The organism is Romboutsia sp. 1001285H_161024_C4, from assembly GCF_015550185.1.
GTDB classification, from domain to species: domain Bacteria; phylum Bacillota; class Clostridia; order Peptostreptococcales; family Peptostreptococcaceae; genus Romboutsia_C; species Romboutsia_C hominis.
The window spans coordinates 1-40525 of record NZ_JADNAJ010000013.1 but is presented as its reverse complement, the minus strand read 5'-3'; the positions used below and the strand labels follow the sequence as shown (position 1 = coordinate 40525).

Genomic DNA, 40525 nt, shown 5'->3' with positions numbered 1-40525 from the left:
AAAGTAAGGGAGGTAAATGATATGCTGTTGGGGGCAAGAAACTGTAATAATAAAAAATATAAAAATAGGACCATGATACAACTTGTTTGAATCATTGTCCTATTTTTATATTTTTTGATATATCAGCTTTTAGGTTTTTAAGGTTTTGCAACCTTTCGGGTACCCGAAAATAGCAACGAGAGGTCATTAATTATTTAAATGTAGGTGTTTGCTCGTAGATGAAACATCTACATTTAATTTAATTAATAGACCTCTCTAAGCGTTACTTTTTGGGTGAAAGATACAGTTGCCCTAAAAATTAATTTAATATAAACCTTCTTATAATAAGATTTAGAAAGTTTATAAGAACTTAACAACCAAAGAATACACGTTAAAACCATTTATAATGAGTTTTTCTTCACTTAAAGAAAATTTAAATAGAGTAGACATAGATTATATAACTAAAGAAACAAAAGTATTTCAATTATTTAGATCATTGACTAGTTTACTTATTTTTTGCTTAATTTTGATAGAGAATGTAAATTTATGATATAATTAATTATATTAAAAAAGCTACATTGACTGCAATCAAGGTAGCTTTAAAAGGTTTCACAACAAACTGCATAACTAACAGCTATATTTAATAGAGCAGTTGTTATAAAACACTAATCAGACTTTTTAAATTACCTATATTATATACTATAATGTATAAACTATTCAATAGGTATTTAATGAGAGTGTCAAGGTTTGTTTGTGTTCCCTAGTTTAAAAGAATTCTTAATTAGGAGTATATACAAATGAAAATTGAAAACTTAATCTTAGAACATCCGTATAAATACAAAGAGCTATGCGAAGTTCTTGGCATAAAGCCAACAAGTAAAGCAAATAATAGTAGGATAGCTCAATTTAAAGAGCTAGAAAGGTATTGTGATTTTTATAAAGAAGGTCATAAGATATTTATTACTTGTATTAAGGATACTGTAGGTGTGAAAATGGATAAAAGAAAATTAGTTAAGGAAACTGATAAAAGAAAGTTAGGAAATAATAATACACAAGCAAAGTACATAAGATATTTATTATGTAATTTACTAAGTAATTATAATCTTGAACAAGATGAGGTTATAGGTTTTAGTAAAGGATTATTATTAAGAAAATTAAACTTAATCAATGAAAACTATATTAATGCCAAATGTTTGAATGAGAAATATGCAATTTCATTAGGAGTATCGTCTATGGCTGTTGATGAATGTATTGACTATATAGATAATAGAAGTATAAATGCTGTTAAAAAAGCTATTCAAGTCTTAATAACTCAAAAGGCTATAGGCTATAAATATTCTTATACATGGGTTGATAAAAAAGGTATTCATCACCATGCAACAGTATTCGAGCATAATGCTATAATGGAAGCTGAATTTGAAGTAATGGAAAAAATGAATATTAGAAATAAAGGAGTTATTTTTGAATTTGGAAGATGGGAAGAATTTAAAAGAAAAGTAAAAACATATCTATTAGAAGAATATAAGAATTTATTTCCTAGATTCGATTTTTACTATTCAAGTTTTCATTTTCACTACAACATGGAGCAACTCCAAAAACATATGAGATACATGGAAGAAAGACAAGGAATATCTTATCAAGAAGCTAAAAATGGAGTATCAAGTTTAATTTCAACTTCTTTAGATAAAACAATACATAACAATCATAAAAAAGCTATAGAAATAGATACACTTGATAATATTATTGATGAAAAGATAAATTACAGAAAAAGTAAAACATATATTCCAGAGCAAACACTAATTAAAAACTCAATAGTTCATCAAGACTATAAGAAGATCCCTGTAAATGAACAGTTAAAATTTAATATAGATAATGTAGAAATACCATTTTAATAATAAATATATTAGACTAGAGAAATCTAGTCTTTTTTATATAATCTTATATATAAAAAAACCCCATAATTAGGGGTTACTTATATAAATATATACTTGTTTTTTATAAGTAACTCCTATATATGGGGTTTTTTTTGTATCTTCGATTTTAACAACTTACTAACTAAATCTTAAAGTTCCTGTTTATTTTTTAATTAAATGATTACAAAATAATTAGTGTAACAAAATTGCGTTTAATTTGCGTGACAATTAGTGTTCTTTGCTAATTGTTTAGTAGATTAATAAGCAATGCGTTAGCCATTTTTTGATATGCACAATAACATAACAAGTGTATTACATCTATAATTTAATTAACGATAACATTTGTTATACATCTGTTATATAAAAATAAAGTAGATTAATTTATAGCTTAAACATGTTGAAAAGAGTGTTATAGAAACCAACTATAGCACTCTTTATTTCTGATTTAAATTTAAAAGTTGTTTTAATCGGGCATATCATCTTCCATTTGTAATAATTTCTGTTTAAGAAGATCTTCTTGTTGAGGTGTAGAATTTTTAGTTGTATGTTTATCAATTAAATTAGATTGATTAACATTAAAACTTATTTGAGTTAGGCTTTTTAATGCTTTGAATTCAGAAAGTAAACATTCAATAGCTAAATTTCTACTATCCATACCATTAGCATTTTGATAATCTTCTATTAAATCCCAAAAACATTGTTCTATATGTATAGTACTAGATTTTTTAGACAACTAATTCACCTCCCTAAAATCTTCTTTGTGCCGCTTCAAATAAACCTCTTGCTGTTGCCATTTGGGCATCATCTACTATTTTAAACTGTTCATCAAAATTAAGGTTAAGTGCTGTACCTCCTGCAATATATAAGTCCATTTCACTTAGATTAATCCAAATATCTTCTATTCTTTGTGATAAGTTTTCAGATCCTAATTTAAATACCTTTGCTTTTTTATCATTGTAATCATTTGATGAATCTATTTCATTAACATCTTTCGTAATACCTTCAGACATTAAATCACTTTGTACTCTTGCTAATAAAGTTCTATTACCAAACTCTATAGTTGTAGATTTCTTATCATTAAATGCAAAGTTTTTATCAAAGAAAGATAACTCTGATGATCTAAAGCCTATAGTAGCTAAACCTATTGGTCTTTCTGTATTTATATTTCCTCCTAAAGCATGTAATACAGCCGCATCTGCTTCTCTTAAAATTGATATATCTACTATTTGAATTTCTTTTGTAGCTCCAGTAATTCTATCTTTTACTTTAAATATATGTCCTTTATAAGTATCTAAAACTTCTTTAAGTACTGATTTTCTATAGCTCTTATATGGTACACCTACCATTATTTTAACTTTATTTTTAACTGCTATATCATTTAAAGTCGAAGCTAATAAAACTCTAACTGTTTCACTTATTTTACTATCTTTAGAATTTCTTATTGGTGCTTGTGATTCTTTCTCTGCTAATAATCCTATAAAATATCTTTCGTTTTCAAATTCTATGTATCTTGGTTTCTCTATGCTAGGATTATCAGAAACCATAATATTTTCAGGATTATGAACTTTGTTAAAATCTGATAAATCTATATCTCTACCATCACCTATAACTGATTTAAACTTAGTTTGATGGATTGATCCATCAACCTCACTATATGCTTTTACATATCCACGACCACAATCAAATCCTATTTCTTGTATATTTTCCATATCTATCTCCACCTTTTATTTTTTAATTAACATCTTGTTGAGATGTTGTTTATCATACTTTAATTATACTTCTTGATTAACAACATGTCAACAATATATTAACAACTTTTTCTAATTTTATAAAATTTTTAGTTAATATCTTGTTAAGATATTGTTAATAATATTGAATTTATACTTTTTAATTAACAACATGTCAACAATATATTAACGATATTTTAAGTCTAAAGATAATTATCAGTTGATATTTTGTGAAGATAGTATCTATATATTAGATAAAAAGATCAATTTGATTATATAGTTTAAAAATCTATTAATAAGATTTGTATATAATAGGCTAAATATCCTATTATATGCCTTTATAAGAGAATAAAAAAAGAATGTGATACTTATTTTACTTAACAAGTATCACATTCATATATGAGCCAAATATTTAGTTTAGACAATATAAACGTATAAATATTTATATTTGACAATTTTATCCTAGGCATTTATTATTAACTTAAAATCAAACAACAAAAAAGCCTACCTTTTAACAATTTAAGTTGCCGCTTAAAAAGTTAAATGCTAAGTGATCTAATACTAATAGAAGGCACATATAGCTTGGTAGACATATTTTGAACTTTAACATATTTAATTACAATTATAATACCATAAATTGTTCATTAATTCAATTCTATTAGGATAATTCCAGTTCAAAATCTGTCTCCTTGCCTTTTTATATAGTATAGTATCAAGGCTTTTTCTTTAGGAGGGAATGTCAATGAAATATACAATAGAAGGATTTAATCAAAGAAATGCTATAAGTATGGGATTAAATAGCGAGGATTTAGTCTTATTAAGATGGTTTGTAGACTTTAAAAATACAAATGATATGAAAAAAATATATTTAAATGAAGTTAATGACATGGGTTATTGGGTTAGCTATAGTTATTTAATTCAAGAGCTACCTATTCTTTTTTCTTTACATCCTAGTCAAACCTTAGAGGATTATAATTCTTTAACAGCTAAAGAAAAAATGGAACTTGATAAAAAATATATAAAAGCCTGTAAACAAAAAATTAAAAGAATGTTAAGTGGTAATTTATCAAAAGTATTATTAAGAAATAAATCTACAGAAAGAAATAGCGACGGAAAGGTAAAAAGTGATATATATATTCATTTAAATCCAACTGTCTTTAAGTTATTAATAAGTGATGATATAACCGAAGTACAAAAATGTACTACGGCAACCGAGGTACAAAAATGTACTACGGTAACCGAAGTACAAAAATGTACGATATATCCTTCTACTATTAATACTTATCCTTCTACTACAACGTTAAAGAAAAAATCTAAAGATTTTAGTAGTGATAATAAAAATGAAAATATAGTTTTAATAGAATCAAAAACACATTTAAAATTAGATTCTAAATATAAAATTAATAAAGCATCTAAATGGGATATAGAAAGATTAACAAAAGCTATAGGTATATTTATAGAAAATGAAGGTCAATATTTTTCTTTATTAGAAAAAATATATAAAGATGATAAAAACTTTGTACCTAAAAAAGATAAAAAGTTTAATTCAAAATTAGATGAATATAACGATAGATGCAATATGACTATAGAAGTTGATGGAAAACTTGTTAATACAAAAGAACTAGGTGAGGATTTGAATAGATTAATAGAAGAAAGAAACTCTAACAGTAATCAGTTTGGAAATTTAGTTAAAAATTGTATTGAAAGTGAATTTTATTATAATAATTTATCACCAAGAACAAAGCAAAATGTAACTAAATATATATTAGAAAATTACAAGGAAGTGCCTAATTGGATTAGATAAATGAGTTACAAGAGATATACTTTATTAAAATTAAAAGTAATGAAGTATATTTCAATGAACAACTTTATACTAAAACATAGATGAAAATATCCGTAAATATAAAATATACCAAAAATTAGAAATCTAAATACTTATAAAAAATTAATATATGAAATTAAATATACATAAATAAAAAATAGTACTTACATTATTGAATTTAAGTACTATTTTTCCACAAAATTAGAAATGTTTTTAATATCAATATTTTACATAACGGAATTACTTTATAATAAGACTATAAAGACATATTAATTAATATTAAAAACTTTATTTAATTAATATATTGAATAATTTATTAAGTTGTCTTTCCTAGATTTCTAAAATTCCTATATTTCTAAATTAAAATGAGAAGCTCTATATTGCCAACGTAGAGCTTTTTATTTTAAACATTTCTATCTTCATTACACTCATCTTCTGTAATTTCTATAGATTTAAAAATTTCTCTTTTGGCATCATCAATTTTTCCGTTAAATTCTTTATTAAAATTAATAAACTCTTTTTTAAGATCATCTAATCTTTTATCTACAAAATCTTTAAAATCTAGAGAATTTTTATTAGGATTTTTTTCTATATCTCCATAAACTAGATCATCTAAGGAACAATTAAATGCTTCTGCTACAGCAATTACAATATGAAAACTAGGATAACAACCATTTTCATACTTAGATATGCTTTGTTTTGAAACATTTATAACTTTACTTAATTCAGTCATAGACATTCCATACATTTTTCGTAAGTTTCGTAAGTTTTTAGCAAATTGTATTTCTTTCAATTCAATCACCGCCCTCCTAGAAGTATATTTTACAACTATCTAGTGTAATAATGAATGTAATATTTACCCAATTAGGTATATTTTATAACTATAAATACGAAAATGAATGTAATATTTATTCAATTAAGTCTATTTTATAATGATTTAATACAATAATGAACGTAATATTTGATTAATATTGCAAAGTACACAAATTTTTACCGAATATAATATTTAAAAATAGTTGACAAGTTGACAGATTGAATGATAGGATATAGGTATTAAATACAAAAGTACACAAAAATTTACCGATAAAAAAGGCTCAAAATAGTTGACAAGTTGACAGAGTAAATGCTATTATGTACACATAAAAAAGTATTTAATGAAAAGCAAATAATTTAAAGAAATTTAAGCGAATAAAAAAATGTTACCTTTAAGATGACACTTTTTGAAAATTTGCATAAATATATACTTTTTTAGGGGTGATCAAATTTTGAAGAATAAAGTTAGAGAATTATACATAAAAGGCTATTCAGCTAGAGCGATAGCTGAAAAATTACAAAAGAGTGAAGGCTCTATAAAGATGCTAATTAATCGTAACTTTAAAGACTTTAAAAAGGTTCACGAGGAACAAAAGAAGATTAGAGAAGGATTAAAAAAATTAAATAAACTTGAATTTATTAAGGCTAAGTATATCGAAGGATATAATGCCAAAGAAATTGCTACTATATTGGGTGAATCACATGGTCATATAAGAAATTATATAAGTCAAAATTTAAAAAAATATAGTTTTGAACATAGAAAAGCTAGAGATTTAAACAAAAATATAAAAAAAGTAGTAAGAAGTATGAACAATTCATTTATGAGTGATGCTTCTCTTTTAAAACAAAATAGACAGAGTTTTAAATATGATAAAAATTACAATATAGAATTTGATGAAGAAACTAGATCAGCTAGACCAGATGATGTTCCAAAAAAATTCTATAGAAGAAATAGTATTATGTAGTAATAGTAAAAAAAGAATAAGGGGATAAAACAATGATAAAAAGAAAAAAGATAATTATAAGTAGTGTTTTAGTAGTAGCCCTAGGTTTAGGGGGAGCATTTTTAATGTCTAAGAAAAATCAACCTAAACATGAAAATAAATCAAAACAAACATTAGTAAAAGATGATGATAATAAGAAAAAAGAAGAAGCTGAAAAAAAAGCATCTGAAAATAATAAAGAAGCCACAAAAAAGGAAGAAACTAATAATAAAGAAGTAAATAACACTAAAAGCTCACAGAGCTCATCAAATAATACTTCAAGTAAAGTAGCTCATAGTAATAGTGAAATTAGTAAATCTCAAAAGAAAGAAACTATAAATAATAATACAACTGAAAGACATAATACAGTTGCTAAAAAGAAAGAAACTGTAAATAATAATACAACTGAAAGACATAATACAGTTACTAAAAAGAAAGAAACTGTAAATAATAATACAACTGAAAGACACAATACAGCTACTAAAAAGAAAGAGCAGACACAAAGCTCTACAAATAATAATAAGGCAGTTAAAAAGCCTGTTGTAGAAGTTGTAAAGCCACAACCAAAACCTCAACACAATAATAATGATGATCTTGGATTTAGTGATGATGAAATAGTTCAAGGTAATGGAAGTTCAAGTAAAGTCATTAGTGGTGGAGAAGGAAGTTTAGATAAACAAGTGGGTGAAATGTAAAGCATGATTAATTCATGCTTTTTTTAATGTAAAATTAAGGAGTGATTCTATTGAAAAGAGTTTTTAGCATGATATTAGTTGTACTAACTATTATATCATCTTCAATTACTGTATTTTCTGCCAATGGAGATGGAAATATGGATAGTGGAAGTGGTGGTGGTACAGGAAGTGGAACAAGGTTAAATAAATGGAGATATGGTGATGATGGAGTTCGTGCTAGTATAGTAGAAATATCTACACAAAAAGTTGTTAGAACTCCGATTGATTTTTCAAATAAGGATAGATCAGATATAGAATATGACTTTGGTAAAGTAAGTAAAATTGACTATAGGAATGGAGCAAAACTTAAATTACATAGAAATTCTTATAATAGTATCACTATATCTCCAAAAATGCCTATAATTATAAATTCAAGTGGTAAAAATGACTTACCAGCAATAAAAAGATATTTTACATCAGAATGGATGGTTAAAAGAATAGCAGAAGAAGCTAATATGCCTTATGATGAAATTGTAAGTGGGAAATATAAACTTTTAATAGAACCGATTGTTTATTTAACATACAAAGGTAAAAGATTTGCCATGACATCACATGAAGCAGCTATGTATAATGAGAAAATGAATAATGACATAGTATACAAGTTTCAAAGTATTACTCATAGAGCTTTACCTCTTGGAATGTTTTTAGAGAAGCCAGATTTAGGATTTCCCTCATATACAGGAGCAAGAAATAAGCCTCAAAAGGATTGGGTAATTAAAGCTCAACTAGGATTAGGGATAGTAAGGTTTAAAGAATATGTTGCACCTATACCACCAAAACCACCTACACCACCAAAACCAAATATTACGGTAGATAATGGCAATTATGATTATAGAGCTGATACAGATGTTATTACAAGTTTTAAAATAAACAGCACTACAGAGATAGGAAATGATAATGCTATTACAGTAACATTCCATATATTAGGTAGAGATTATACCGTAAATAACATTGTAATACCTTCTAATTCAAATCAATTAGTTTGGGTTAAGTGGCATACCCCTAAAACTCCACAGAGCTTAAACATAGGAGTTAGTATATCTAATGCTAATGTAAGTAGCACAAATATAAAAGCTAACATACATGATTTAAAAGAAGTAACACCTCCCGATCCAAAACCTAGAGATAGAAATGATAACTTTAGATTGCCTATGATACCAAATCATGGGAACAATACATCTGCTACATGGAGCAAATGGATATGTAATTGGAAGCCTAATAAACAATATGTGGTTTATGGCTATGATGAAAATGGAAATGAACTTGGAATGACGATAGATAAAGGCTATTGGGAGTTTTCAAAAATAAATTATAGTACTAACTTAAATGCAAATATGGATTTAGTACCAGGACTTAGAACTCCTACAGCTAAAAAAAATGGAAATGAATATGAAATGAAAAGTGGTTATGGAGTTAATTTAAAATTAAATACAGATGTTTCTTACAATTGTACAAGCAATGATATAACATCAGCTCAAAATGTAATAACTACTTTTTCAGAATTTAAGTATGATACTTACAATAGGATATTAGAAAAAACTATAAATAATGGCTTTAAATCACAATTTGAGTTCAAGAAAAATAAGTATTCCACTTATAATGATAGAACTCATTTTACTCCGATTTGGTATCCTAACCAATTAAATTACATAGTCAATGCAGAGATAATAGATGTATGGACACCAGTTGGAATGTTAAGAGCTAATCTAAATGACAGAATACTTATAGACGGAAATTTACACCAAGACAGACATATATCAATTATGAAATAAAGAAAAGCATATCTAAATGATATGCTTTTTTTTATATAAAAATGAGGTGAAAATTTTGAGAAAAAGGTATGTAGGTCATAATTTAAGAGCATTAAGAAAGAAACATAAAAAGACAGTTAAAGAAGTTTCAAAGGAAACAGGATTAGCAATTTCAACTATAGAGGACATAGAAGATGAAATCTCATTTTCAAATTATATAGATACAATAGTAAAACTTAGTAATTATTTTGAGGTTAGAGTACACGATTTTGTTTATAAAAAATTTTAAAAATTAAGAGTAGGTGATAGTAAATGAAATATATGCTTGCAGAAAATCTAAAGCAATTTAAAGAAATAAATAATTTAAGTTTTAGAGAATTAGCAAAAATTTTAAAAGTAAGCTATGCAATCCTTGAAAAGCTTGTAAATAAGAAAAGAGAAACAGCAAAACTAGATGTTATATGCAGAGTTGCAGAAGGATTAGATGTTGAATTAGACGATTTATTGTTTAAAAATATATATTCCAATTAATATATATTTCAAATATAAAAATCAAAAAAGTAAGGAGAGTATGATTATGAGAGAATTATGTGTGAAAGGATTCTTATTTAAGGAAAAAGCAAAAAATATATTAGTAAATAGTTTTAAATCAAAGAAAGGTAACTATGTAGATGAAGGAGTCAAAGTCTTAATTGCTATAGTTATAGGAGCATTACTATTAGGTGGGTTATATATGATATTTAAAGATACTATAATTCCAACAGTTCAAAATAAAATACAAGGAATGTTTGACTACAAAGGATAAGGAATGATTTTAACCATTAATAATATAATCCTTATTGCATATGTAGTAATAGCTTTAGTAGCTAGTATTCAAGATATAAGAACTAGAGAAATTAGTGATATAGTGCATATATTGATAATAGCTATATCAATTCTAAAATTAATGATGGGAATTGATATTTTTAATATAATCGAAAAAGTTATAGGAGCTTTTATTGGAGCAACTGAATTTATTTTACCTAACTTTGTAAAAAAAGATGGTATAGGTGGAGCAGATATAAAGTTTATGTTTGCAAGTGGATTACTATTAGGTGCAGAAAAAATAATAATGGCAACTATTATAGGTATAATAGTTGTTATTATTTTTGCCATTTTTAATAAGGTGATCTTAAAGAAAAATTTAGAAGGTATACCATTAATACCATTTTTAGCATTAGGTTGTATTAGTACATTTTTTATTTAAAAGGAGAATACATATGTCATTTAAAAAAAGTAGAACAACTACAGGAGTAATTGCAATTGTTATAGCATCTACTCTATGTTTTATAATTGCACCAATCTATAATAAATCACTTGAAAAGCCAATAAAGGTTGTTCAAGTAACAAGTGATATAAGTAGAGGTGAGAAAATTACATCTGATAACGTCAAAATTGTTGAAACTACACAAAAATATGCACCTTCAACGGCTGTAAGTGAAAAAGATGCTATGGGTAAATATGCTGTAGTTGATATGGTAAAAGAAGATGTAGTTTTACAGAAAAAACTTTCTAAGAATAAATTATCAGAAGATAAATATTTATATGGACTGAATGGGGATGAACAGGCAATATCTTTTACAATTAAAAACTTTGCAAGTGGACTTTCGGGAAAACTTGAAACAGGAGATATAATTTCAGTTATTGCAACAACAGAAGATGAACATGGCAACGAAGATACTTATACACCTAAAGAGCTTACATATCTAAAAGTTTTAGCAACAACAAATAGTGTTGGTAAAGATAAAAAAGAAGGTGAGAAAAGATCAGACGATCAGCAACAGTTACCTGTTACAATTACTGTCTTAGCAAATCAAAGACAAGCTGAACTTATAGCAAAGCTTGAAGCAACAAGTAAAATGCACGTATCACTAGCATTTAGAGGAACTGAAAAAGAAGGGTTAGATTACTTAAATAAGCAAAATAGTATGTTAAATGATTAAAAATTAGGAGTGAATTAAAATGGGAAAAGTCATAGCTATATGGGGATCCCCAAATAGTGGAAAAACAACATTAAGTATTAAATTAGCAAAACAGATATCAAAACAAAATAGTGTTATTGTTTTATTTACGGATATTTTAGCACCAGTTATCCCAACTCTAAAAGATGATATAGATACTAAAAGATCATTAGGTAATGTATTATCTGTAGCAACATTATCAAATGATATAATTTTAAAAAATTGTATAGAAGTAGATAAGATTAAAAATATAGCCTTTTTAGGATACACACAAGGAGAAAATGTATTTACATATCCTCAATATACAGATGAAAGAGTTAAAGAGCTAATAGATCATTTAAAGGCTTTAGCAGATTATGTAATAATTGATACCTCTAGTAATTTTATAAATGATTTAATTACAATATCGGCTTTAGAAGTTTCAGATAAAGTTTTAAGAGTAAACTCAGCTGAGTTAAAGAATATATCATATTTTGACTCATACTTACCGCTTTTAATTGATAAGAGATTTAAAAGTGATAGTCATATAAATATACTATCTAATTCAAGACTTGATGATGCACAAGATGAATTAAAAGATATATATAATATAAAGGCAACTATAGAATATAGTGATGAAATACGAGAGCAAGGTTTATGTAGTGAATTATTATCGAATCTAAGTTCAAAAGAGCAAGATAAATTAAGTTTAAATCTAAACAAAATAATATCTATGATAAATAATTGTGAAAATGAAGGAGTAAAAAAGAAAGGTTTCTTTAGTAGATTTAGAAAAGGAGCATAAAAAATTTATGGATTTATTAGGTGGTAAAAATTTAAATGTTGTAAATAATAAAAATTTTTTTAGTACAAATGAAAAATACAATTTTAGAGAAGTACTTGAAGAAGTTCAAAGTTTTATATCAAATAAGTATTCAAGTTTATTAAGAGATAGTGAAGATAAGAGTATTCAGATTAAATTATATATAAAGCAATTTTTAATTAGTAAAAAAATTGAGGTAGGTAATCTATCACAAGACGAATTAGTAAATAAGCTTTATAGAGATATGGCTGAATACTCTTTTTTAACAGAGTATTTAAATAGGGATGATATAGAAGAAATAAATATAAATGCTTGGAATGATATAAAGATACTTTATTCAAATGGAGAGGTAAAGCCTAGTGATGAAATATTTATATCATCAGACCATGCAGTTGACGTTGTAAGACGTTTACTTAGAAAATCTAATATGATACTAGATAACTCAAATCCTACCGTTAGGGGGCATTTATCAAAGAATATTAGAATAACAGTTCTTGGTAGAGGTGTTATAGATGATGATAGAGGAGTTGTTGCATCTATAAGAATAGTTAATCCTAAAAAATTAGGAAAAGATGATTTTATTAAAAATGAAACAGGCTCTAGTGAAATGATAGAATCAATAGAACAGTTTTTCAAATATGGAGTTAGTATGTGTATTACAGGATCAACTAATAGTGGAAAAACTACTTTAATGGCTTGGCTATTAACTACTATTTCAGATGATAAGAGAATTTTTACGATAGAGAATGATACAAGAGAATTTGATTTAGTTAAAAAAGATAAAGATGGAAAGATAATAAATAATGTAATCCATACAGTAACTAGACATAGTGAGGATAAAAATAAAAATATAGATCAAGAAAAATTGCTTGAAATGGCTTTAACTTCTAATCCCGATTATATATGTGTAGGAGAAATGAAGGGGAGTGAGTCCTTTTCTTCACAGGAAGCAGCAAGAACTGGACATACTGTTATAACTACAACTCATGCTAATAGTTGTGATGCTACATATTCAAGAATGGTTACTCTTTGTAAAACTAAATACGACATGGAAGATAAAACTTTATATGAGCTTGTAACGGAAGCATTTCCTATAGTAGTTTTCATAAAAAGACTTGAAGATAATTCAAGAAAAATTATGGAGATTAAAGAATGTATAATACATGAAAATGGAAAAAGGGAAAAACAAACTTTATTTAAGTATGAAATTACTTCATCACAAAAAATAAATGGAAAGACCCAAATTACAGGAGAATTTAAGAAAGTAAATAACATATCAAAACAATTACAAAAAAGATTATTGGAGAATGGTATGCCAATAAATGATTTAAACAAATTAGTGAGGTAAAAACATGAATTTAATATTATTAACTTCATTTTTCATATTTATATTTGGTATTTTTAAAATACTGAATATATCAATATCTGATTTTATATTAGATATTTTTAATTTATTTGAAAGTAAAAATGAAACTTTACATAATAAAATTAAACTTGCAAATTCAAATAAAAAAGATAAATGGATAGTATCTCTTATAAAACAAACTAAAGAAATTTTAGAATATACAAATAAAACAGATCAGTTTTCTAAGGTATGTATAGGAGCAACTATAAGTATGGTAATAGGTATATACATAGCTGTATATATTAAAAATTATTTTTTAATTCCTGTCTTAGCAATAGGATTTTTAACATTACCATTTCAGTATATAAAACTAACATCTATCTCTTATAAAAGGGCAATAACAAAAGAGCTAGAGGTTTCTTTATCAGTAATAACAACAGCTTACATTAGAAGTGAAAATATAATACAAGCAGTAGAAGAAACAATAAATTATATTAAACCTCCTATCAATAAAGTATTTAGTGAGTTTTTAATTGAAACTGAATATATAAATTCAGATGTATCTAAATCACTTTTAAAATTAAAAGATAAGATAAATGATGAAATATTCCATGAGTGGATTAATGCTGTGGTCGCTTGCCAAGAAAATATAGAATTAAAAAATACTTTAAGTCCAATAGTAACTAAACTTTCAAAATTAACCCTTTTATCAACAGAGGTAAATAATAATCTATATGATCCGTTAAAAGAGTTTGCTATTATGCTACTTTTAGTCTACGGAAATATACCTCTTTTTTATGTCATAAATAAGACTTGGTATAAGTGCTTAATGGATACAATACCAGGAAAATTAACTTTATTTGTGGTAGTTTTATTAACTTTTATATGCTTTACAGGAATTATTAAGCTAACAAGACCAATAGACTCATCAATTTTAGAAGAAGGGAAATAAGTAAGAAAGGAATTTAAAAATGCTAATTATATTTTTTACATTAACAGCAATAGGAATATATTTGATATTAGCAGATATATTTAAAATCTCAAGACTAAAGAAAAAAGTAACTTTAGTAAACTTAACTAAGAGGAATAGAAAGAAAAAGAATACTAAGAGCCTAGAGGTTTTATTATTAGAATATGCTACAAAACTTTCAAAGTATATAAAATTAAATGAATATAACAAAGAGAAACTATCAATGATTTTAAGATCAGCTCAAATCAAAGTTAGTCCAGAGGTTTATGTAGCTGATGTTTATATAAAAACAGGAATTATGGTTTTTATTTCAGCTATAGTTTTTTTTATAGCTCCATTATTGAGTATAGTATTCTTAGTAATTTCAGTAGTAGTTTATATTAAAGAATATGGAAAAGCAGAGGAAATTTTGAGAAAGAAAAAAGCAAAAATTGAATGTGAACTTCCTCGATTCGCTATGACAATAGAACAAGAGTTAGAAACAGATAGAGATGTATTAAGGATATTAGAAAACTATCAAAAGTATTCAAATTCTTCTAATTTAGGAAGTGAGTTAGAAATAACAGTTGCAGATATGAGGTCAGGCTCTTATGAGGAAGCATTAAGACGTTTTGAAACTAGAATAGGTAGTTCTGCATTATCGGAAGTAATCAGAGGGCTTACAGGGGTTTTAAATGGAAATGACGAAACTTTGTATTTCAGAGTTCTAGCAAATAATTTAGCAGAATTGGAGTACCAAAGATTAAGAGGTATAGCCTTAAAAAGACCTCAAAAAATAAAGAAATATTCAGCTATAATGCTAGGGTGCATGATGCTTATATATGCTGTTGTACTTGGGTATGAGATTGTTAATGGAATTTCTAATATGTTTTAGATAGGTGGTTATATGAAGATATTAAAAAACAAAAAAGGTCAAGGTTATATTGATGTAGCAGTAATGGTTTTAGTTTTTGCTTTAGTAATGGCATTTGCATTAAGTGTATTCCCTGTTTTTGTTGCAAAAAGCAATTTAAACAAGTTTGCAAGTGAAGTTGTTAGAGAAGCAGAAACAACAGGACAAATTGGGAGTTCAGTTCAAGATAGAATCAATAAACTCAAAAAAGATTTAGAAAATGTAGACTCTGTAGATTGGAAAGTAAATTATATATATGGGACAAATAAAATACAGCTAGGTGATCCAATTGAAGTTACAGTTAAAAAGAATGTTAATATAGGATTTTTTAAATTTGGGTCATTCCCTATACCATTACAAAGTAAAGATAGTGGATTTAGTGAGGTGTATTGGAAGTGATAAAAGAGATAATAAAAGATAAAAAAGGAAATGGATTAATTTTAAGCTGCGTAGTTGTACTAGCATTGTCTATAATCTTCTTTTTTATAGCTGAACATTCAAGAACACAAATGACTATATCAAGTGTTAGAGATGGTCTAGAAAGTGTTGCAACTAATATTTCGACTAATAATTGCGACTCTATATATCAATCTCAAAGAGAAGGATATTTTACATCAAATATATTAGAAAATGATAAATGGCAACCTAAAATTGATAAATCTAATTTAGATATATTCTTAAAAGAAACTTTAGGAGCAAAAAAAGAAGGTAATATTTATGTAAAAAGAAAGAAAGATGGTCAAATTGATTTTAAACTATCAGATGTAAAAATTAATATTACTAATCCAAAATTAGCTCCAAATAATCAAGAAAAAAATAAATCAACTTTCACCGTTGAAGTAACAGGAAATTTAGAAGTTCATAAGATGTTTTCGGTATTTTCAGATACAAAAAATGTGAATGTTAATGTAGGAAGTAAAGTTGGCTATATGCCAAAGTTTTAATTAAGGAAGAAGCAAAAATGAATAAAATATATAGAAATAGCAAGAGCTTTTCAATTATTTATTTTTTGATAGGCTCTTGCTATTTCTATATATAAGTGAGAGAGGTGATAAGAATGGCTGTAGATAAAGATTTAAAAGAACTTGCATCAACTATATTAAAAATAAGTGGTAAGGATCATGATACATGGTTAACTGAACAATACCAAACTTTAATAAATAATAGTGCAAAGTTAATAACTCAAAGTTTAAAGGCAAATGCAGATATACAACAGTAGACATAAGAACATCATATTTAATTAAAAGAATCATAAGAAAGAAGGAATTAAAAAATGCCAATAAATAACGTAGCAAATTTAATGTATGAAGTTGTTTCATGGGGCAAGATGCTTGCAGTTCCAGGAGCAACTATAGCACTTATAGTAGGTGGCTCACTATTCTTCTTTAGTGGAAAGAATGGATTTGAAAAAGCAAAACCTTGGTTAATAGGTGCTTTTGTAGGATTAATATTTACTTTAGGTGCTAATGGTTTTACTGAATTCTTAAAAAATAAAATTACATTTTAAAAATGGAATTGAATACATGATTAAAACCATAATTAATGATCTATTTAATATTATAATGAGTTGGCTAAAATTCTAGTCAGCTCATTATAGTTAAAAAGTAAATAAACTAAATTTAATTATAAATAAAAGAATTTATAGTTAAATTTACTTTATTTATTTTTAGTTAAAATTTAGAAAGGGAGAAATTATGAACATTGGAGAGCGAATTCAAGAATTTCTAAAGTCAAAAAACAAGGAATTTGAAATAACAAGAAAATTAGTAGATAAAGACTTCGCTATAAAGTTTGGAGCTATATCAATGACTTTAGTAATATTAATAACTAATTTAATAGTAGAGTATCTTACTAAATTACCTAATTTGTTTTTAGGTGGAGATAAACCTAGTATATTTGGATTTCTTAATTTAACTTACATAGTTGAGTTATTTCCACTTTATTTAATTATAATTGCTATATTTTCAGCATTATATATAAAGTTAATTTTAGATATTAAAAAGTCTTTCAATGAAATAGCTGATGGACAAAAGGGAACAGCAAGATTTGCTACAAGAGAAGAAATAGCAAGTCAATATAGAGCTGTACCTATTAAAGATGAAGGATTTAAAGGTAAAGGGGGAGTACCGATTGCTAGAGGGTATCATTTCTATAAAGATAATTACGGTAACACAAAAGAAGAAGAAGTAATGTATATAGATGATAGTTCAGTAAACAACATTATAATCGGTACAACTCGTAGTGGTAAGGGTGAAACTTTTGTTGTACCTACTATAGATATATATTCAAGGGCAGAGGAAAAACCTTCAATGGTAATTAACGATCCAAAGGGAGAGTTAATTGCAATGAGTAAAGAAACACTTGAAAAAAGAGGATATGAAGTACTTTTATTAAACTTAACTGATCCAATGAACTCAATGAGTTATAATCCGTTAGAGCTTATAATTCAAGCATATAAAAATGAAGAATTTGGAGAAGCACAGCTTTTATGCCAGACATTGACTTACTCAATTTTCAATGATCCAAATACAAAAGATGCTTTTTGGCAAAATACAGCAATGAGTTTAACAAATGCTTTAATTTTAGCATTGTGTGAAAAGTATATTCCTATAAATAAGGAAGAAAAAATAACTATGTATACAGTAGCAAATATGCTTACGGAATTAGGAACTGTATATACGGATTTTAATGGAGCAGAGAGATATAAAATAGATGATTATTTCAATGAGTTACCTATTACATCAGTTGCTAAGATGCAATATGCTACAACTCAATTTGCTAAGTCAAATACAAAAGGAAGTATATTAGTATCAGCTATGAATAAACTTTCTATGTTCACATTTGAAAAAATAGCAAAAATGACAAGTAAAAATTCATTTGATTTAAAAGATATAGGTTTTATAAATAAAGAAAATGATAAGCCAAAAGCTATATTTATGGCAACACCCGACTATGATAAATCAATTCATGTTATGGCTAGTATATTTGTTAGACAAGCATATTATGTATTAGCAAAAAATGCAACTTTATCAAGAACTGGTAAATGTGAAAGAGAAGTAGTTTTTTTACTTGATGAATTTGGTAATATGCCACCGATTGAAGGATTAGATAATATAATAACTGTTTGTTTAGGGAGAGGAATAAGATTTAACCTTGTAATTCAAGCATTTAATCAAATAAAAACTATCTATGGAGAACAGGCTTCAACGATTGAAGGGAACTGTGGTAATCAAATTTATTTACTTACTACAGATGAAGAAACATCTGAAAAGTTTTCTAAGTTAATTGGAGAACAAACAATTGTAAGTCATTCTCGAAGTGGTGAGATGTACTCACTTGGGAAGAGTCATACAGAGAATTTAGATGGAAGAAGATTATTAAAATCAGATGAAGTAAGGCGATTAAAAGAAGGAGAAACAGTTGTTGTCAGAGGTATAAAAAGAAGTGATAATTTTGGAAATAAAATAGTGCCTAATCCGATTTTTAATGAAGGTGAATACAGAATGAAATATAGATATGAGTATTTATATGATAAATTTGATAATTCTAAGGCATTTATAGATGTAAAGGTAGAATGTTTACACAAAGATATAGATTATGAAAAGTTAGCTTTTTCTTATCAAGATGAAGAAGAAGTTAAAGAAGAATTAGAAAAAAGAGTTGAGGAACAAACTAAGAAAGCAGAGGAATTAAGAAATAACAACCTAAATAGTTTAAATTTTGAAGAAGAAAATAAACCTATTGAAGAAATTAAATCTACTGTAGAAGAAGATAAATCTACTGCAGAAATTAAATTAGAAGAAGATCTTATTAATAAAGTTACAGAAAAAACTTTATTAGAGTCAGAAAAAAAATCTTTAATAGACTATTTAAACAGGTTAAATATAATTGGGGAAGATGAAGAAGAAATCATATTAAATTCAGATACAGTATATGAAATATACTCACAAGTTGATGAAGATATAGTTGAAAAAATAAAATTATTTTTCCCAAAATAAATACATTAGTGAGGTAAAAGATGAATGAAAATCAAATAATAGATATTTTAAGCAATTCAAATATTTTTACATTAGTTTCATTTCCAAACTATGTATTAAGGTCAATTGGTTGGGGAATTATTAAATCGTTAGCTTTTTTATCTAACAACATTGAAAAAGTAGTAAACCGTATTTATTCGCTAAATGGCTTTTTTTCAAGTTCACAGGTTGATAATCTAATACATAGTTTATTCCCTATCGCATGGGGGATTCTAGCAATTGCAATACTTTTTTTAGGCTTTAAAATAATGTTTAATAGAGATTTTAAGTTAAATGGATTAGTTAAAAACTGTATAATTTCTGTAAGTATAGTTATGTTACTTCCACTTGGTATGAGTCAATTATCTAAAATAACTAACTCGGCTATAAGTAGCTTAAAATCAGAATACAACTTATCAGCAGATAAAATTATTAAAGATAATATATATGATTTATATTACTTAGATTCTTTAGATTTCAAGACTAAAAATAAAAATAATATGCCTTCAAATTTAGTTAATTATATTGATATTAATGAGGAAATTGACGAAGGAACAGTAAAAAACAAAGAGGTATTTAAATCTAAGATTTCAGCAGATAAAAACGGTAAAAAAGTTAAAGCTGATTTAAAGAAGGGACTATTTAATATGTTCCCCGAAAATTATTATAGATATAACTTTAGTTTTTGGACTATGATTATATCTTTAGGCTGCACAACAATAACTTTATTATGTACAGCTATTAAAATTGCAAGGATTATATTTGAACTAGGATTTGTAAAGTTATTTGGAATTTTATACTCTTTTTCAGATATATCAACAGGTCAAAAGAACAAAGAAATAATAAGGTGTATAGTTACTAACTTTGCAATTTTATTTGTAATATCAGTTTTATTAAAAATGTATTTATTATTTAGTGCATGGACTGTAGAATCGGGCGAAGGAATTGCACAGTTAATTTTATTAATAGGTGGCTCAATAGCTGTTATAGATGGTCCGAATGTTGTTGAAAGAATACTTGGAATAGATAGTGGAGTAAAAAGCGGTTGGAGTGTATTTACTGGAGCTTATGCGGGAGCTAGTATTTTATCTAAAACAAGTCAAGGTATATCAAAAGCAATGGAGAGTGCTGTAAATGGTATAGCAAGTGTTGGTAGTGGTGCTGTAGGTATGTACAATGGATTTAAAGAAGGTATGAAGCCACTAGAAGAACAGATGAATGATAAAGATAAACCTTCAAGTAATTTAGATGGATTTAAAGAACAAACTAGCTTACATGATGAAATGAAATCACAATCTAACAATGATAATGAGTTTACAGATGCTAGTCAAAGTCCTAATATTCAAGGAGATAGCGAAGCACTTAATAATAGCGAAAATAATATAAATGCTAATTCAAATTCAGATAATGATATAGATAATAACTTAAAATCAGATAACAATTTAGATATGAAACAAGATACCGAAAATAATTTATCTTCAAATATAGATACCAATAATACATCTTCTAAAAATTCAAATCAAATATTAGATAATGAAATTAATGCAAGTGAAGATAAAGGTAATATAAAATTAGATAATAATATTTCAGCTAGTGAAAATAATAAAGCTGATAATTCATTAGAAAATAATTCATTAGAAAATGAAATGGCAAATATAACAGATGCTCTTACAGATAATAGTACATTAGAAAGTGAAATGGGAAGTATGGTAGATGCTCCTATGGATAATAGTACATTAGGAAATGAAATGGGAAGTATGGTAGATGCTCCTATGGATAATAGTACATTAGGAAATGAAATGGGAAGTATAGTAGATGCTCCTATAGATACTAATACATTAGGAAATGAAATGGGAAGTATGGTAGATGCTCCTATAGATGCTAGTACATTAGGAAATGAAATGGGAAGTATGGTAGATACCTCTATAGATACTAATACATTAGGAAGTGCAATAGATACTCCTATAAATAATAGCTCTATAGAAAAAGATATGAGTAACTCAAACCTTAATAGAGATACAGGAAATGAATCTCAAAGTATAAATAACAATACAAGTTCACCTAATGTAAGTAATTCAAATATAGATGTACAACCAAATCAAGTTGAAAAAATTAAATCCCCTGTAGAGCATAGAACTCTATCAGAGCATTTAAAAAATAATATGCAAACTAACCCAACAGTAAGAAATATGCAACAAAGTTATGATATAGGAAGAAATACAGGAATGAAAATGGCTAGTTTAATAAGAAATAGAAAAAATAAAAAGAAGGATAAATAGAATTTATTAAAGATAGATAGTTTAGAACTATCTATCTTTTTTATTGGTAAAACTTAATTAAATGAATAGAAATATATTATGATTGGAGAAAAATTAATAAAAAGGTGAAAGAAAAAGGATTTAAGAAGAAAGATAGATTAAGCCAATATGATACTAATGTAAATATGAATTTGAATGGGGATTATGTTAATTTCAGATTAACTTTTGTTAAAAAATAATGAAGTTTTACCTAGTAGGAAAAACTATTCTAAATTTAAATATGAAAGGAAATTATAAAATGATATTTATTATTCCTAAAGAAATCGCTAGTGAAAATAAATTATGGAAAAGTATCTATATAAAAGATTTTGTAGCAATTATAGGTACTTTATTTTTTGCTTGGATAACAAGTGCTTCAATATATAAAGGATTGGTACTTTTTTATTATATATTCTTATTAAGTATTTGTATTATTTTAATAAGTAAAAGCACTAAGAATCCAAATAAAAGAGTTTGGCAATCAGTTGCAATTTTGTTTATGAGAAGTAACCGTACTTATCATTCTGTAAATTTTGAGGTGAGAGATAATGTTCAAGAGTAAAGACAGCGAAAAACAAAGATTAAAGGAAGAAAGGAAAGCTTTAAAAAAGGAATTAAAAGAGTTAAATAAATCTATCATAGATATTTTTCCAATAGTTGATGAAGAAGAAGGCTTTTTTAAAACTACATATGGATATATGAATATATATCAGATTCAAAGTAAGGAAGTATATTCATTAAATGACGATGAAAAAGAAAAGCATATTTGCGATTTTTCTAACTTCCTAAGACTTTATGCAGAAGATATGAAAATAATTTGTATGCAATTTCCTGTTAATACTTATCTTCAACAAGAAAATATAAGAAAAAAATTAGCTAATACATCTAATCCTATGTTTAAGCATTTTTTAAATCAGAAACTTAGAGAGTTAGTGTTTTTAGAAAAACATAGATATAATAAAGAATTTTTTATAATGATCTTTGCAAAGGACTTAAAAGACATACAGGAAAAAGAGCATTTTTTATTTAGGCTTAGTAATGAAAGTATCCCAATAAGCTCTATAGATTATGAAAAGAAAATTAAGATATTATTTAAACTTAGCAATCAAAATTCAAAAATATAATGAAAGGAGCAATAAAAATGTTATTTAAGAAAAAAGAAATTAATCAAATAGATTTTAACCCTAAATTAGTAAGTAAAATACAAGCACAAGGTGGAGTAAAGTTTGATGAAAGGATTATACAAAAAGGAGATGGCTTTGAAACAGTAGTACATTTATACGATTATAAACCACAAGTTCATCCTTTTTGGCTTATCCAATTAACTTCTATGAAAAATGTAATAACAACTATAGATATAGGTACAGAAAAGAAACGAACAGCTCTTAAACAGATAAATAAATCTCTTATAGAACAAAGAAATAGGTATAGAGAGGAAACTAATGAGGTTAATATAATAGAAGCTCAAAGTACTTATAATAACTTACATAATTTAGCTGATAGAATAACAAACTCGGGGGAAGTTATTAAATTAGTGCATATAAGATATTATATTTCAGCAAAAACAAGACATGATGTAGAGTCAAGGGTAAAGGAATTATTAGATGATTTAGAAAACATGGGGTACAGAGCCACAATATGCTTAAATGAACAGGAATATGAATGGCAATCACTTTTTAATGGATATATGGAACAAATAAAATTTAAAAATAAAAGAACAGGAAAAGCAATACCTTCTACCTCATTAGGTGGAGGTTATTTTTTCCATTTTACACAATTAAATGATCCTACAGGAGTATTCTTAGGAACTACTTCAACAGGTGGAAATATGTTATTTAATCTATTTACTAAGACAAATAAAAGAAAGTCTTACAATGCCGTTATAGTAGGTATGATGGGAGCTGGGAAATCTACACTATTAAAAAAATTAGTAGAAGATAATGCAATACAAGACCAAACGATAAGAATACTTGATATAGTTGGAGAGTTTAAAGACCTTGTAAGAGCTTTAGGGGGTAGAAATGTATCTTTAGATGGTACAGATGGTATGATAAATCCATTACAAATACTTGCTACCATAGTAAATGATGTAACATATGAGGTTAATCATGAACAGTCTTATACAGTCCATTTAGCGAAAGTAAGTACTATGTATAGATTTTTAAATCCTTCTTGCTCTAATGAGGAACAAAGAGAATTTGATAAAATACTTGATGAATTTTATGTACATTGTAATATAGAAAAGCATAGAGCCTGTGATTATGAAGTTACACAGTATCCAACAATGAGTATGTTTTTAAATTATATAAAATCTATTTTATATTCAGATGTAGCATCAGAAACTCTTAACGAAAGAATTTCTATAGCAAGACGAGAAAGACTTGATAGTATTTTATTAAATATTGAAAGTATTGTAAGAGATTATCCTAAACTATTTGATGGACATTCTACTGTAAAAGATATAACTAATGAGCCTATAGTATCTTTTGATTTAAGAAACCTTACACAGTTTGATAATAGAATTTTTAATGCACAAATATTTAATATTTTATCGTTACTTTGGAATAACTCATTAGTTCAAGGTAGAAAAGAAAAAGATTTATTTGATAGAAAAATACAAACTTTTGATGAATGTAAAAAGTTCCTAATACTTATAGATGAAGCACATAGAATTATAAACTCAAATAATCCTACAGCAGTAGAGTATCTGACAGGTTTTCAAAGAGAAGCAAGAAAATATTTTGGTGGATTAGTTTTTGCAACACAAAGTATAAGGGATGTCGCTCCGGCTAACCTAAATAGCGAAATGTTTGAAAAAATTAAAACTATGTTTGATTTAACACAGTATAAATTTATAATGCAACAGGATAGTAATGCTATAGAAACTTTAGAAAGAGTATTTAGTGGTCAATTATCGGAAAGTGAGCTTACATCTATTCCTAAATTAGAACAAGGACAATGTATATTATCTATAAATGGACTTGGTAATATCTCTTTTAACGTTGAGGTAAGTTCAGAAGAATTAGATTTATTTAAAGGTGGAGCATAGGATTGGAGATTAAAAATAATGGATAAAAACAGAAAGAAAAATTTAAAAATATATTTAGTTTTTTTAATTAGTTTTTTAATATTTTCAATCTATGGATTTATAAAATTTAATGGAAATGCTAAAGAAAAAATTAATAACTCTAAATCAATAAAATGTAATTTAGATAATAAAACTGATAATGAAACTGAAAATAAACCTATTGAAGAAGTCGGAAGTGAATATAAAAATAAATCTATAGATATAGTTAAAAGATTTTTGAAATCATATCATTTGATAGAAAGTACAAAGCCTATAAATGAATTTGAAAAGGCAAAGGATATAGTAGCAGAACAGCTTTACTTAGAGTTAGAGCAAGAGGTAATAGGTAATGCTTCTGTTCCAAATAAAGGCTTAATTTATAGGACTATAGAGAGTATGAAAGTATATGATTACTCTTTTGATAATGAAAGTAAGGAGATACATGTTAAAGCAGATGTTTATTCTAATTGGTTAAATGAAAATAAGAAAATATCTGCAAAAAATGAATTAACAAAGTATGATTTTTTAATAACTAATTTTAGTGGTGATTGGAAGATTTCTCAAATTACTACAGAAATATATTAGGTGATATTATGGTGAGTCAAACACTTCAAAATAACTCAAATGGAAGTAATACATTTAAAAGAATAAATACAATTAAGTTAATTATAAAGATGATAATTTCTACAAATTTATCATCTTTATTTTTTATTTTTGTTTTTATATCGGGATTAATGATGTTCATTGGGGCAAGTTCTTCTTCAAATACAGGAACAGGAGAATTTGCTAATGGCTCATTAAGTGGTGTACCAGAAGCATTTATTCCTTATTATAATGAAGCATCAGATATATATAAAATTCCTAATTGGGTTTTAGCAGCTATCACAAAACAAGAAAGTAATTTTAATCCTAATGATTCTTATGGTGGAGCTTACGGTCTTATGCAAGTTCAAAAATATGACTCGGGATGTGGTGAGGACTTATGGCAATACTTAATGAACTTAGGGTTAGCAGATATATATAAGAAGGCTGGCTATTCTTTTTCTAGTTCGGAAGATATGTGGAGAATATATTTACAAGACCCAAGGGCACAAGTAATAGGTGGATCATATGAGATAAGATATTATGCAAATTATGTTTTATATAAGCAAAATAAAGTTAAGAAACTTGATTATAACAATAGTGAAAATATGAAGCTAATTAATTGGCAAGCTAGTCCAAATGATTGCGAATTTAAAGATACTTTAAGAAGAATTTTTGCTTGTTATAATGGTGGACCACGATATGGAATGAATGTAAATTTAGATAAAGCGAGGTTTAATTATCCAAATAATGTTTTTGGATATGCTATGGAGTTTAGAAGCACAGCTTTAGTTGGAAATATTGTTAAAGGAGATAATACTACAATTGAAAAAGCAATTCAAACTGGTATGCCACTTGTAGGAAGATGCCCTTATGTTTGGGGTGGTGGTAGAACACAATCAGATATAGATAAAAGACGTTTTGATTGTAGCTCTTTCGTTCATTGGTGTTATGCTAGTGCGGGCATAAATTTAGGAGATTTTCATTCAGTAGTTACAGATAGTTTAGTTACATTGGGAACGAAAATAGACCCTAAAAATATGCGAAGGGGAGATATAATTTTCTTCAATACTTATAAATATAATGGTCATGTTGCTATATATTTAGGTGGCAATCAATTCCTTCATTGTGGCTCTAGTAGAGGTGTAGAAATAAGTAAACTAGATAGTCCTTATTGGACTAAAGTTTTCAATGGAAATGTAAGAAGGGTTGTACAATGATTTAAAAATTTATAAAAAAAATAATTGAAAGTTTATATAAAAGTTTAACTTTTAAAAGGAGATTTTTTTAAGAATGTTAAAGGATCATATAGAAAAAATAGTAAATATTTTATCAGAAAAACTGAAAACTAATAAGTCTATATTTTATTATGTTGTTCCGATTATTTCTGTATTAGGATTATTATTTTTTATTAATTCAAAGGCTATGTTTAGTAATAGTGGAGATATGAAAATTAGAAGTACTCCTTTAAATGAAATACAAGTTACAGACTCTTTACATGCAAAAATATTAAGTAGAAAATATAATCCAATAACAAAAACTGTTGAGTTTATTATTTATACAGAAGACTCAAATAATATAGATAAAAAAGATTTAAAATTTGAATTGAGAGAACAAGAAAGTCCAAATGTGGTTATCCCTACTAGGTATCAAAAAATAGATGCTAATTACTATGTAATTCTTGCTAATGTAAAGAAAAATTGGAATGTACTTTCTTTATCCTTTGGCTATGAAAGTGCTGATAATTCATCTATGAATGAAGATTTAGAAGATATAGATATAGACAATTTAGATACCTCTACAAAGGACAAAAAATCTCTAGTTTCTGTTGTTAGAATTTATTCAGATGCTAATGATATTAAAAGTAGTTCTTTCTTAACAGAGAAGAAAAAAAGTAAATATATTTCAGAAATTATGGATTTAGAAATTGATTTTATTAATAAAGATATAGATAAATTAAATAAAAAAATTGAGGAAGATAATTCAAAAATGAAAGATGCAGAAAGTAAGATAGTAGAACTTAAAAATGATATAAGATACCAAACTGAAAGTGAAAAAAATACTACAGAAGCAAATATAACTAAACTAAAAAATCTTATAAGTTCTACAAGAGATTTAGGAGAAAAAAGAGTAGATAGAGTAAAGGAACTTAAAGAAAAGATTAATAAATTAGAACAGAAAAAAATGGATTTTGGAGTATAAAATTTCCCCCTAAAGGGGGTTATTTTGCGAAGGCAATCAGATGGCAATTATGATGGCAAATGTGATGGCAATTAAATTTTTAATGGGGACATGATTTTTTAAAACAAAATGAGAATATTACTGGGCTTTGCCCAGTTCCCCTTTGTAAATGGGGACAAAAATTCCTTATGCTCTTTTTTTTGAAGCACTCAAAAAAAACATAAAAAATATTTTCGCATTTTAAAATATTTTTTGAGCAATCTTTCTTGAAAAATTTTTGGAGGTATTAATATATATGGAGATAAAAGTTAGATATCTTAAAGAAGATATAGTAAATAAAATAGATAGTCTAGCAAAGCAAGAAGGTTATAAATCTAGGAATGAATTTCTAGCTAAAAAAATAGAAGATATAGCCTTTCAAAATGAAAAGAATCAATTAGAAAAAGAATATCTTAATGTAATGAACTTATTAACCGAAGTAATTAAAAATCATACAAATATACTTAGCTCTTTCATGGATCAGTTTGTCATAGATGCAGAAGAAGCCTACAACATAGATTTAAATTATAATGATATAAAAAATAAACTAAAAAAAGAAAGTATTAATTTACATCTTGAAGAAGAAACATCAGAAATTAAAGTTAGAGAACTACCTATTAATGTAATTACTAGAATAGATGAAATGTCCAAAGAAAGAAATACCTCTAGGAATGATTTTTTAATTAAGTATTTAAGTCAATTAACATATTCAAGTTCCGTTAAATTGGTGAATGAAAAATATGAATATACAATTGAAAAAGTGCTAGGACTTTTAGATTTTTCTAATAGAGTTCTAGCACTTTTTCACGAAGAAAATTATATAAACACATCAGATTTTTATGAAGGAGATAATTTATAAACATGAAAAATAAAACCACTATTTATTTAACAGATGATGAAAGAAAATATATTGACGATTACAAAAATACATATAAAAAAGGTTCAATGAGTGAAGCTATATGTTGTATGATCTCGGAACATAAAGTTAAATCTGAACTACCTATGCAAGCTATGTATGAGTTTATAGCTAAAAAGGTATCAGAGGAATTAGAATCCACTTTAAAAGATTCTATAACAAATAAATTGATAAATACATTAAAACCACAACTAAACTCTTTAAAATTTGCTACAAATTCTACTAATAAAGATACTCAAATTCTCTTAGAACTTTTAAATGGTATCTACTATAAAGAAAGTTACGGTGCTATCCCTACTATTGATAGCCTTCCTACAATGGCTTATGAAATGTCTAAGGAGTATGTTGAAGGTAAGATTAAAAATAAGCACTATAAAAATAGTAATACTCTTGATTAATTATGAGTGGTGTTAATCAATCCCCAGGGGTAGTTGTTGTATCTAAGTTTATATCTTTTAATTCAAAAACTTTTAGTTCTTATATAGATTACATGGATAGAGAGGAAGCTAAAAGAAATAAATCTTTTAATAGATATTCCCTATATAATGATTATATGGGGAATCCTAAAAAGACTACAGGATTATTTAATAAAGATACAGATTTAATGAACGATAATGAAAAATTAGATGCAAAGGAGCTGTTTGTTAAAGCTCAAAAAAATAAAAGTATTTTGTGGCAAGATGTATTTAGTTTTGATAATAAGTGGTTAGAAAAACAAGGACTTTATAATCCTAGAACTAAGGAGCTTGATGAAAAAAAAGTTAAAGATGCTGTTAGGAAGTCCATTGGATTTGCTGTTGAAAAAAAATGTATTGCTGAAACTTGTGTATGGAATGGAGCTATACATTTTAATACGGATAATATACATGTTCATGTGGCAATATGTGAGCCTAACCCTACTATTCAAAGAGGAAAAAGAACTCAAAAAACTCTTGATATTATGAAAAGTAAATTTGTAAATGAACTTTTAGACTCTAAGGAAAATTTCCTAGATATTAATAATATAATAAGAAAAGATATTGTAGATAGTAAAAAAAATTCTAAGATAAAAGAAGATAAAAAGTTAAAAGAATTAACTAGAAATGTTATTAGAAATTTACCAAAAGATAAAAGGCATTGGCACTATGGATATAATACTATGAATGATGCTAAAAAATACCTTGATGAAATGACAAAGTATTATATAGATACTTATAAGAAAGATGAATTTAAAGAGTTAATTTTAAAACTAGATAAACAAGAGGATGTATTCAAGGAAACTTATGGAGTTGGTCAGAGAAGCAAATTTAAAGACTATAAAGAGAATAAAATTGATGAACTATATAAACGTATGGGTAATGCTTTTTTAACAGAAATAAAGGCTTATATAAAGCGAGAAGATGAACTTGATAAGATTGTTAATCAGAAAAAAATTAATAAACTATATTCTAATAAAAGTAGTAAACTTATAATTAGTAAAAAGGAACTTAAAAATATAGAAAAAGCTCTATCAAATGAATTTGATAGTATTAAAAACATGGACTATTACCAAAGGTTACAATATAAAATTGATAATGGTATTAACATATAAAATAAAATGAAAAGAGGTAATTTTTATGAACGAAGATTTCATAACATCAGATATTCCTAAAGCATTTATTGATAAAATAGGAAAGGATTATGTAATCATAAAAGATATTAATAGTAAAGAAGAAATGGAAATTAAGGTTGAAGAAGGTCTTGCTGAATACTTCAAAAATGAATTTCCAAATGGTGAGGTTATCTATGTACTTTACGATAAAGAGAATAAAAAATTAATATTATAAATTATTTTTTGACTTATTTAATTATGATATAATAAATAATAGGAATTGAAATCTATAGAGTGGTGTTCCAAAACTTCTATCCTACTTCTTAAAGGAAGGAGGTGAGAAGTATGGAACTAAAGATAATCGTTGGTGCTTTAAGCACTATATGTCTTGGTCTTTTGACTAATTACATATACGATAAATTAAAAAACCACTCTAGTCGCCCAACTAAGAGTGGTTTTGAGCTTGACATAAAAATCAAGTTCAATAGAAAACATTAATATTCTTCAACTAATAGGAATATCACTCTACTGCGAAATAGATTCAATTCCTTTTTATATTTATATTATATCACAATCTACAAGACTTTAAACCTAATTTTTGAGAGAGATAAAACAATCAGTTTTATCTCTTTTTTAATTTTATAAAAAATGGAGTTGATATTTTATGAAAATGAATGAAAAAATGATTAATGATACAGTTGATACAGTTGTATCTTCTGTTAAATTCTTGTGTGAAAATGACTTAACTTATCTGCAACTTGATAGAAAGTTAAATGCTTTAAATGAAAAAATGGATACACTTCAAACTTTAGTTGTATATAGTGATGATGATAAATTTACTAAGACTGTATGTGCCATGCAACTTGTAACTGATAATTTAAATGATGAATTTAGAAAAGGTCTTGGAACTACTTTTTCAAATGAATTTAGAGATAGACAATTAGATTTTCTTAGAAATATATCTTCATCTTTTGATGTAGAATTAAAAGATATAAGCAATATACCTTCAATAGCTGAAAGTAAAAAAGAAATAGAAAAAGAGTATAAAAAGAAAGTAAATAACACTAAAAAGGAATATAAAAAAGAAACTGTTAAAGAAACTGTAGATGATATTATAAAGGAAACAAATGAAAAACTTGATAGTTACTTTAACGATCCCGAAGATATGAAAGAATACTTAAAATATATGTCTAAGTTTTATAAATATTCTATAGGAAATTGTAGTTTGATTGAAAAACAATTTGAGGGTGCTGAAGCTGTTGGCTCTTTTAAATTTTGGAAGGATAATGGCTTTTCAGTAAATAAAGGAGAAAAAGGAATACAAATATTAGTACCTGCTCCAATTAAAAAGTTTATAGATGAAAAAGGAGAGGAAAGATATTTCTTTACAGCAACTAAAGAAGAAAAGGAGAAAATAAAAAAAGGTGAATTAAAAGAAGCTCCTAGTGGAATTACTTATAAAAAAGGTTATGTATTTGATATAAGCCAAACAAATGCAACAGCAGATGATTTACCTAAATTATTTCCAAATAAATGGCTTGAAGGAGAAATAAAAGATTACGATAAATTTTATAATGCTATGGAAAATGTTGCTGATGCTATAGGAGTAAAAATTATACCTCCTAAGCAAGAATTAGGAGTTGTTAAGGGTGTAAGTTATACATTGACTAGAGAAGTTGCTTTAAATCCTCGTAATAGTCAATTACAGAATGTAAAAACACTTTTACATGAATTAGCACATGCAAAATTACATACAGCTACAACTCACTCTAACTATACTAAACAAGAAAAAGAGTTCCAAGCAGAAATGACAGCATTTACTATTTGCTCTTACTTTAATATGGATACTAGCGAATATTCTCTTAAATATTTAGATAATTACACAAAAAATACTGACATAAGAGAAAAGAAAAAACTTTTAAATGAAATTAAAGATACTTCTAAAGAATTTATTGAAATTATAGAAAATACTTTAGCTAAAGATATAGAAATAACTAAGGATATAACTAATGATTCCGATTTAGATAATGTTACTAATGATTCAAATACTATAGATGATACACAAGTTGTTGCAGATGTTGAAAAGCCTGTAGAGCCTAAAGAACAAATATATGTTAAAATTTTATGGTCTGAAAATAAATATTTAGATGATGATTCAATTTTCACATTTGATGCGGCTAATGATATATTTGATACATTAACAGAAATTAATAAAGCTAATAAAAAGATGTTTCCAAATGATTATATAGGTTATGACAAAACAAAATTTGAACTACACTTTAACAAAGAGTGTACAGATAAGTTTTATACAGGTCGATTTGATATTGGAGATGGCTTTGCTAATGATTTAAAAGAGCATATATATAAGTCTGTAGATATTCCAGAGCCATACATGAAAATTTCAGAAAAGCAGAAAGAAATTTTATTTGCTATTCTTGAAATTAATCCTAAAGACTATACAAAATCTAAAAATAAAGAGATGGATCATACTCTATAAAAAATACAGCAGATGTAATACGTCTGTTATTTTTATATAAATAATAATATTACCCTATTTTTATATCTACTAAAAATAGTAAAATATAAATAAAAAATATTAATATAGGGGAGAATGATTTCAGATGAAAGATATTGTTTTTGATAAAGTACCAAATATACACCATTGGTACGATTATGCACCAGAAGAACATCACTATTGCTTATATAGTCATAACTTACTAATGGCTTGTCATAAAATAGAAGATGTTTATAGATCTATGGGTTTAGCTAGAATATGCTTAGAGAATATTAGAGCTGAAGACTTTGGAGAGCTTATAGATGGTAATGATGAATTAAGTAAAGCTGTTATGAGGTCTACACTTATAAATAACAGTATCTCATATTACAATTACTGTATAGATTTATCTTGGCAAGTTTTATGGTTATACTATAACCCTAATATAATAGAATACTCAATTCATAAAAGGGAAGATTACCTCAATGCTACGAAGGATTGTAACCTTGAGGGATTAAAACTTCGTTTAGCCTTAGCAAAACAAAATAAATTAAGTACATATGCAGAAGATTTTTTTAATAAAAAAACAACACAATGTATTAGAAAGAAATATAATTACATAAAACATAGGGGTATTTATCATATTGATGGATTAGGAGCAAATGATAAGGAATCCTTACTAAATCATAATGGATTTAAATTACCACTACTATATAGAGAAGAGTTAAATTTAGATAATATTATGAGTGAATTGATTGAGTTTGATAAATCTTTCGTAGAATATTTTGAATTTATAATAGAAAGTGTAGTTCCAAAAGATTATTTAGAATGTACTGAATGTGATATGAATGATTATATTAAATATATAGATACGTTAAAAAAATAAAACTTAAAAAAAGGTGTCGAAACTTAACGGTATTGACACCTTTTTTATGTTTAGTATTCTCAATATAATATTCTTGATTCAATAATTTGAGAAAATCAAACAAATATAAATTGATATTATGTATGTAAGAAATCTACTAAAAAAATACAAATTACTTTAATAAAGTTAATTTGTATTTCGTAAACCTCTCCATATGTATCTAAACTATTTAAATTCGATTTATTTCTTAATAATAATCTGCAAATATAAATAAAAAAGAGCAATTCAACTTCTGATCTATTTATTTTACTAAGATTGAATCTCTTTAATCAAAATGATGCTAAAATTAGATTACAAAAAAGTTACAAAATTCTAAAATTACTGCAAAAAAAAACATATAGCACTACTATTTAATTTGTTGATATATTTAAAACATTTAAATACTTTAGATATCAATGTAGAGCTGAATAAAATACTCGCTCTATTTATGATATATAACTTACTTTTTCATAATTATATAAATTATGAAATTTAATTTACTAAAGGGGAGGTTTATAAATCTATGAAATTACTATTTGTTAAGTACTCTGGTTCCACTAAAGTATCACCTTTACATCATCTTTGCGGAACTAGTAAAACTCAAAATACTTCTGGCCGTTGCTAGATAACATTAAAATCATGCAAATTTTAGTACTTTTAAAATTTGCATGATTTACTCTTAAAAAACAATTTAATACTAATTTGTTATAATAAATTATATAAATTAAATAAAATTAAAAGGAGAGAATGTTGTAATTATAACATATATATTTACAGCATTAAAAAAAATATGTTCATAAAATTAAAAGATATTTGGAGTATTCATTACTTTGATGATTATTCTTATCTTATTTTTAATAATGGATACTTTATGGTTTTAGATCCTGTACAAACATATATTATAAAAGCTCTTATTACATCTAACTATGAATATGAGAAAGCAATAGATTTTATAAAAGAAGATTTAGACATTGATATAGATCAGGTAAAAAATACAGTAAATATTGTAATATGTGACTTAGACCATATACTAATAAAACAAGAAGAGCCTAACAATAACCCTATAATAACTTCAGGCAAATCAGGTCTATACTTTCCTGAATCAATACAAATATCTTTAACTAATGTTTGCAAGCATAAATGCAAACACTGCTATAAGCTTAGTCAATATTCTGGTAAGCATTTAGATTATAATATTTTAGAGAAATTCTTAAATTATATATACCCTTATTGTAGTAACATAAGTTTAACTGGTGGAGAGCCATTTGAGTACAAAAATATAATTACATTATTAGAAAACTTTGGAGATAAATTTGATCTCTCTATAACAACTTCTGGATATTTTGAAAAAGATATACCATATGAATACTATAAAAAGTTTTCTTTAGTCCAAGTGACTTTATATGGTTCAAATTCATATCAACATGATAGTTTTGTAGGCTTAGAGGGATCATTTGATAAAGTAAAAGAATTTATTACTTTATTGGTTAATAATAATATAAATACAATAGTAACTTATCAAAGAAAAACTAATGATATATCAGAAATTGATGAATTAATAAAACTATGTATTAAATTAGGAGTTAAGAAAGTTATGATAGGGGAGATACTACCCGTTGGTCGTTCTGAAAAGAATAAATTACATATTGAAAATAATGATAGAGAATCACAAATGAATGAATTAAAAAATAAATATATAGATAATATAAAAATTATTTTTGATAAGTCTGAAAATATCGTTCCGGAAAACGATTATTTTTTCAAATGTTATGCAGGATTTAAACAATGGCATATAGTAGAAGATGGAAGAATTGTCCCCTGTTCACTAGTTGATTATGATTTATTTGAGATGGGAAATATTTTTAATGAAGATAGTTATATGTCCTTAATCAAGGATGGAGTGTATGAAAAAATACAAAGTAGATGGCTAAATGATAAAATAGAAATATATAATACTTATAAAAATCGTGGAATTAATATAAGTGATATCTGTAATAAAATTGAAAGTAGTTTAATTTAGAATATGAAATTTAATATAAAAACAAAAATACTATTTATATCTGTATTTATATTCTCTGGATTACTTATTTTATCACAGACTCTACAAATATATATGTCAAAGCTACTGCTAGATGAAACGATTCTATCCACACATAAAAATATTACATTAAATATAACTCTTTTTATTTTTTCTATATTATTTTGTCTATTTTGTGAATTTATGCGAAAAGATATTACAGCAAAATTAAAAAAGGAATTATTAATCAGCTTAAGATCATATGCTTGTGAAGGCATCAAACTAAAAAATAGCAGCAAATTTTTAGAAACAAATATTCAAGAATATATATCTATTTTTAATAATGATATAGAAAATATAGTAGAAGATTACTATTTAAACTTGCCAGTTATTTATTTTCAAATTCTATCGATAGTAATTTATTCTTTTTTCCTATTTATATTAAATCCTGTAATTGCAGTCATTATTGCATTGTCAAATGTATTAACTGTATTAACACCATACTTATTCTCTAAAAAGATACAAAATGGAAAAACAAAATACCTAGATTGGCTAAAAAAATATAATGTAAACCTAGGCGATTTCTTAAAAGGTCAATTAGTAATAAGAACTAATAGTATAGATGATCTTTATGATGATATATTAAATGATAAATCACATAAATCAGCTGAGGAAGAATATGCTGTTAATCGATTAGTAACTTTTTCTGATATGACTACAGGATCTGTATCATATTTAGGATATATTTTAACATTTATTTGTGGAATTCTAATGATAGGAAGTAAAAAACTTACTTTTGGAGGATTGCTAGCAAGTATTCAAACAAGTGATTTATTAGTTGGACCATCTATATCACTAGCATCTCAAATAAATTACCTAAATGGAATGAAATCTATTAAAAATAATTTCTTTAAATCATTTAGCACTGAGGAAACAATTAAAAATATTAACTTAGACAAATTTGATAGTATATCATTGGAAAATGTAAATTATAAATATGAGTCTGGATTTGAGATTTCAGATATTACGTATACTTTTTATAGAGGTAAAAAATACCTTATTTATGGAGGTAATGGCTCTGGTAAATCTACAATATTTAAGCTTTTACTAAATATAGTATCTCCAGATACGGGAAAAGTAATAGTAAATGATATAAATTTAGAAAAAGTTTCTAACACTAGTTATTACAAAAATATTGGTATAGTTCTTCAAGATCCATTTTTATTTAATGATACATTAATTAATAATTTAACTTTATTTAGAGATTACGATAAAAATAAAATTATTGAGATTTTAAGAAATCTTAACTTAGAACATTTAACAGAAGATATTTTTAGTAATAGATTGTATCATGAGAATAAATCTAATATATCTGGAGGAGAAAAGCAAAAAATTTGTTTGGCTAGAGTTTTATTAGAAAACAAAAAATTTATATTTTTAGATGAAGCTACAGCGTCTATTGATAATACTAGTAGTGAAGATATCGAGAATTTGATACTTAAAGATCCAGATATCGGAATAGTTAATATAGAACATAAGATTAATAAAAATTTAGTTAAATTTTATGATGAAATTATATGTATGGATAATGGTAGAATAAGTAAAATTATTAAAACTGATGAAGAAAAGGAGAATTTTATAAATGGCTTGTATGAATAAGTTTAAAGATGAACTCCCTAATAAAACAATTGAAAAAATAAAAAATATACTTAGCGATTTAGGTTGTGAAACAATAGAAGAATGGTCTCCATCTGGAGTTAATAATTTATTTTCAGTTCGAGTTTATATTAAGGGCACTAACATTGCAGCTAACGGAAAGGGAAGTATAAAAGAGTATGCTTTAGCAAGTGGTTATGCAGAGCTTATTGAAAGGTTACAAAATTTAATAAATTTTAGATTGACAAGCTTATTCTTTTTATTCACAAAAGATAATAAATTTGATATAAGTCCAGATGAAATTAAATATAATTCTTTTGATTTAAGTAAGTATGATAATAAACCATGGCTAAAACAAGCCTTTGGTGATATATTTCAAGATGAAATATTATTGAAAAAGTATTTTATGCTACAAGAGTTTACTGATTTAGAAGAAGTAATATATTTACCATTTAAAAATATTACCAATGATGAGGATATGCCAATGCCAATTCTATTATTTGATATTGTTTACGGTACAAATGGTATGGCTTCTGGAAATTCAAAAGAAGAAGCAATGGTTCAAGCCTTATCAGAAATTATTGAAAGAAAAGTAACTTGTGAAATGCTCAATAGTGAAACTACACTACCTGATATAACTTCATACGTAAGGAATAGGTATGAAGTTATAAATGAGATTATTAGCAATATTGAGAGTAGTAAATCTAATGATGAATGCTTTAGTGTGAGTATTAAGGACTGTAGTTTGAATAAAAACTATCCTACGATATCAGTTATATTATTTGAGAAAAAGTCAAACAAGTATTTTGTTAGCCAAGGAACACATCCAATACTAGAAGTCGCTGTTGAAAGAACTTTAACTGAAATAATGCAAGGTAGAAACATTAAAGAAATAAGTTATATGATGTCTGATTTAAATGATGATTATTCAAAGTATGATCTTTACGAAAATAGAAAAGGAATATTTAAAAATGGAGAAGGAGTATATCCATTATCGGTATTTAGTTATACCGGTGATGCTACACCTAATTCTGAAATTTGGAAGTATGATTTTAAAAATAATAGTGAAATGTTGAATTCGCTAATTAATTTAATAGAAAATAAAGGGTATAGTATTTATTATAGAGATGCAAGCTTTTTAGGATTTAATACATATCAAATAGTGATACCAGGATTTAGTGAAATAAATAATAGATTAATTAAAGACATGGATAATTTAATTGAGCAAAAGAGAATGAGAGACTTATATAAAAATATAAATAACTTAAGCAAAGATGAGATATATGAATTTGTTAGTCTTTTAGATAGAGACCTATTCAGTCCTGAACTTTCATTAAATGAGATTCTTATACTGCCTTTGACTGAGGTCAATCCATTACATAATATAACTAAAGACTGTTTGTTAATAATATTATATTCTATAATTGAAGATTACGAAAATGCTTATAAATCATCTTTGAGATTTTTAGACTTTATAATTAGAAGTAACTCTGATAAAGAAATTGTTGATTACTATAAAAATGTATCCTCTATTTTATACATGAAAAAAAATAATTTAAGCAATCAAGAGATAAGAAATGTATTAACTAATTTTCATGAAGATAATATAATTAATGCATATTTGGAAGAACTTGACAAGGATAATATAAGAAAAAATTTACCTAAAGTATCCTGTCCAAACTGTACTGAGTGTGATATAAATCAATATTGTTGTTTTGAAAATGATAAAGTTCTTTATAATAAGTTGATGAATATGCAAAAAATATATTTTAGCAAAAAACATGTTATGTCTCATGCATAAAGTATATTAAATCCTATTAATGATATAATAAAATCAATGTCTTCTACAAAAAGGTGTCATAACTTTACAGTATTGACACCTTTTTTTTAATTCAGTAAAATCAACATATTAAAAGGTGTCATATATTAGTGTCATAAATACATCTTAAAATCAATAAGTAAAGGAAGATTTTTTATGTTTTACGGTTATGTAAGAGTATCTACTAAAAATCAATTAGAAGGTTTTGGATTAGAAGCTCAAAAAAATGAAATTTTAGAAAAATATCCCGATACTAAAATTTTAGAAGAACAATTCACAGGGACAAAATTAGATAGACCTATTTTAAATGAATTACTAAATACTTTGAAAGAAAATGATACTTTAATTGTTACAAAGTTAGATAGACTAGCTAGAAATACAGTAGAAGGTATTCAGATTATAGAAGGACTATTTAAAAAAGGAGTAGCTGTTCATGTTTTAAATGTAGGTTTATTAGAAAATACTACAATGGGTAAGTTTTTCCTTACTACATTATTAGCTGTTGCAGAAATGGAACGAAATATAATAATAGAAAGAACTCAAAGTGGAAAAGAATTAGCAAGACAAGACCCTAACTTTGTAGAAGGTAGACCTAAGATTTATAAAAGAAAACAAATAGATCATGCTTTATCTTTATTAGAAAATCATACATATAAACAAGTTACGGAACTTACAGGAATAAGTAAATCTACTTTAATAAGAGCAAAAAATAAAAAGAAGCTTTTAGATTCTAAAAAACCTTAATTTTAATATAAAATTTATTGTAATATAAATAAAGTGCCAATTTGGCACTTTGTTTATATTACAGGCGAATACTTCTAACTATTTTATATCTTCCTCCTTGGTCTAAATCATCTATACCCAATTCTAAGTAATCAAATTTCTTTTCACGTCTTTTCGTAAATGCTTTCTGTCCTTCACCTAAATTTTCAAATTTGTGTACCTCATATTCTGTACCATTCTTAACATATAAAATTATTTTTTTCATTTTTAAAATCCTCCTTAAATTAAACTTATTAGTATCAAGTTACTATGCCCCCCTGTCGGGTTGTTTCTTGTTGCCATAAAGCTTTCATTTCCGAGTGCTTTGTCAATGTAACAAATAAAAAAATTTTATTGCAGCTAAACTTGTTTTAGCATCAATAAAAATTTTTTATTTTGGAATTGATAAAGTAAGGGAGGTAAATGATATGCTGTTGGGGGCAAGAAACTGTAATAATAAAAAATATAAAAATA

41 protein-coding genes are annotated in these 40525 nt (G+C 26.0%); 37 read left to right on the top strand and 4 right to left on the bottom strand.

Translation table 11 applies throughout. The features are described 5' to 3' along the window. Positions 1–776 precede the first annotated feature (776 nt). A complete protein-coding gene (locus I1959_RS14210; protein WP_195238759.1) occupies positions 777–1871 on the top strand; it encodes a hypothetical protein in 1095 nt (364 codons plus the stop codon). A 484-nt stretch (positions 1872–2355) separates the two neighbouring features. Here the strand turns inward: I1959_RS14210 and I1959_RS14205 are convergent, their stop codons facing one another. Together I1959_RS14205 and I1959_RS14200 are read right to left on the bottom strand one after the other, a co-directional pair. Then, complete coding sequence (locus I1959_RS14205; RefSeq protein ID WP_195238757.1) at positions 2356–2625, bottom strand: hypothetical protein; 270 nt, start codon at positions 2623–2625, stop codon at positions 2356–2358. Between the two features lie 13 nt (positions 2626–2638). Continuing rightward, positions 2639–3601 (bottom strand): ParM/StbA family protein, encoded by a 963-nt coding sequence (locus I1959_RS14200; RefSeq protein ID WP_195238755.1) that lies wholly within the window; start codon positions 3599–3601, stop codon positions 2639–2641. 760 nt (positions 3602–4361) lie between these two features. Between I1959_RS14200 and I1959_RS14195 the strand changes: the two genes are divergently transcribed. Then, entirely contained in the window at positions 4362–5423 is a 1062-nt protein-coding gene (locus tag I1959_RS14195; RefSeq protein ID WP_195238754.1) for a hypothetical protein, read from the top strand. Between the two features lie 421 nt (positions 5424–5844). Here the strand turns inward: I1959_RS14195 and I1959_RS14190 are convergent, their stop codons facing one another. Next, positions 5845–6234: a helix-turn-helix domain-containing protein gene (locus tag I1959_RS14190; RefSeq protein WP_195238753.1), complete on the bottom strand. Its 390-nt coding sequence runs from the start codon at positions 6232–6234 to the stop codon at positions 5845–5847. A gap of 472 nt (positions 6235–6706) precedes the next feature. Between I1959_RS14190 and I1959_RS14185 the strand changes: the two genes are divergently transcribed. The 35 genes from I1959_RS14185 to I1959_RS14015 all read left to right on the top strand — a co-directional run bounded on the left by I1959_RS14185 (position 6707) and on the right by I1959_RS14015 (position 40033). After that, positions 6707–7219: a sigma-70 family RNA polymerase sigma factor gene (locus I1959_RS14185; protein WP_195238752.1), complete on the top strand. Its 513-nt coding sequence runs from the start codon at positions 6707–6709 to the stop codon at positions 7217–7219. A 32-nt stretch (positions 7220–7251) separates the two neighbouring features. Next, on the top strand, positions 7252–7932 hold the full coding sequence (locus tag I1959_RS14180) for a hypothetical protein (RefSeq protein WP_195238751.1): 681 nt from the start codon (positions 7252–7254) through the stop codon (positions 7930–7932). Positions 7933–7982: 50 nt separating this feature from the next. Beyond that, on the top strand, positions 7983–9743 hold the full coding sequence (locus I1959_RS14175) for a hypothetical protein (protein WP_195238750.1): 1761 nt from the start codon (positions 7983–7985) through the stop codon (positions 9741–9743). Between the two features lie 55 nt (positions 9744–9798). Then, entirely contained in the window at positions 9799–10011 is a 213-nt protein-coding gene (locus I1959_RS14170) for a helix-turn-helix domain-containing protein (protein WP_195238749.1), read from the top strand. A gap of 23 nt (positions 10012–10034) precedes the next feature. Further along, positions 10035–10253, top strand: coding sequence for a helix-turn-helix domain-containing protein (locus I1959_RS14165; protein ID WP_195238747.1), 219 nt, complete (start codon positions 10035–10037; stop codon positions 10251–10253). A 46-nt stretch (positions 10254–10299) separates the two neighbouring features. Continuing rightward, complete coding sequence (locus tag I1959_RS14160; RefSeq protein ID WP_195238745.1) at positions 10300–10527, top strand: DUF6133 family protein; 228 nt, start codon at positions 10300–10302, stop codon at positions 10525–10527. Between the two features lie 3 nt (positions 10528–10530). Further along, positions 10531–10968, top strand: coding sequence for a prepilin peptidase (locus I1959_RS14155; RefSeq protein ID WP_195238743.1), 438 nt, complete (start codon positions 10531–10533; stop codon positions 10966–10968). Positions 10969–10981: 13 nt separating this feature from the next. Continuing rightward, positions 10982–11704, top strand: coding sequence for a Flp pilus assembly protein CpaB (cpaB, locus tag I1959_RS14150; protein WP_195238742.1), 723 nt, complete (start codon positions 10982–10984; stop codon positions 11702–11704). A gap of 19 nt (positions 11705–11723) precedes the next feature. Beyond that, on the top strand, positions 11724–12506 hold the full coding sequence (locus I1959_RS14145) for an AAA family ATPase (protein ID WP_195238741.1): 783 nt from the start codon (positions 11724–11726) through the stop codon (positions 12504–12506). 7 nt (positions 12507–12513) lie between these two features. Continuing rightward, positions 12514–13872, top strand: a complete 1359-nt coding sequence (locus I1959_RS14140; protein WP_195238740.1) for a CpaF/VirB11 family protein — start codon at positions 12514–12516, stop codon at positions 13870–13872. 4 nt (positions 13873–13876) lie between these two features. Next, on the top strand, positions 13877–14821 hold the full coding sequence (locus I1959_RS14135) for a type II secretion system F family protein (protein ID WP_195238739.1): 945 nt from the start codon (positions 13877–13879) through the stop codon (positions 14819–14821). Between the two features lie 19 nt (positions 14822–14840). Then, positions 14841–15713 carry a secretion protein F gene (locus I1959_RS14130; protein ID WP_195238738.1) on the top strand — a complete coding sequence of 291 codons (873 nt, stop codon included), beginning with the start codon at positions 14841–14843 and terminating at the stop codon, positions 15711–15713. A gap of 12 nt (positions 15714–15725) precedes the next feature. Continuing rightward, entirely contained in the window at positions 15726–16130 is a 405-nt protein-coding gene (locus I1959_RS14125; RefSeq protein WP_195238737.1) for a DUF4320 family protein, read from the top strand. Continuing rightward, positions 16127–16675 (top strand): hypothetical protein, encoded by a 549-nt coding sequence (locus I1959_RS14120; protein WP_195238735.1) that lies wholly within the window; start codon positions 16127–16129, stop codon positions 16673–16675. The genes I1959_RS14125 and I1959_RS14120 overlap by 4 nt, the downstream gene beginning before the upstream one ends. Before the next feature lie 113 nt (positions 16676–16788). Then, positions 16789–16950, top strand: coding sequence for a hypothetical protein (locus I1959_RS14115; RefSeq protein ID WP_195238733.1), 162 nt, complete (start codon positions 16789–16791; stop codon positions 16948–16950). A gap of 54 nt (positions 16951–17004) precedes the next feature. Then, entirely contained in the window at positions 17005–17238 is a 234-nt protein-coding gene (locus tag I1959_RS14110; protein WP_195238731.1) for a hypothetical protein, read from the top strand. Between the two features lie 187 nt (positions 17239–17425). Then, entirely contained in the window at positions 17426–19729 is a 2304-nt protein-coding gene (locus I1959_RS14105) for a VirD4-like conjugal transfer protein, CD1115 family (RefSeq protein WP_195238729.1), read from the top strand. A 20-nt stretch (positions 19730–19749) separates the two neighbouring features. Continuing rightward, entirely contained in the window at positions 19750–22026 is a 2277-nt protein-coding gene (locus I1959_RS14100; protein ID WP_195238727.1) for a pLS20_p028 family conjugation system transmembrane protein, read from the top strand. Positions 22027–22285: 259 nt separating this feature from the next. Further along, positions 22286–22606, top strand: coding sequence for a DUF5592 family protein (locus I1959_RS14095; protein ID WP_195238725.1), 321 nt, complete (start codon positions 22286–22288; stop codon positions 22604–22606). Continuing rightward, positions 22593–23168: a DUF5320 domain-containing protein gene (locus tag I1959_RS14090; protein WP_195238724.1), complete on the top strand. Its 576-nt coding sequence runs from the start codon at positions 22593–22595 to the stop codon at positions 23166–23168. The genes I1959_RS14095 and I1959_RS14090 overlap by 14 nt, the downstream gene beginning before the upstream one ends. Positions 23169–23185: 17 nt before the next feature. Beyond that, entirely contained in the window at positions 23186–25093 is a 1908-nt protein-coding gene (locus I1959_RS14085; RefSeq protein ID WP_195238723.1) for a VirB4 family type IV secretion system protein, read from the top strand. 18 nt (positions 25094–25111) lie between these two features. Further along, the gene (locus I1959_RS14080; protein WP_195238722.1) at positions 25112–25696 is read left to right on the top strand and encodes a hypothetical protein; all 585 of its coding nucleotides are present in this window, start codon (positions 25112–25114) and stop codon (positions 25694–25696) included. An 8-nt stretch (positions 25697–25704) separates the two neighbouring features. Continuing rightward, the gene (locus tag I1959_RS14075; RefSeq protein ID WP_243240053.1) at positions 25705–26913 is read left to right on the top strand and encodes a C40 family peptidase; all 1209 of its coding nucleotides are present in this window, start codon (positions 25705–25707) and stop codon (positions 26911–26913) included. Between the two features lie 73 nt (positions 26914–26986). Then, on the top strand, positions 26987–27895 hold the full coding sequence (locus I1959_RS14070) for a coiled-coil domain-containing protein (RefSeq protein ID WP_195238721.1): 909 nt from the start codon (positions 26987–26989) through the stop codon (positions 27893–27895). A 274-nt stretch (positions 27896–28169) separates the two neighbouring features. After that, positions 28170–28772 (top strand): hypothetical protein, encoded by a 603-nt coding sequence (locus tag I1959_RS14065; RefSeq protein ID WP_195238720.1) that lies wholly within the window; start codon positions 28170–28172, stop codon positions 28770–28772. A 2-nt stretch (positions 28773–28774) separates the two neighbouring features. Beyond that, positions 28775–29227, top strand: coding sequence for a hypothetical protein (locus tag I1959_RS14060; protein WP_195238718.1), 453 nt, complete (start codon positions 28775–28777; stop codon positions 29225–29227). A 2-nt stretch (positions 29228–29229) separates the two neighbouring features. Continuing rightward, entirely contained in the window at positions 29230–30399 is a 1170-nt protein-coding gene (gene mobP2 / locus I1959_RS14055) for a MobP2 family relaxase (RefSeq protein WP_195238716.1), read from the top strand. 25 nt (positions 30400–30424) lie between these two features. Beyond that, positions 30425–30634 carry a hypothetical protein gene (locus tag I1959_RS14050; protein WP_195238714.1) on the top strand — a complete coding sequence of 70 codons (210 nt, stop codon included), beginning with the start codon at positions 30425–30427 and terminating at the stop codon, positions 30632–30634. A 110-nt stretch (positions 30635–30744) separates the two neighbouring features. Next, positions 30745–30897, top strand: a complete 153-nt coding sequence (locus tag I1959_RS14045) for a hypothetical protein (RefSeq protein ID WP_195238764.1) — start codon at positions 30745–30747, stop codon at positions 30895–30897. Positions 30898–31063: 166 nt separating this feature from the next. Further along, on the top strand, positions 31064–32896 hold the full coding sequence (locus I1959_RS14040; RefSeq protein ID WP_195238712.1) for an LPD25 domain-containing protein: 1833 nt from the start codon (positions 31064–31066) through the stop codon (positions 32894–32896). A 124-nt stretch (positions 32897–33020) separates the two neighbouring features. Then, complete coding sequence (locus I1959_RS14035) at positions 33021–33779, top strand: hypothetical protein (RefSeq protein ID WP_195238708.1); 759 nt, start codon at positions 33021–33023, stop codon at positions 33777–33779. An 808-nt stretch (positions 33780–34587) separates the two neighbouring features. Further along, a complete protein-coding gene (locus I1959_RS14030; protein ID WP_195238707.1) occupies positions 34588–35817 on the top strand; it encodes a radical SAM protein in 1230 nt (409 codons plus the stop codon). Positions 35818–35820: 3 nt separating this feature from the next. Further along, a complete protein-coding gene (locus I1959_RS14025; RefSeq protein ID WP_195238705.1) occupies positions 35821–37473 on the top strand; it encodes an ATP-binding cassette domain-containing protein in 1653 nt (550 codons plus the stop codon). Next, the gene (locus tag I1959_RS14020) at positions 37457–39271 is read left to right on the top strand and encodes a YcaO-like family protein (RefSeq protein ID WP_195238703.1); all 1815 of its coding nucleotides are present in this window, start codon (positions 37457–37459) and stop codon (positions 39269–39271) included. The genes I1959_RS14025 and I1959_RS14020 overlap by 17 nt, the downstream gene beginning before the upstream one ends. A 174-nt stretch (positions 39272–39445) precedes the next feature. Continuing rightward, the gene (locus tag I1959_RS14015; protein ID WP_195238702.1) at positions 39446–40033 is read left to right on the top strand and encodes a recombinase family protein; all 588 of its coding nucleotides are present in this window, start codon (positions 39446–39448) and stop codon (positions 40031–40033) included. A 58-nt stretch (positions 40034–40091) separates the two neighbouring features. Here I1959_RS14015 and I1959_RS14010 read toward each other — a convergent pair whose 3' ends face one another. After that, on the bottom strand, positions 40092–40277 hold the full coding sequence (locus I1959_RS14010) for a hypothetical protein (protein WP_195238701.1): 186 nt from the start codon (positions 40275–40277) through the stop codon (positions 40092–40094). Positions 40278–40525 lie beyond the last annotated feature (248 nt).

What these genes read in the sequence shown, in the direction of transcription:
- I1959_RS14210 (WP_195238759.1), top strand. Translation starts at nt 777, where the DNA reads ATGAAAATTGAAAACTTAATCTTAGAACATCCGTATAAATACAAAGAG.
- I1959_RS14200 (WP_195238755.1), bottom strand. Translation starts at nt 3,601, where the DNA reads ATGGAAAATATACAAGAAATAGGATTTGATTGTGGTCGTGGATATGTA.
- I1959_RS14195 (WP_195238754.1), top strand. Translation starts at nt 4,362, where the DNA reads ATGAAATATACAATAGAAGGATTTAATCAAAGAAATGCTATAAGTATG.
- I1959_RS14180 (WP_195238751.1), top strand. Translation starts at nt 7,252, where the DNA reads ATGATAAAAAGAAAAAAGATAATTATAAGTAGTGTTTTAGTAGTAGCC.
- I1959_RS14165 (WP_195238747.1), top strand. Translation starts at nt 10,035, where the DNA reads ATGAAATATATGCTTGCAGAAAATCTAAAGCAATTTAAAGAAATAAAT.
- I1959_RS14160 (WP_195238745.1), top strand. Translation starts at nt 10,300, where the DNA reads ATGAGAGAATTATGTGTGAAAGGATTCTTATTTAAGGAAAAAGCAAAA.
- I1959_RS14155 (WP_195238743.1), top strand. Translation starts at nt 10,531, where the DNA reads ATGATTTTAACCATTAATAATATAATCCTTATTGCATATGTAGTAATA.
- cpaB (WP_195238742.1), top strand. Translation starts at nt 10,982, where the DNA reads ATGTCATTTAAAAAAAGTAGAACAACTACAGGAGTAATTGCAATTGTT.
- I1959_RS14145 (WP_195238741.1), top strand. Translation starts at nt 11,724, where the DNA reads ATGGGAAAAGTCATAGCTATATGGGGATCCCCAAATAGTGGAAAAACA.
- I1959_RS14140 (WP_195238740.1), top strand. Translation starts at nt 12,514, where the DNA reads ATGGATTTATTAGGTGGTAAAAATTTAAATGTTGTAAATAATAAAAAT.
- I1959_RS14135 (WP_195238739.1), top strand. Translation starts at nt 13,877, where the DNA reads ATGAATTTAATATTATTAACTTCATTTTTCATATTTATATTTGGTATT.
- I1959_RS14130 (WP_195238738.1), top strand. Translation starts at nt 14,841, where the DNA reads ATGCTAATTATATTTTTTACATTAACAGCAATAGGAATATATTTGATA.
- I1959_RS14125 (WP_195238737.1), top strand. Translation starts at nt 15,726, where the DNA reads ATGAAGATATTAAAAAACAAAAAAGGTCAAGGTTATATTGATGTAGCA.
- I1959_RS14115 (WP_195238733.1), top strand. Translation starts at nt 16,789, where the DNA reads ATGGCTGTAGATAAAGATTTAAAAGAACTTGCATCAACTATATTAAAA.
- I1959_RS14110 (WP_195238731.1), top strand. Translation starts at nt 17,005, where the DNA reads ATGCCAATAAATAACGTAGCAAATTTAATGTATGAAGTTGTTTCATGG.
- I1959_RS14105 (WP_195238729.1), top strand. Translation starts at nt 17,426, where the DNA reads ATGAACATTGGAGAGCGAATTCAAGAATTTCTAAAGTCAAAAAACAAG.
- I1959_RS14100 (WP_195238727.1), top strand. Translation starts at nt 19,750, where the DNA reads ATGAATGAAAATCAAATAATAGATATTTTAAGCAATTCAAATATTTTT.
- I1959_RS14095 (WP_195238725.1), top strand. Translation starts at nt 22,286, where the DNA reads ATGAAAGGAAATTATAAAATGATATTTATTATTCCTAAAGAAATCGCT.
- I1959_RS14090 (WP_195238724.1), top strand. Translation starts at nt 22,593, where the DNA reads ATGTTCAAGAGTAAAGACAGCGAAAAACAAAGATTAAAGGAAGAAAGG.
- I1959_RS14085 (WP_195238723.1), top strand. Translation starts at nt 23,186, where the DNA reads ATGTTATTTAAGAAAAAAGAAATTAATCAAATAGATTTTAACCCTAAA.
- I1959_RS14080 (WP_195238722.1), top strand. Translation starts at nt 25,112, where the DNA reads ATGGATAAAAACAGAAAGAAAAATTTAAAAATATATTTAGTTTTTTTA.
- I1959_RS14075 (WP_243240053.1), top strand. Translation starts at nt 25,705, where the DNA reads ATGGTGAGTCAAACACTTCAAAATAACTCAAATGGAAGTAATACATTT.
- I1959_RS14070 (WP_195238721.1), top strand. Translation starts at nt 26,987, where the DNA reads ATGTTAAAGGATCATATAGAAAAAATAGTAAATATTTTATCAGAAAAA.
- I1959_RS14065 (WP_195238720.1), top strand. Translation starts at nt 28,170, where the DNA reads ATGGAGATAAAAGTTAGATATCTTAAAGAAGATATAGTAAATAAAATA.
- I1959_RS14060 (WP_195238718.1), top strand. Translation starts at nt 28,775, where the DNA reads ATGAAAAATAAAACCACTATTTATTTAACAGATGATGAAAGAAAATAT.
- mobP2 (WP_195238716.1), top strand. Translation starts at nt 29,230, where the DNA reads ATGAGTGGTGTTAATCAATCCCCAGGGGTAGTTGTTGTATCTAAGTTT.
- I1959_RS14050 (WP_195238714.1), top strand. Translation starts at nt 30,425, where the DNA reads ATGAACGAAGATTTCATAACATCAGATATTCCTAAAGCATTTATTGAT.
- I1959_RS14045 (WP_195238764.1), top strand. Translation starts at nt 30,745, where the DNA reads ATGGAACTAAAGATAATCGTTGGTGCTTTAAGCACTATATGTCTTGGT.
- I1959_RS14040 (WP_195238712.1), top strand. Translation starts at nt 31,064, where the DNA reads ATGAAAATGAATGAAAAAATGATTAATGATACAGTTGATACAGTTGTA.
- I1959_RS14035 (WP_195238708.1), top strand. Translation starts at nt 33,021, where the DNA reads ATGAAAGATATTGTTTTTGATAAAGTACCAAATATACACCATTGGTAC.
- I1959_RS14030 (WP_195238707.1), top strand. Translation starts at nt 34,588, where the DNA reads ATGTTCATAAAATTAAAAGATATTTGGAGTATTCATTACTTTGATGAT.
- I1959_RS14025 (WP_195238705.1), top strand. Translation starts at nt 35,821, where the DNA reads ATGAAATTTAATATAAAAACAAAAATACTATTTATATCTGTATTTATA.
- I1959_RS14020 (WP_195238703.1), top strand. Translation starts at nt 37,457, where the DNA reads ATGGCTTGTATGAATAAGTTTAAAGATGAACTCCCTAATAAAACAATT.
- I1959_RS14015 (WP_195238702.1), top strand. Translation starts at nt 39,446, where the DNA reads ATGTTTTACGGTTATGTAAGAGTATCTACTAAAAATCAATTAGAAGGT.
- I1959_RS14010 (WP_195238701.1), bottom strand. Translation starts at nt 40,277, where the DNA reads ATGAAAAAAATAATTTTATATGTTAAGAATGGTACAGAATATGAGGTA.